Genomic DNA, 54,055 nt, shown 5'->3' with positions numbered 1-54,055 from the left:
GCGACTCCTCCGTGACCGACGGGAGGTCGGGATGCTCGTAGATCGGCGCGCCCTCGTACTCGGGGACGACGAAGGGGAGCCGAGCGCCCTCGTCGCGGGGGAGCCCGTACGCGATGGGGATCCCGAGGAGGTCTTCGACGGTGTCGATCGTCGTGTTCGTGATGTCCGCGAGGATCCCCTCCTCGCCGACGCGCTGGAAGCGGTCGGGGATCTCGTTGACCGAGAGCGTGCTGGAGTGCGAGCCGAGCTCGGGGAGGATCCGCGGGACCACGTCGGGGTCCGGGTCGAGGAACTCGTTGTTCGGGACGCTCCGCGAGTGCGAGCTGGCGACGTACAGCTGGGGGTCGCCGGTGTCGAGGTCGACGAAGACGTGGAGCACCTCCCAGTCGTGCCAGTGGAAGTTCGCGGTGAACTGATCGAACGCGGAGTAGAACCAGAACTGAACGACCGCGAGCGGCGAGTCCTCGTACCGGACCCCGTTGTAGAACACCGTCGGGTCCGGCGGCTCGCCCGCCTCGTCGAACCGCTCGTGGTAGCCGTCGAACGCCGCGAAGCCGTCGACGACCGTCTCGCCGTCCTCCTCGGTCGCGTACGGCCGCGGGTCGGTGGGGAACCACGGCTCCGCGGAATCGAAGTACAGCGTCGGCGCGAACCGGGCCGCGAGCTCGTCGAGCCGGTCGGAGTCCAGGTCGCCCGTCGCGGCGTCGTCCGGCTCCGAGCCGGAGCAGCCGGCGACCGCGGCGCTCCCGGCGCCCGCGAGCGCGCCGAGGACGGTCCGGCGGTCGACGGTTCGGCGGCCGGGCTCCTCGGTCACGGCGGGCCCCCGTCGGACCTCACGGGAACGCGTCTCGGACGGGTTCGAGATTCCGGTACCATTTCCGAATGTAACGAATACCCCCGAGAATAAGTCTTCTGACGGCGAGACGGTCTCGGACCGACCCCGGCCGAAGGTATTTGCGCTCGGACCAGTGAATCCCTCGTATGGACGGGAAGAAGGCCCTCTACTACGGCGCGGTCGCGCTCGCGGTCCTGATCGGCGTCAGCGTCCTCGTCTCCGTCGTCTCGGCGATCCTGAGCCTCGCGTGGGCGGTGGTCTCCGGAATCGTCACGCTCGCGGTTCTCGCCGGGGTCGTCTACGTCGCTTATCGGGCCGGCTCGTGGTTCTTCGGGAGCGACGACGCCTCGGTCGACGCGGACGCGATCGGCGAGTCGTGGTCCTCCTCGTCGACGACCGACGACGCGCCGGAGGGCCGACAGGACCGGCTCCGCCGGCAGTACGTCGAGGGACAGATCGGCGAAGAGGAGTTCGAGCGCCGGATCGAAAGCGAGCTGCAGACGGAGGAGCTCGACGACATCGACCGGGAGCTCGAGCGGGAGCGGTAGGCGGCGAACGGGAGGCGGTCAGAACCGCTCGCGGAGCTCGCCGCGGAGGTCGTCAAGGTCGAGGTCCTTCATCGCGAGCAGCACCAGCAGGTGGTAGACGAGGTCGGCGCTCTCGGCGGTGAGCTCGTCGAGGTCGTCGTCCTTCGCCGCGAGGATGGCCTCGGTCGACTCCTCGCCGATCTTCTCTAAGACGGCGTTCTCGCCTTTCTCGTGGGTGAACAGCGAGGCGGTGTACGACCCCTCGGGGAGCTCCGACTTCCGCGACTCGATGGTGGCGAACAGCTCGTCGAGGACGGCCTCGGGCGGAGCGTCGGGGTCCTCCCTCGCGTCGGTCTCGGGGTCGCTCACGCGATCACCTCGCGCTCGGGGAAGAAGGCGAGGTCGTGGATCCGCGAGTCGTCCGTGAGTTCCGGGTGGAACGCGGTGGCGACGACGGGGCCGTCGCGCACCGCCACCGGACGCCCGTCGACGGTCGCGAGCACCTCGACGTCTGGGCCCACCTCGTCGATGAGCGGCGCGCGGATGAACACGGCGTGGAACGCCTCGTCGAGCCCGGTCACCGGAACCTTCGCCTCGAAGGAGTCCTTCTGGCGGCCGAACGCGTTGCGGTCGACGGAGACGTCGACGAGCCCGAGCGCGTCGACGCGGTCGTCCTTCGCGTCCCGCGAGCAGACGATGAGGCCGGCGCAGGTGGCGAGCACGGGCCTCCCGCTCGCGACGTGCTCGCGGATCTCCGCGTCGATCCCTTCCCGGCGGATCAGCCGCGAGATGGTCGTCGACTCCCCGCCCGGCATGAGGAGGACGTCGCAGTCGGGCACGATCCCGGCGTCGCGGACCTCGACGACCTCGGCGGGCTCGTCGTGGGCGGCCGCGGCGTTCCGGACGGCGGCGGCGTGCTCGGCCACGTCGCCCTGCACGGCGATGACGCCTGCTTTCATGGAACCGACTCGGTCGGGGACGGGCAAAAAGGGCGCGCTACGGGGCGGTCGGTGGGGAGTGTTCGGCCAGTCGGTCGGGAGGCGTTCGGCCGGTCGAATCGACGCGTTAGGCGACCGTCAGCGAGAGGATCTGCACGAAGGTGCCGAAGAGGACGCAGAACGCGAGGACGGTTTTCGGGCTCATCGCGATCGCGTCCCGGTCCTGGGTGTCGAAGTAGCGGACCAGTCCCGCACTGGACATCAGCCCGCCGGAGTTGGAACCACTGCTCATACCCGATGGTGGTCCGCGCGGCGTTCTAAACGTTTCGCTCGCGGTCGCAGACGCGGTCGGCGGGATCGCGGGTCGCCTCGGCGATCGATGGGCCGCAGTCGCCTTGGTGCCCGACGGGTCGCAGTCTGTCGGGCGCGTGCACGAGTGGGAAACTCTTATGCGCGGTCCGACGGTAGAACTGGCCGGATAATGACTGTTCGACTGCTGGATTTTCACGCTGACTGGTGCGGCCCGTGTAAGACGCAGGACCCGATCCTGGAGGAGATCCAGGAGGACCTCGGCGACGCCTTCGAGCTCCAGAAGGTGAACGTCGACGAGGAGCAGGACGTCGCCAACCAGTACCAGGTACGCTCGCTCCCGACGCTGATCATCGAGAACGACGACGGCGTCGTGGACCGGTTCGTCGGCGTCACCCAGCGCGAGGACATCGAGGCCGCGCTCTCCGAAGCCGGCGCCTGAGGCTCGGACGACCCGTCTGATCCGGGCGGCCGGTGGTGGCGCCGGGCGCCGCCGCGTCTCGCAACCTTTTACAGCGTCGCCGCGACAGTAGCCGTATGGCCAGTTTCGACGCCGCGGAACGCCGCAATCTCGACCGGCAGATCTGCATGCGCTGTAACGCCCGCAACGCCCCCGACGCGAAGCGCTGCCGAAAGTGCGGCTACACGAACCTCCGCCCGAAGGCGAAGGAACGCCGCGCGACGTAAGCGGTCTCTTGTCCGCGGTTCTCGTCGGCTCGTCCCGGTCGATTAGCGAGCGGTTTTATCAGCTCAGTCGTCGTGCAGTCGGCTGTTTTTGAGTCGTAGCTACCGACGATCTATAGGAGACCTCCAAAGCCCCAGCCGCTCGGTGATACGTGACCGACGACCCTGCGGAGAACACCACCAAAGCCCCAGCCGGCGAGGCGGGCGCACGCTCGCTGCGCTCCTCGGTCACTCACTCCGTTCGTTCCCTGCGGTGCTTACGTCGCCTGCGCCCGCCTCGCCGGCTGCCCCTTTGAGTCCCACCCAACCGCTCCGCACCGCAGCCTCACACCTCCCCAGCCTCGTCGGTCGCCCTCCGCGTTGCTCCGGGCGACCGACTCCCTCGCGCGTGCTCCTCGCGCCCGATGGGCGCTCGAAGGCACGCGCCACCGCAATTATTGACTAATAAATAGCGATCGCACCCTCACACTCGCAAACGATCTGCGATCCACGCCGCGCCCTACCCCAACAAAGCGATCGCGAGGAGCATCCCGCTGGCGGCGGCGGGCGGAATGGTGAGGTTGTCGTCGACGGCGACGCCGCGGACGATCGGCGGGAGGCCGTCGGCGACGGCGGCGGGACCGGCGCCCGCCATCGCGACGACGACGCCCACGTCGGGGCCGAACGCGGGGATGGTGAAGGGGGCGGCGAGCCCGAAGCAGACGAGGAACATCGCGATCCACGCCGCGGGGCGTTTCGCCTCCGTGGCGTCGTTGTCCGCGAGGGCGCCGCTGACGGGGTCGCCGACCGACAGCATCCACATCGCGGGGATCGCGAGGGTCGGCTCCAAGAGGAGGACCGCGCCGGTCATGCTCACCTGGTACAGCGCGTACCCCGCGAGCGCGTCCGACTCGTACTCCCGGGTGAGCTTCCGGTAGAGCGAGTGATTGAGGCCGACCACGAGCCGGAGGAACTCCAGGGTGAGCATGACGGCGAGCGCGGCCACGAGGAAGTAGCGCGTCTCCGTCCACGTGAACCAGCCGAGCAGGTACGGGGCCGGGTAGAGGGTGCCTCCGGCGTGGACCAGCCGTCGCTCGAACTCCACCTCGGCCCGCCACTCCGCCGCCGGAAGGGGCACGGGTCAGTTGGTCTCGACGTCGGTCTCGACTGTCTCGTACCGGTCCAGAAGCGCGTCGAACGAATCGCCCGCGCGGAGCGCGGCCAGCTCGCCGGCCAGGTCGTCGGCGGGGACCCGGACCTGCGCGGCCGAGTCGCGCTCGCGGACGGTGACGGTGTCGGGGCCGTCGCCCTCGATCCCGTCGCGGTCGACCGTGACGCAGAACGGCGTGCCGACCTCGTCCTGCCGGCGGTAGCGCCGCCCGATCGAGCCGGAGTCGTCGTACGCCACCGCGAGGCCGGCCGCGCGCAGGTCGCTCGCGACCCGGTCCGCGAGGTCGACGAGCCGGTCGTCGTTCGTCACCAGCGGGAACACCGCGGCGTCCTGCGGCGCGATCTCGGGCTCCAGGGAGAGGTACGTCCGCGCCTCGCCGTCGACCTCGTCCTCGCGGTAGCCGTGTGCGAGCAGCGTCTGGACGGTGCGCCCCACGCCGAAGGAGGGCTCGACGACGTGCGGCGTGATGTGCTCGCCGCTCTCGGTCGTCTCCTCGACGGCGAAGTTCGCGACGTCGGCGTCGACGTCGCGCGGTTCCCCGTTCACGTCGACCGAGACCGTCTCGCCGTCGAAGGCGTCGGGGTCGCGCTCCGCGAGCGTCTCCAGCGCGTCGGCGACCGCGCCGGCGTCGCCGCCGAACTCGGGGCCGAGGACCGACATGTCGGGGTCGACCGTCGCGCGTTCGACCGTCTTCGGCTCGTCGTAGCGCTTGAAGACGGTGAACGAGTCGTCGCCGTACTCGCCGTGCTTCGAGAGGTCGTAGTCGGAGCGGTACGAGAAGCCCGCGATCTCGATCCAGTCGCCGTCGACCTCGCTCTCCGCGTCCCAGCAGTCGGCCGCGTAGTGGGCGCGCTCGCCCGCGAGGTGCTGGCGGAAGCGGAACCGGTCGGTGTCGACGCCGACGCGCTCGTACCACTCCTTGGCGACGCCGAGGTAGTAGCCGACCCACGGGGAGCCGATGATCCCCTCGTCGACCGCCTCGCCGACCGTCGTCTCGACGTAGTCGCCGTCGGCGGCCTCCTGTTCGGTCGCGGGGTACAGCCGGACGTCGACGTCGCGGACGCGGTCCAGCGGCGGCTCGTCCTCCTCGGGGTCGATGAACTGCTCTAACTCGGCCTGCGTGAACTCGCGGAGCCGGAGGAGCCCGCCGCGCGGCGAGATCTCGTTGCGGTAGGCGGGGCCGATCTGGGTGATCCCGAACGGGAGGTTGCCGCGGGCGTACTCCTTCAGGCGCGGGAACTCGACGAAGATCCCCTGGGCCGTCTCCGGGCGGAGGTAGCCGGGCTGGCCGTCGCCCGGGCCGATGTCGGTCGCGAACATGAGGTTGAAGGCCTCGACCGGCTCGCCGGCGAGGGGGGTGCCGCAGGCGGGACAGGCGATCTCGTTGTCGGCGATGAGCGCCTCGACCTCCTCGCCGGGGAGCGCCTCGGCGTCCTCGATGTCGGTGACGGCCTCCACGAGGTGGTCGGCGCGGTGGGACTCGCCGCACTCGCCGCACTCGACGAGCATGTCGTCGAACCCCTCCAGGTGGCCGGAGGCCTCGAAGACGGCCTCCGGCATCACCGTCGGCGCCTCGATCTCGCGGTTCCCCTCGCGGATGGTGAACCGGTCGCGCCACGCGTCCTCCAGGTTCCGCTTCAGGGCCGCGCCCTGCGGGCCGAAGGTGTAGAAGCCGGCGGTCCCGCCGTACGCGCCGTTCGAGCCGAAGAAGAACCCCCGCCGTTTCGCCAGCTCGACGAGGTCGTCCGCGGCCATCTAGAGGCCCTCCAACAGGTCGACGTCGCGCACGATGCCGTCGAGGTCGGTTCCGTTGACCAGGGGGACCTGCTCGATGTCGTTGCTGATGAGCTCCTGGGCGACCTCCTTGGCCGTCCGGGTGCCGCTGACGGTGACGAGGTCCTCGGTCATGAAGTGGCGGGTCGCCTCCCCGGGGATCTCCACGTTGCGGGTCGGGAGGTAGCGCGCGCCGGTCGCCTTGACCCCCTCCCAGGACCACTCGGAGTCCTGCTCGGCGATGGAGTCGCCCGTGCTCGCCTCCCCCTCGACGACGCGGGCGACCTCGAGGATGTCGACCTCGGTGAGGATGCCGGCGATCCCCGCGTCGTCGTCGAGCACGACCGCGTAGGGGACGTTCGCGAGCCCGATCTCCCGCTCGGCGACCGGCAGCGGCGTCTCCGTGTGGGTCGCGTTGACCGCGCGGGTCGCGAGCCCGCCGACCTCGCGATCCCCGTCGATCTCGCCGCGGGCGATCGCCCGGACGACGTCGGTGACGGTGAGGATGCCGACGAGCGACTCGCCGTCGACGACCGGGAGCCGGCGGGAGTTCTCGGCGACCATCGTGGCCGCGGCGTCGACGATGTCGCCGTCGGCGCCGACGGTCGGCACCTCCCGCATCAGCAGCGCGAGCTGGTCTTCGTCGGGCTGCTCGATGAGGTCGTCGCGCGTGACGAGCCCGCGGTACACCTCGTCGCCGTCGACGTCCTTCACGACGGGGACCGAGGAGAAGCCGTGCTCCTGGATGTACTCCAGCACGTCGTTCCGGCTCCCGGGAATCTCGACGACGACGAGATCCGACCGCGGCGTCATGGCATCTGACACGTTCATGCACCGTCTTTCAGCGTGCCACCTCTTGTATACTGCGAAGGTGGTCGGCGACGGCGCGGGGGACGGTTCGACCACCGCCGGCGGCGCCGACCTCCCCGAGCGGTGACGTGTCCGCGGCCGCGGTCCGGTCCTCGGGAGGACGTACACACTCGACAGCGATCCGACCGGTCCGTCGGATCGACGCCCGAGCGGACCCGGATCCCACGAATCTACGGTTTCAGACCGTATTCGCCGTCGATCCGCTCGCTCGAACCGGAATTCCCCGACTGTAGACGGCTGCGGTTCGGAACGCTTATACCTACTGTGAACAATTAACAATCATGTCACGGAGTTCCACTCCTTGGGACGACCCGGACCCCGATCACCGTCCGACGGCGCTGCCCGCGGATCCGACGCTCGACGCCGACGATTCCCCGGACATCATGGCGTCGATCGACTCGTCGGCGTCGCGACCGGAGCTCGTGATCGCGGACGTCTCGCGGGAGAACGCGTGGGTCTCGGTGGACGAGACCGACGCGACCGTCCTCGAGGAGTGGTGTTGACCCGGTAACCGTTCGACTGCGGCCGCGCCGCCGGCGGCCGGCGGCTCCCACCGCACACCTCGCCGCCGTCAGGCGGACTCGCGGACCCCTTCTCCGAGTTCCCACGCCCGTATCAGCGACGCGAGGGTCCGACACGTCGGCGCCGCGGTCCCGAAGCGGTCGGCGCGGTCGGCGACGGCGCCGTATATCGCGTCGATCTCGGTCCGACGCCCCGCGGCGACGTCCTCGTGCATCGACGAGCGGTTGGCGGCGGTGTCGGCGGCGACCCGCTCGACGGCGGCGACCGCCTCGTCCTCGCCGAGAGCGACGCCGTCGGCGCGCGCGACGCGAGCCACCTCGCGGGCCGCCTCGCGCGCGACCTCGCCGCCCGGCCCGTCGAGCGTCGCGCCGTTCGAGAGGCGCGCGAGCGCCGAGGGGCCGTTGATCCCCGCGTTGACCGCGAGCTTCTCGTACCGGCGCCGGGGCATGTCCGCGGCGACCGTCGTCTCGATCCCGGCCTCGTCGAACGCGCCGCCGACGCGCTCCGCGAGCGGGTCCCGACCGCCGGCGAGCGAGCCGACGACGACCTCGCCGACCCCCGTACACGTCACCCGCCCGGGCTCGGCGAGCAGGGCGCCGTAGCTCGCGGTGCCGGCGAGCACGGTCGGGTCGAGCGCGGCGACGAGCCGCTCCTCGGTGAGCCCGTTCTGGAGTGAGCAGACCGCGTCGTACTCGCCGGTCGCGAACGCCCGCGCCGCCGCGTCCGTGTCGTACGCCTTCGTCGTGACGAGGGCGAGGTCGGCGCTGCGGTGCGTCCCGTCGGTGAGCGCCCGGGGGTGCACGTGGGCGTCGATCTCCCCGTCGATCCGGAGCCCGTCCTCCCGGATCCGCCGCATGTGCGGGTCGCGCCCGACGAGGGTGACGTCGTGGCTACGGGCCAACAGCCCGCCGATCAGGCCGCCGAGCGCGCCGGCGCCGTAGACGAGGACCTCCATGTGCGCTCCCACGGGGCGCGACTGAAAAGGGGTGACGGTGCGAGGGGCGGCGGACCGCGACGGGGGCGTGCCGCCGACGGCGACGAACCGCAGACGGGATCAGCCCTTCAGCCCGCTGCCGGTCAGGGGGACGACCACGTCGTCGTCGGGCGCGAGGACCCCGCGCTCGCGGAGCGCGCGGAGCGCGGCCGGCGCGACGGCGCAGGTCGGCTCGGTGTAGAAGCCCGCCCGGTGGAGCCGGTCGAGCTCGCGCTCCGCCGCCGACTCCGTCACTGCGAGCGCGTCGCCGTCGGTCTCGGCGAGGGCGTCGAGGATCTCCGCCCGACGAACCGGCTCCGCGATCTGGATCCCGTCGGCGGCGTCGTTGACGCGCCCGTCGGGGTCGGCCGCGTCCGGTCCGTGCAGTTCCCGGACTATCGGAGCGACGCCGGCCGCCTGCGCGCCGAACAGCCGCGGGACCGAATCGGTCCAGCCGGCGCGTTCGAGCCGCCGGAACCCTCGGTACGCGCCGAGGAACAGGGTGCCGTGGCCGAGGGGGGTGACGACCGCGTCCGGGGCTTCCCAGCCGCGCTGGGCGGCGATCTCGTAGGCGACCGTGGCCGTCCCCTCGAAGAAGGCCGGGTTCCAGGCGTGGCTGGCGTACCAGGCGGCCGCCTCGGATCTCCCGCCCTCCTCGCCCCCGCCGCTCCCTTCGGCCCCGTCCGCGCCGAGCGCGGCGACGCAGGCGTCGGTCACGTCAGCGCGGCTCCCCTCGATCCGGACCGGTTCCGCGCCCGCGCGGCGGATCGCGCGGAGCTTCGACTCCTTGACGTCGGCCGGGACGTACACCGCGGCGTCGATCCCCGCTCGGGCCGCGTACGTCGCGATCGCCGCGCCGGCGTTGCCGGAGGAGTCCTCGACGACCCGGCCGACGCCGAGTTCGCGGGCCCGCGTGAGAGTCGTCGTCGCGCCGCGGTCCTTGAACGAGCCGGTGGGGAAGACGTACTCCAGCTTGAACTCGGCGTTCCACGGAGACGCGTCGGCGCCGCGCTCGTCCCTGTCGACCGCGGCGGCTCCCGGTCCGTCGGCGTCGACGAGCGGCGTCATTCCCTCGCCGAGCGTCACCCGGTCGGCGGGGTCGTCGCCGACCGCGAGGAACTCGGCGAACGCCCAGAGCCCGTCGCGGGCGTCGACCCGATCTGGCGGCGATCCGTCCGGAATCGGCGGGTCGGCGAAGTTCAGCGGAGCGCCGCACTCGCAGCGCCACCGGTCGGCGACGGTGCGACCGCAGTCGGAGCAGGCGAGTCGTCTCGGGATCGCGCCGCTCTCGCCCCCGTCTTCTCCCGCCGGGTCGTCGTCGGGAGGCATCAGTAGCGGTCGACGTTGGTGCCGACCGAGCAGACGTACTCGCCGGCGGCGACCTGCGGGAGCCGCCGGGTGCGCCAGAAGATCCCGTCGTCGTCGGCGGTCACCCGCCCTTTCAGCTCGCCGAAGGTGTCGGTCACCTCGAAGAGGGCGTCGCCGGCCTCGACGCGCTCGCCGAGGTCGCGCTCGAACCTGACGAGCCCGCCCGCGGGCGACCCGTACTGGTCGAACCCGCGCGCCCGGACCTGCCGTTCGATGTCGACGCCGCCGTCGAGGTAGCCGTAGTGTCTGAGCACGTTGAACACGCCCTCGACGCCGTACCGGATCGACTCCTCGTCCCAGCCGACGGCGCCGCCGAGCTCGGGGTCGATCGTCGGGATCCCGTGCTCCGGTCCCGCCCGCGCGAGCTGGCCGTCCGGGCCCTTGATATCGAGGACGTGCCCGCAGCCGAACACCTTCGCGAGCTCCAGGCAGTCGCCGTGGAGGCGGTGGCGGATCCCGCACCGCACCCGCGTCTCGTTTATCATCCGGCTGGTCGATCCCTGGTGGAGGTCCAGGATGCGGTCCGCGCGCTTCGCCGCCTGGAACGTCGCGTGCGCGATCCGCTCGCTCGTCGTCCCGTCCTCGTCGCCGGGATACCCCCGATTCATCTTCCGGTCGTCGATCGGGTTCCGGTGCTCCGCCACCTGAAAGCCGAAGTAGTTGACGATGCCGACGACGAGGACCGCGCCGGACAGCTCCGTCGGGTCGATACGAGGGACGACGCGGTTGACGACCCCCAGCCCGTTGAGCTCGTCGCCGTCGCTGACCGCCTGCACGTACAGCGTCTCCCCGTCCGTCGCGCCGTTGATGACGGCGACCGGCAGCCGCACGGGGCTCCCGTCCCGCGTCTCCCCCACTTCGAGACGGCCCGTGTCCGTCTCGCCCGGCGGGGCGCGGGCCGTTCCAAGCGTGATCATTACGCGAACGTGGGCCGGGCGCCCCTTTATCCGTTCGGTCCGCGGCGATCACCCGACACAAGCTTTATCGCCGTCTCGGTCGAGAAGTCGGTACCGAAGGTCGCGTTCGCCGAGCGCGCTGAACCGGCCGACGTTCCGCCCGGCCGAAGCCAGTTCCGGCGATCCGGCCCGCCCGACTCGCCGTCGGGCACGGTCCCCAACACATGAGCATCGACATCGACCCGCTACCGGACGACGCCGGACTCACGGTCACGGACCACATCGAGAACACCCAGTTCGAGGTGTACACCGACCGGGCGGTCGAGCCGGTCGAGACTCCTGAGGCGGCGCACTACTTCCCGGTCGACGCCAGCGTCACCGTCGAGACCGCGTCGGTCGAGATCCCCCGGGTCACCATCGTCGAGACGCGCGCCGGCGACGGGACCCTCCTCACCCGAGGCGATGACTACGCGATGCCGTCGGACCGGTACCATGTCGGGATCGACCCCGCGCCGACCAAGTTCTACCTCGCCTTCGAGTCCGGCTTCTCGGTGTCGACGACGGACCGAACCACCCGGATCGACCTCGACGCACCGAGCGAAGTCACGCTCGGGTTCCGGTCGCTCCATCAGGTGCCCGCTGGGACCATTGAGACGCCCACCGACCCCGAATCGCTGATGGAGGCCGTCTCGCTGCTCGGCTCCGCGCTCCAGACGACGAGCCCGGAGCGGTCGTTCCCCACCCTCCGCGGGCACCCGCCGCTGATCGAACCGGGCGACGATCTCCGCGTCCCGGACCGGATCGAGCCGCCGGATTCCGGAATCCGAATCGTCGTACCGCCGGCGTACGAGTATCTCTACCCTGTCGTCTCGCTCGCGTACTACTTCGCGGCCGCCGTCGTCCCCGGGGACGACCCCCGGATCGAGGGCGACGGCTGGAGCCACTCGCTGGAGCCGGACTTCGAGCGCCGGACCGCCGAGGTGCTCCGGCAGTCGTTCCACTTCGACTGTCTCGCCCGCACCGAGGGGTTCTACCCGGTCGACCTCCACGAGCGCGAGACGACCGACCTCGACCTCGACTGGGGCCGCCTGTACGACCTGCCGCTCGCGGAGCGGCTGGGCGAGTACCTCGCGGTCCCCTTCGAACGGGTTGCGCCCGAGCTCCCGCAGTGGACGCTGACGACCGACGTGCGGCCCGACCCCGGCAACGTCGAGATGCTCCCGTTCGTCGCCGGGGAGCTGTCGATCGTCCGGTCGCCCGAGACGGCCAACCCGGTGACCGCCGGCGAGGGCGGCGGCGTCGGATTCCTCCGCGGTCCGGGGACGGAGTCGACTCCGCGCCCGGCGTCGCTCGGTCCGGACGAGTTCGTCCGCGGGAGCGCCGGGACCGAGCCCGTCCGCGGCGAGGCGCCCGCCGACGCCGCCGCCGACCGCGGCGCGGTACCCGCCGACGCCGATTTCGTGCGGCCCGAGCCGGTCGACACCGTCGAGCACGCGTGGGTCGGCGACGGCGTCCCGCTCGACGCCAACAAGGCCACCCTCGACGCGTACCACCGCCGGCTGGAGGCCGGCCAGGTCGAGCAGTCTCGGATCTCCGTGCTCGTCGTCTGCAACGACGAGCAGATGCGCGAGGAGGGGGAGGTCGCCGACCTGTACGGCCTCCGCGACATGGTCCAGTTCGACATCGAGGTGCGCCACGACCTCACCCGCGCGGAGATGCGCGAGGTCCTCGAGTCCGACGTCGACTTCCTCCACTACGTCGGCCACGTCGACCACCGCGGGATGCAGTGTACGGACGACTACCTCGACCTGACCGACGAGGACCTCGACGTCGGCATCAGCGCCTTCCTGCTCAACGCCTGCCAGTCGTACCGCCAGGGCGAGGCCCTCGTCCACCGCGGCTCTCGCGGCGGCATCGTCACCCTCTCCGACGTGGCGAACTCCCCCGCCACCCAGCTCGGTCGTATCATCGCCCGGCTGATGAACGGCGGCTTCAACCTCCGAACGGCGCTTCACGTCGCGAAGCGCGAACTGATCACCGGCCACCAGTACATTGTCGTCGGCGACGGCGGGACGACGATTTGTCAGAGTCGGAGTGGAGCAGCCGCCGTCGTCAATATACATAACGAGGATCCACCGTGGAACTTTTCAGTCAATGTATATCCGAATGGCCCCTACGGTTCTGGAACAATGACAACACCGAATGCAACATCTGAAACATCTAACTACTATGTTCCCGGAGAGATTGATCTAGAGGATGTTAGTAAGTTACAACTACAAAAGTTCCTGAATCTCGAGGTGCTTCCAGTTTTCACGCCTGCTGGGCTAGTTTGGAGCGATGAATTCGGCTGATCAGGGACCGGCCGTTGACGCCAACGCGCCCGCCGACGCGGGCGCCGCCTGCGTCAGCAGGAGGAGCGCGGTGAACAGGACGCCGGCCATCTTCGGGTGCTCTGCCACGTAGTCTGCAACACTTTCGTGCATATTACACAAGATATCGCATGTAATTAAATCACACATTATTGTGCGGCAACTGTTTTTGGATATTTGAATACTCAATTCTTATAAACAAAATCGGCAACGACAGAGACGTTCGGCGTCCGCGTCGCCTCGCTCGGGCGTATCACCGGTGTATTGAAGACCGTTTCGGCGGAGTTATCGGCATGGGAAATGCGGACGACGTCGACCTCCTTGACCCGTTCCGTCAGTTCTTCTCGCTGCGGCGGGACGTCCTCGTCCTGTCGCTCGCGATGTTCGCGTTCAGTCTGGGATTCCAGATGACGAACCGGTACGTCCCGGAGTACATGTCGGCGCTGGGCGCGAGCGCGTTCGTCATCGGGCTGTTCGGGACCGTCGGCAACGTCATCGGCGCGGCCTACCCGTACCCGGGCGGGCGGCTCTCGGACCGGATCGGGTCGCGGGTCGCGCTCACGCTGTTCGGGCTGTTATCGAGCCTCGGATTCGGCGTGTGGCTCGTCGCGCCGACTCTCGGGACCGTGAGGATCGCCGGCGTCGTCTTCGAGCCGTGGATCTGGATCTTCGTCGGGCTCTTCCTCGCGCAGGCGTGGAAGTCGTTCGGCCTCGGCGCGACGTTCGCGATCGTCAAGCAGTCGGTTCCACCGGAGCGGCTGGCGCGCGGGTTCGCGAGCACGGAGGTGTTCCGACGGACCGCGTTCCTGATCGGGCCGCTGATCGCGGCGGGGATCATCCAGTACGCCGCCGACTTCACCGTGAGCTTCCAGTACGTGCTCGCGGTGGCCCTCCTCTTCGGCGTCGTCGCCACCGCGCTCCAGCACGCGCTCTACGACGCCAGCGAGGACACGCTCGGGAAGGAGTTCGAGGGCGTGAGCGAGGTGGTCGCGGACCTCCGGAGCCTCCCGCCCGAGCTCCGCCCGCTGCTCGTCGCCGACACGCTCGTGCGGTTCGCGAACGGGATGGTGTACGTCTTCTTCGTCATCGTGATCACGCAGTTCCTCGAGGTCGGACTCGACGTCGGCCCCCTCTCCCTGTCGCCGGCGGCCTTCTTCGGCGTGCTGTTGGCGATCGAGATGGCGGTCGCGCTCGTCTCCATGCCGCCCGCGGCCCGGGCCGCCGAGCGCGTGGGGCTCAAGCCGGTCGTCGCGCTCGGCTTCCTCGTGTACGCGGTCTTCCCGGCGCTCCTCATCAACGTCCCCGCCGACACTCCCCTGACCGCGCCGCTCGTCGTCGCGCTGTTCGCGTTCTCCGGGCTCCGGTTCGCCGGGCTTCCCGCTCACAAGGCGCTGATCGTCGGCCCCGCCGAGCGCGACACGGGCGGTCGCGTCTCGGGCTCGTATTACCTCCTCCGCAACGCGGTCGTCATCCCGAGCGCGGCGCTCGGCGGCCTGATCTACGGCGGGTTCTCCGTGCCGGGGACCGGGATCTCCGTCGCGGGAGACCCCGTCGTCGCGTTCGGGCTCGCGAGCGCGGTCGGGCTCGTCGGCGTCGCCTACTTCGCGCTGTTCGGCGAGGAGTACGACGCGTACGCCTGACCACCGGCGGCGACGCGCTTCGAGATCACGAGCGACCCGGCCGGCCCGCCGTTTTTTCACCTCCCGCGACCGAGGGCGGGTATGACCGACACCGCCGCCGCGATACGAGACGCGTTCGAACACACCGACTACGACCTCGGCGACGTCGCGGTCAACCGACGGCAGGTGCGCGTCCCGGTGCTGCAAGAGGGGGCCGACCCCGACGCGCTCCGCGCGGTGATCGAGGAGGCGCTCGGCGCGGACGCGGTCGCCGCCCTCACCGTGAGCACGGAGACGATCGACGGAGAGGACACCATCGGCACCGTCGTCTCGTTCCGTCACCGTCCCTGACGCGGTACGATTAAGCGTGCGGTGCTCGTATCTACCGGCCATACGATGACGTCCGACGACGGACACGACGGCGTACAGTACCTCGCCGGGTCGCCGGTCCGGGTCGCGATCCTCCGGACGCTCCGTCGGGAGCCGCGCCGTCCGGCGGACCTGACGGACGCGGTCGACGCGACTCGGACGACGGTCCAGCGGATCCTCGGCGGGTTCCGCGAGCGCGACTGGGTCGTCAAGCGCGACGCGACCTACCGCGTGACGCCGACGGGAGAACGCGTTCACGACGCGTACGAGTCCCTGCTGGACGAGGTGGAGCTGGCCGATCGCTACGGGGGGTTCGCCGCCGACCTCGAACGCGTGGACGCCGGATTCCCCGCGGAGGCGATCGACGCCGGAGAGCTGACGGTCGCGACGGACCGGAACCCGCTCGCCGCGGTCGACCGGATCACCGAGCTCCTCCGCGGGGGTCGTGACGCCGAGATCCGCGCGGTCTCGCCCGTCGTCATCCAACAGTTCAACCGAGCGGCCGCCGCCGCGCTCGACGCCGGCGCGGAGGTCGAGCTCGTCATCGACCGCGACGTGGTCGAGGCGTCGGTCTCCGATTTCGGACCGGCGACGGACCGCGCGCTCGACGACGACGACGCGGCCGTCTACGTCTCGCCCGAGCCGATCGAGTACGGCGTGTTCAGGCGCGACGACGTCGCCTGCGTGACGGCGTACGACCGCCGGAACAACCCCCGGTGCGTGCTGGAGTCCACGGAGCCGACGGTGGTCGAGTGGGTCGACGACCGGTTCGAGTCGTTCGTCGCCGACGCTCAGCGGCTCTCCGCGGTCCTCGAGAACGCCTGATTCGGGGCGATCACGCCTCGGCGTCCCCGTCGGCGTCATCCGCGGACTCGCGGTCGCCGTCGCGGCGGTCGGGGTCGAAGTTGGCGGGGACGACCGTCGGGTGGTCGATGCCGACGGACGGGGTGCTCGCGCTCATGGCTCTGTCTGGACGTACGCGACGCGACGACTAAAAATTACCCATGGGCATAACGCATGTCGCCCGCGGGTGGGTATATCCGGTGGTTATTCGCTTCGCTCCCGGTTTCGAGACTATTCGCCGAACTCCTCGGCGTACAGGTCCTGCGCGTGTTCGATCGCCGCCTTCGCGGCCGCCTTGTCCTCCCACCCGAGGGTCTCGACCTCCTTGCCGGCCTCGAGGTTCTTGTACGTCGAGAAGAACTCGTCTATCTCGTCGCGGATCTGCTGGGGGATGTCCGCGAGGTCCTCGATGTGGTCGAAGCGGGGGTCCTCGGTGGGCACCGCGATCACCTTGTCGTCCTGCTCGCCGTCGTCGTCCATCTTCATCAGCGCGACGGGGCGGGCCTCGACGACGCAGCCGGGGAACGTCTGGTCCTCGACGAGCACCATCACGTCGAAGGGGTCCTCGTCGTCGTAGTACGACTGCGGGATGAAGCCGTAGTCGTACGGGTAGTGGACGTTCGAGTGAAGCACGCGGTCGAGGACGACGCCGGGGATGTCCTTGTCGTACTCGTACTTGTTCCGCTCGCCCTTGAGACACTCCACGACCGCGTAGATCTCGTCGGGCGCGTCCGGGCCCGTCTCGAGGTCCTCCCAGAGGTTGACCATGTGCCCAGTATTCGGTCCATCGGTAGCAAAGTCCTTTCGGGTTCTCCGCGCCGTCCTCCCGACGATGCGGTATCGGTCGCTCCGCTCCGGACTCGCTTCCCGAAACCGGCGATATGATCTGATTGATCGGTTGTCACATTTCGTTCGAATTTTCCGATTTCTCTAGCAGATCGTCACGGATACGCCGCATCGACCGGTGATCGTTCGGATACGGCGCTCGGTCCGAATCGGTGGTGTCGCATCCGATGACACCGATACCGGCGGGAATCGAGGTGTTTTCCGCGGTTAGATATTTAAATACCGACGAATCTTGAGAAAGGTTATAAGTTCGGCTTCCCTTCAGTTAACCATGTCAGAGGCACAAGCAGTTACTGACACGGAGGCACCGCGGCCGGCGTCGGACCTAACGGCGTTCCAACAGAACATCCTCGCGATCCTGTCGGAGGAGCCCATGTACGGGCTCGCCATCAAGCGCGAGCTGGAGTCGTACTACGGCTCCGAGGTCAACCACGGGCGGCTCTACCCGAACCTCGACGACCTCGTCGCGGACGGGCTCGTCGAGAAGAGCGAGCTCGACAAGCGGACGAACCAGTACGAGCTGACCGAGGCCGGCCACGACGCGGTCCTCGGCCAGCTGGAGTGGGTCCTCGACCGGTTCGTTACCGACGAGGCGCGCGGCGACGAGATCCGCGCGCTCCTCGGCGAGTAACGCCCGAGAACCCCGCGAGACGCACCGGCGCGAAACCGACACCATTCTGGCACACGACGCGCGGTGAAAACCGCGCGCTTCCGACTTCCCGAGCGACGGCGTTGTCGTCGTCGCTGTCGCCCTCGTTGTTGACGGCGCTGTCGTCGTTGACGCGGTTGACGCCGCAGCCATCGTCGACGCCGCGATCGGCGATACGGGTTCGACTACGACTCCTCCGGCCCGTCGACCTCGGCGGCGACCGCCTCGATCACCGCCAGCGACTCCTCGACGGCGTCGAGCTGCTCGTCGCTCGGCCAGCCGTTCCGCGGCAGGTACTCCTCGCGGAACTCCTCGCGTACCTCGGGGGTCGCGTCGTCCACCGCGCGCACGTAGTGGTTGCTCATGAACGCCGCGAAGCTGCGTGCGGTGTCGGCGTGCGTCTCCGCGTGCGCGTCCGCGACCGCGTCGGCGACCGCCTCGTTGTAGGCGGCGATCTCGTCGTATCGGTCGGCGTCGCCCGGTCCGGACAGCGACACCTCGACGGCCCGGTCGGTGGTCTCGATCCGGTCGAGCTGCACCGTCCCGTCCGCCATCCACTCGTCGGGGTACAACACGAGCGTGTCGTCGTCCTCGCGGAGCCGCGGGACGTAGTCGTGGCCCGCGACGAGCTCGTCGCGGCGCTCGCGGTAGAACGCCGCGGCCGCGTCGTCCTCGGTCCGCCGGGCGAGCCGCGTGAGCCGCTCCGCCTCGTCGACGACCTCGACCGGCACGTCCGGGACGCGCTCGCCGCCGGCCGCGCCGCTCTCGGCGTCGTTCTCCTCGTCGCCCGCGGCGTCCGCCTCGGCCGCCATCACCTCTCGCGCCCGTTCCTTCGCCCACTCCGGGGGCTCGTCGTTAGTTCGCGTCATCGAGTGCCTCGTTCGCCAGATCGTCGGCGCGCGCGTTTATCTCCCGCGGAACGTGGCCGATCGACCACCGGTCGAACCGCTCCAACAGCTCTCGGACGCGCACCCGCTTCTCGCGCAGTTCTGGGTCGTTGGCGTCCCACTCGCCGCGCACCTGCTTCACGATCAGCTCCGAGTCGCCGCGGACGTCGATCGCCTCGAAGCCGTACTCGTCGGCGGCCTCCAGCGCCCGGATCAGCGCGGCGTACTCGGCCTGGTTGTTGGTGACCCGCCCGATCCGCTCGCCGCCCTCGGCGACGACGCCGTCGGACGTGACGAGACACCAGCCGACCGCGCCCGGGCCGGGGTTCCCGCGGGAGGCGCCGTCGAAGTAGACGTGCGCGCGGCCGCCCCCATCCCGGAGGAGGTTCGTCAGGCGGGTCGGGTCGCTCCCCTGGACCACGACCTTGTCGTCGTACGCGACGGCGACGGCGCCCTCGCGCTCGGCGCGCCACCGCTCGTGGGCGGTGTTTCCCGTTTCGATCCGGACGCCGGCGTCCTCCAGGCGGGCCCGCGCAGTCGCCGGATCGCAGTCGATCGTCGGCATTCGATCCGAGTCCGTGCTCGCCGGACAAAGGGCTGTCCGTCCGGCTGGGGAGTCGCCGGCGACGGCTCTCCCTATTTAAACAACCGAATATATGGGGACCGAATACGGGGGGGAACGCGTCCCTCCCTCCCGCCGTGGTGACCGGACCGTCGTTCGCGGCGGGCAGACGCACCGCCGAACCGACCGAACGGAGGTGGACCGGACGGTGACCCGCGAGGCCGAAGCGTCGGGACCGACGCGGAACCTTCCGACGGCGCTCGACGCGATCGTCGGCCGGCGGCTCCGCATGACAATTCCTCTCCCTCACGAACTTTTAAGTTAATCCGTTCGGATATTATATAAATGCGATGACACGGCCAACCCGGCAACGGGATCACGACCGGCAGCGTGTGCGGGACGAGGACGCCGACGAGACCGAAACCGACGCCGAGGGGGTCGACGCGGGCGAACTGGACCCCGAGGACTTCGACCCGGAGGAGCTCACGAGGACCGCGGACGGCGAACTGATACACGAGGAGAGCGGGCTCATCGTCGAGGAGGAGCAGATCGATCCCGGCCCGGAGTGGCGCGCGTTCAATCACTCGGAGCGGCAGTCGAAGTCGCGCGTCGGCGCCCCGACGACGAAGACGATGCACGACAAGGGGCTGACGACGACGATCGACTGGAAGGACAAGGACGCGTACGGGCGCTCCATCTCCTCGAAGAAGCGGTCGCAGATGCACCGGCTACGGAAGTGGCAGGAGCGGATCCGGACGAAGGACGCGGGCGAGCGCAACCTCCAGTTCGCGCTCTCGGAGATCGACCGCATGGCCAGCGCGCTCGGCGTCCCCCGTTCCGTCAGGGAGGTCGCCTCAGTTATCTATCGACGCGCGCTCAACGAGGACCTCATCCGCGGGCGGTCGATCGAGGGCGTCTCCACCGCCGCCCTCTACGCCGCCTGTCGCAAGGAGGGGATCCCGCGGTCGCTAGAGGAGATCTCCGACGTCTCCCGGGTCGACCGCAAGGAGATCGGCCGGACGTACCGCTACATCTCCCAGGAGCTCGGCTTAGAGATGCGTCCGGTCGACCCCAAGAAGTACGTGCCTCGCTTCTCCTCCGAGCTCGAGCTGAGCGAGGAGGTCCAGTCGAAGGCCAACGAGATAATCGAGACGACCGCCGAGAAGGGGCTCCTCTCCGGGAAGTCCCCGACCGGGTACGCCGCCGCCGCGATCTACGCGGCCTCCCTTCTGTGTAACGAGAAGAAGACTCAGCGCGAGGTCGCCGACGTCGCGCAGGTGACCGAGGTCACCATCCGTAACCGGTACCAGGAGCAGATCGAAGCGATGGGGATCCACGGGTAGCTCACGCCGAACTGCACCGGGAGGTGCGGAATCGAGGCGCCGTTCTAACAACCGTCGGAGACGCTGACTTCCGCGGACTCGGCGACGACCTCGCCGTCGCAACTGTAGTGTCCGTCGGCCTCGGAGCCGCAGCGACCGTGGTCGTAGGTCTCGTTCCCGTTCGTCTCGCGGTGGGCCATCGCCTGCAGCGTCTGATCCGCCGCGAGCGGTTCGTCGAGCGGGACGGTGACGTCGGTGTGGCTACCGGCCGGGAGGTAGCCGCTGACGCCGAGCGTCGTGTGGTCCGGCGCGTGAACGGCCACGTAGCCACCGTCCGGAACCGTCACCGAGTCGACGACGACCGTGTCGCCGGTCGTCGTCTGCGGGGAGAAGGAGACGGCGGCACAGGTGTCCTCGCCGTCCCCGTCGTCGGAGTCGGTCGAATTGGCCCCGTCGTCGGAGTCGGAGACCGTCAGTTCGGCGGTCGCCGTCTCCGCGGCACTCTGCTGGTTAACGACGATGGTGACGCTGGTGGTCCCCGCGGTGTCGGGGTTGACGACGTCCGTGAACCGGACGACGAGTTGGTCACCCTGCTGGAGGGAGTAGTTGCCACCGAAGCCGACGGTGAGCGTGGTGCTGTCGTCGCTGGCGCTCACGCTGCTCACGTCGTCGGCCGCGGAGACGTCGACGGTCGTACCGTCGGCGTCGTCGCCGCGGTCGATCCCGACGGTCTGAACGTCCTCGGCGCCGACGTCGCTCACGTCGGCCGCCTCGTAGTCGAGTACGAGAGAGTTCCACGAACTCCCCACCGCGTCGCCGTCGACCGTGACGGTCGCGGTGTGAGTCGTCGTCGCGCCGGGCGCCGTGCTGTCGGCCGTCACGTCGCCGCCCGTCGCGGCGGTGACGGTAGATGTCAACCCGAGACCGGCAACTGATGCAGCGAGTAGTCCGAGCGTGCGTCGTCGTGTAGGTCCTGTCATTGTCTGAGTGGGGTCACCGGCTGGCGCGCGCCGTCGCTCCGGCGGTGCGTCAACGGAGACCCGAGGGGGTGGACGGGGCAGTTCCATTTCATTATCGGCTTGGTAAACCTCGTGAAACGGAGGGGATCGAGTGGGAGCCGCCGCCCGCTGGGGGCGGCCCGCCGACGGACCGGATCGCCGCGGCGCAGCCACTTCCGGCGGTGGGTCTCGACGACGACTCCGACGACGTCGAGCGGCGCGTCTCGAAGCCCGTCTTCGGCGACGCCGCCGGGTTCGAGACCGGCGGGTACGACGCTGGCCTCGCCATCGCGGACCGCCCGGTCGGCCGGGCCGACACCGTCAAGTCGCACTCGGGCCTACCGTGGACGAATGCGGCTCGACGAGTTCATCGAGTTCGAGGCGAACGAGCGCGCCGAGCGACGGCGCCTCGCCGCCGAGAAGGACTACGGCATCCTCGACCACCTCGACTCCTTCGAGCGGCGCTTCGAGGAGCACGTCTCCGACGACGCCGTGGTCGGCAGCGTCTCCCCCTCGATCTTCGTCGGCCGCTCGAACTACCCGAACGTCTCGACCGGGCTGCTGTCGCCGGTCGGCCGCGAGGAGCGCGCGGCCGCGTTCGAGACCTCCGCGGCGTGGTACGACGAGGGCGTCTCCATCTCGGACGTGTTCGACCGCCGGACGAGCCTGCTCAACTCGGCGCGGGGCGTCGACGTCAGGGACGTCGGCGCGAGCGGCGGGGCCAAATCCGTCGGTGGCGGCGCCGGTCCGGCCGCGAGCGTCCACGACGCGTGGAACGGCTGGCTCGGCGTCCAGCGCGAGGTCGCCATCGCCGACCGCCCGGTCGACGTCGAGATCGGGCTCGACGGGACGCCCGATCTCGATTTCGACGTCGGCACGCAGGATATCAAGACGCCGACCGGGCCGCGCGCGGCCGCCCGAACCGCCGAACTCGGGGAGAACCCGCACGTCCCCCGGCCGGTGCAGAAGACCCTCGAGGACGACGACTGGCGCGCGGAGGGGGCGATGACGTACCTCTATCGCCGCGGGTTCGACGTGTACGAGATCAACACGATCCTCTCCGCGGGCGCGCTCGGGCGGGGGGAGGACCGACGGCTGGTCCCGACGCGCTGGTCGATCACCGCGGTCGACGACACCGTCGGGCAGTTCCTCCGGGGATCGATCCGCGACGATCCGACGGTCGACCGGATCGAAGTCCACCGGAACGAGTACCTCGGCAACGCATTCTGGGTGATCCTGATCCCCGGCCGGTGGGAGTACGAGCTCGTCGAGATGAAGTCGCCCGGCTCGATCTGGAACCCCGACCCCGAGGCCGGCGTCTCCCTCTCGGCCGCCAGCGAGGGCCGCGAGGGGCGGACCGGGTACGTCGAGGAGACGGCCGGCGCCTACTACGCGGCCCGGCTTGGCGTCCTCGAACACCTCGACGACCGCGGGCGACAGGCGAAGGCGCTCGTCTTGCGGCACGTCTCCGACGACTACTGGGGCCCCGTCGGCGTCTGGCAGGTGCGCGAGGCCGTCCGGAACGCCTTCGAGGGGGAGCGCGGGACCGCCGAGACGTTCGGGGAGGCGGTCCACGGGGTCGCCGAGCACCTCCCCGTGTCGCTCGGTCGCCTCCGGCGGAAGTCGACGCTCGCGGCCGGCCTGCAGGCGAACCTCGGCGACTTCGTCGACGGCGGGTGAGCGCCGACCGCCGCGGGAACGCCCTCGCCCCGATCGTTTTAGTCGCGTCGCCGAGTGGGTGGCCGCATGGTCCCCACGATCCCCGCGTTCGGCGGCATCCCTGCCGGTCCTGAACTCGTGATCATTTTGATCATCCTCGTGCTTCTCTTCGGCGTTCCAATCGTCCTCATCGCGGGAGCGGTGCTGTTCGTCAAACTGCGCTCCGACGGCGAGGAGGCGGACGCCGACCGGATCGCGGAGCTGGAGGCGGAGGTCGAACGACTCCGCGACAAGGTGGACGACGAATCGGACGAGAAGGCCGAGCGCGACAGCGAAGACGACGATCATTTATAAATAAACGGGCGGTCGGCGCGTGCCTCCGAGCGCCCAGCGGGCGCGAGGAGCACGCGCGAGGGAGCCGGTGAGCGCTCGGAGAGCGCGAACCGCAAGGCTGGGGAGGCGTGAGGCTGCGGTCCGGTATCGACCGCATACAGCCGAGCGGCTGGGGCTTCGGCACTGTTCACCGTCGGTCTGCGGTCGTTCACTTATAAGTGGTCGAGCCGATAGCGCGGTGTCCGCGCCGGGTTCAGTCCTCCGCCCAGTAGTACAGCTCCTCGCGCGGCGCGTCGCAGTTCGGGCAGTTCTCGGGGAGCTCCGTCCCGATCTCGCCCATCTCGCCGCACTCCCAGCAGCGCCACATCACGTAGGCGGTCCCGAACACGTCGCGGGCGTCCGTGAGGCTCAGCGACCCCGATCCGGACGGCGACGAGACGTAGAAGCCGTCGTCGTCGACCCCTCGGACCGTCCCGAGCTGATCGCCGTCCTCGTCGTACACCGGTTGTCCGATGCTCACGTCGGCGAATACGGGTTCTTCGGAGGCCATGCGCGGGGGTACGCGCCGATCCCTCATAAGTGTGGTATGTGAACTCGTCTCACTATTGGTCGAAACCGTCCCGAAGCGACGCGAAAGCGACGACCGAGAAGCCGCTCAGGCGACCGGGGTGCGCTCGACGACGGTGCCGTCGACGGTCGGGTACTGCTCGACGATCTCCCCCTCGTCGAGGTCGCCGTCCTCGACCATCTCCTCTAAGAGCCACCACGCGACCTCGACGTGGCTCGATTTGACGGTGTAGAACTCCTCGGGGACGCCGAGCGCCTCGAAGCGCTCGGGAGCGGCGAACGCCTTCCCGTAGACGAGGGTGCCGTCGTCGGTCACCTCGTCGAACTCCCGGCGGATGTTCTTCGCCATCCGCTTGAGCCGGTTCCGGTGTTGGGCGGCGTCCTTGAACACCGACGTACAGAAGTACACCTTCTCGTGGCTCGCCATCTCGGAGACGATCGCGTCGTCCTTCGACCCCTCGACGGCGGACATGTGACCGTCCTGCAGCTCGAACCCCTCCTCCTGCATCCGGCGGTAGTTGCCGTCGGACATCTCGAACTCGTTGATGTTACAGAACTCCGCGGCGCCCTCGTCGAGGAACTCCAGGAACTCTGTCTCCGCGCGGATGCCGGGGATCTCGAAGGCCGGCGTGAGCCCCTCCTCGCGGGCGATGTACAGGATCTCCTCCCACTCGGTCCCGTGCATGTCGCCCCACAGCTCCACCGGCGGGTGGAAGCGGATCTCGTCGAGGCCCGCCTCCGACAGGCGGCGCATGTTCTCGCGGCCGCCCGTAATTCCCGTGTACAGGTGGGTGTGGTGGTCCTCGCCGAACTCGTCTTTCAGCAGCTCGAGGTAGCGCGTCGTCTTCGCCATCGCCTCCTGCGGTTCGCCGCCGGTGATCGAGGTGCCGAGCGCGCTCATGCGCTTGGCCTCCTCGATCACGTCCGCGTCAGACTCGACCTTCCGCTCGTTGGCGTACACGTCCGTGACGTTCTTCCGGTTCTCTCCGAGGGGGCAGTAGAAACAGTCCCGCTGGTCGCAGTAGCCGTAGACGAACAGCACCATCTTACCGCCCTTGGCGCACTGTTCACAGCCCTTGGAGATCATCTACCCCCCTCTACCGCCCGCGGCCTCAAAAAGCGTCCGAACTCTGCGTTCCCGGGAGAGGCGTTGTCACGCGGGCGTCGCGGTCGCCGTGAATGGTCCGTGTCTGCGATTCAACATCTTGGACCGGACGAACACAAAGTATGTACCGCCCCCGACGCGACCGGGGACCATGACCCGAGAGCCGACCGCGGACGAGAGAGCCGAGTCAGCCGACGCCGAGACGTTCACTCGCCGTCGCGCGCTCGCCGCCGGCGGTGCGGTCGCGCTCGCCGGCCTCGCCGGCTGCACCGCGCTCGACGTCGCCACCGGCGAGCCCGCCGAGTTCACCGCGGGCACCGCGACGGTCGCGGACGCGACGCTTTCGGAGAGCGGGTACGAGCTCAACGAGGTGACCGATCGGACCGTCTCGCGCGAGTTCGACGTGGCCGGACAGACGCGCGAGGTCCGCGTGACGAACACCGTCGCCGAGTACGACAAGGCCGTCGAGCTGTTCGGCGAGCGCTACCAGGCCGCCGTCTTCGCCGCGGTGACGACGCCGCAGGTGCAGGTGCTCGGGCAGGCCCTCAACCCGATCGCCGAGATGAGCACCCGCGAGCGCGCCGAGCTCATCCTGAGCCGCTACGAGAACGTCGGCGACTTAGAGCGCGGCTCGGAGTACACGACGACGGTCCTCGGCGCCGACGCCGACGTGGTCGTGTACGCGGTCGAGGGCGAGATCGCGGGCACGGGGACGAGCACGGAGCTGGAGCTCCACATCGGCGAGCCGATCGCGGCCGGCGACGACTTCGTTCTCCCGCTCGCGGCGTACCCGGCCGCGTTCAGCGACGGCGAGAACGTCCGTCAGATGATGAACGGGATCGAACACGAGCCGGCGTCGGGCGGCGACTGATCGGCGGCGACTGATCGGCGGTGGCCGAGGGGACGCGACCGGGTGCACGGGACCGGACGTGCGGGACCCGAACCCCGCGCCCCGCGAGCGGCCGACTCAGACCGCGACCTGAGCCGCCGCCCCGAGCCGAAAACATATGCCGGCCCCTCGCTTAGCCTCGCGTAATGCTGCTGGTCCTCTGCGTCGACCTCGACGACGACCTCGGCCGGAAGACCGGGATCCCCACCCCGGTGATCGGCGCCGACGACGTCACGGAGGCCGCCGTCGCGCTCGCGACGGCCGACCCGGAGGACTCGGACGTGAACGTCCTCTTCCAGGGCGTGAACGTCCACGACGAGCTGGCGGCCGGCGGCGAGGAGGTCGAGGTCGCCGCCGTCACCGGCGTCGAGGGCTCCGACGTGAAGGCGAACCGCGCGGTCGGGAAGGAGGTCGACCGCGTCCTCGCCGAGCTGTCGACCGGCGAGGAGGTCTCCGCGGTCGTGATCACCGACGGCGCACAGGACGAGTCCGTCCTCCCGGTGATCCGCTCGCGGATGCCGATCGACGGGATGCGCCGCGTCGTCGTCCGGCAGGCGCAGGACCTGGAGTCGCTCTACTACACGATCAAGCAGGTGCTGGCCGACCCGGAGACCCGCGGCACGATCTTGGTCCCGCTCGGCGTCCTCCTCCTGATCTACCCGCTCGTCGTCGTCGCGAACCTCTTCGACGTCGCCGGGGCGGCGGTCCTCGGGATCCTCTCCGGGCTCGTTGGACTCTACTCGCTGTTCCGCGGGCTCGGGCTGGAGGAGACCGTCGACGGGGCGGCCTCGACGGTGCGGAACGTCCTCTACACGGGGCGCGTGACCCTCGTCACCTACGTCGTCGCGCTCGCGCTGATCGTCGTCGGCGGCGTGCAGGGCGTCGAGACGGTTGAGACGGTCAGCGCGGTCCGCGGCGGTTCGATCACGGTCGGCGTGACCCTCGCCGCGTTCGTCCACGGCTTCGTCCAGTGGCTCGCTGTCGCCGGGATCACCTCCAGCCTCGGCCAGATCACCGACGAGTACCTCGGCGGCCGGTTCCGGTGGCGGTACCTCAACGCCCCCTTCTACGTCCTCTCCATCGCGGTCGTGCTGTACGCCGTCTCCGGGTTCTTCCTGCCGGACGCGCGGGGCGTCACGTCGCTCGCGCTCCCGGACCTCGCGATGGCGCTCGCGGCCGGGACGCTCACCGCGGTGTTAAGCACGCTCGCGTTCGCCGTCGCCGAGTCGCAGCTCCCGTCGGCGGCGAGCGTCGGCGAGCGAAAGAGCGGGTAAGCGGCGAGCGAAAGAGGGACAGAGGGACAGTCGGCGGGAGGCGAAAAGCGCGTCCTGCGGGGCTACCGCGGCGTCCACTCCTCGCAGGCATCCATGTCGTCCATCAGTTCGTCGTGGTGGCCGCAGTACGGCTGCATCCCCTGATCGGTCCGGACGTAGTCGAAGTGAGCGCAGTTCCCGCAGTAGGTGTCGCCGGGACCGTCGCGCGCGGCGGCGTCGACGCCGGGCGAGACGTCGGCGCCGGCTTGCCCGTCGGACCCCGGTCCCGCGGGCCCATTCGGCCCGCCGGCCGGTCCCGCGTCGTCGAGGGGCGACCGGATGTCCGCGTCGGCCTCGCCGCCGTCGCTCACGCCGGCGGAGCCGCTCCCTCGCCGGTCCGAGGCGCCCCCGGACGAGTTCGCGCCGAGACCGGTTCCGGATCCGGTCGTCGACCCCGCGTCGGACGGCGATCCGCGTCCGGTCGACGCTCCGTTCCTCGTCGTCGCGTCCGTCCGCCCCGCGCGGTCCGGCCGGTTCGTCTGCGTCTCCACGTTGCCGTCGGGGGTCCCGCCGAGGAGCCCGACGCCGCCCATCCCGTCGAGCTGGTCGCGGCCGACCTCGATGATCTTCGTCTCGCCCTTGTGGGTCACCTCCATCGTGACGGTGCCGCCGGGATCGTTGCGCGTCTTGAAGTTGGCGACGCCGATGAACACGCTCCACAGCGTCGTCGCGGCGCCGACGAAGTACAGGCCCGCGGTCGGCAGGGTCAGGTCGGTCAGCTCCGGGCGCGGTCCGCTGACCCAGTGGTAGGGGTAGGCGTACGCGAACAGCGCGACGCCGAGACACATCACGCTCGCGCCGACCACGGCGGCGACGCGCGTGTTCCGGTCCGCGGGGAGCACGGTCATCACGCCGAGCAACACCAACGGGACGCCCACGCCGCCGAGCACGCCGCCGAGCCGCCGCGCCTCGCCGGAGCTGTAGCCGCTCGGGAGAGTGACCTCCGCGGCGACGAGGAGCCCGACGACGAGCAGGAGGGTTCCGGCGACGAACGAGCCCACGCCGAGGTAGAGCCGACGCGGGTCGACCTCGGAGCGCCCCCGTCCGCCGTACGCCTCCGAGAGACTGGTCATACGCGGCCTACGTCGTCCTCCCTGAAAACAGTATGTCAGACGTTCGCCCGCGGCGGGGGACGGAGCGGGTGTGGCGGGGCCGACGGGAGCGCGGCGACGCGAGCGTCGCCGCCGCGATCGGAGCTGGGGCCGCCGTTCAGACCAGCGCGTCGACGTCGACGTGCGCGTCGAGCAGCTCCGCCATCCGGTCGACCGTGCGCGCGTCGCGGGTCCGCCCGCTGCGGACGATCCCCTCGGCCCGGTCGATCGCGGTGACGGTGTCGGTGTTGAGCGCGAGGACGGGCTTGCCCGCGTCGGCGGCCTTCCCGAGCACCGCGCCGGAGGGGCGGTGGCCGCCGGTCAGAACGAGACAGGCGACCCCCGAGGCCTCGAGCGCCGCGGTCTGGACGTCGGCGCGGTCGCCGCCGGTGATGACCGCGGCGTCGCGGGCGCGCCGGAAGTACCGCAGCGCCTCGTCGCCGCCCATCGCGCCGACGAGGAACCGCTCGACGAAGCCGTCGGTCGGGGCGTCGGTGAGCAGCTCGGCGCCGAGCTCGTCGGCGAGCTCGCCGACGGTGACGCCCGCGAGCTCCTTCTCGTGGGGGATCGCGCCGAAGACGGTGATCCCCTTCGACTCGAGGAACGGGATCCCGTCCTGATCGAGCGAGTCGAACGCGTCGTCGGAGACCTTGTTGAAGATGACGCCGGCGAGCCGGTCGCCGAAGGCGTCGGCGGCCGCGAGCACGTCGTCGAGGTCGTTCGGGGAGCCGTACCCGGCGACGAGCACCACCCGCGCGTCGAGCAGCTCCGCGACGTCGACGTCGGTGAGGTCGACGACGCCGCCGGTGGTCCAGCTGGCGGCGCCCTCGACGAACATGTGGTCGCGGTCCGCCGCGAGCTCCTCGTACTCCTCGCGGACCCGGTCGCGGAGCGTGCCGGGGTCCTCGGTGCCGCGGACCGCGCCCTCGACGAACGTCGGCGAGTAGACGACGGGCTCCATCTGGTGCATCTCGGAGTCGAGGCCGAGCACCTCGCGGGCGAGCATCGGGTCCTGGTCGAGCGTCTTGCCGACGTTCGACTGCAGGCGGGTCCCCTTCGGCTTCATGTAGCCGACGCTGCGGTCGCGGTCGGCGGCGAGCCGCGCGAGCGCGACGGTGATCGCTGTCTTTCCGGCGCCTTCTCCGGTCGCGGTGACGAGTGTCGTGGTGGTGTCTGTCATTGGTCGAGTTCCTCCGGGTCGACGGTGAGTCTCACGTCGACGGCGGCGGCGTTCGTGCCCCCGTCGGCGTCGGGCAGTGCGACGAGCGGGTTGATGTCGAGTTCGAGGATGGCCGGGAAATCGGTCACCAGCTGGGAAAGCCGGCCGATCGTCTCGATCACGGCGTCGACGTCGACCGGGTCGCGGCCGCGGGCGCCCCGCAGTAAGGGCGCCGACTGGATCTCCTCGGTCATCTCGCGGGCCTCCGGCTCCGAGACGGGCGCGACGCGGAAGGTGGTGTCCTCCATCACCTCCACGAAGATGCCGCCGAGTCCGAACATCAGCAGCGGGCCGAACTGCGGGTCGCGGTTCATGCCGACGATCGTCTCGACCCCGTTCTCCAAGTCGACCATCTCCTGCACCTGCACGCCGAGCACGGTCGCGTCCGGCTGGTAGTTGCGCGCCCGGGTTATCAGGTCCTCGTAGGTGTCGGCCACGTCCTCGTCGCCGACGCCGACGGCGACGCCGCCGATGTCGGACTTGTGGAGGATGTCAGGCGAGACGATCTTCATCACGACGTCGCCGTCGATCCCCGCGGCGACCTCGGCCGCGCGCTCGGGGGCGTCGACGATCTCGCCGGCCGGCGTGGGGATCCCGTACGCGTCGAGCAGCTCCATCGCCTCGACGCCGAGGCGGTTGTCGTCGCGGTCGCGCACCGTTCCGAGGATCTCGCGTGCGCGCTCGCGGTCAACGTCGAACGACATCGGGTCGGCGTACTCGCGCTCCCTGATGTCGCGGTAGCGCGCCAGCGTCGCGAGGCTCTCGATCCCCCGGGCGGGGTCGAAGTAGCAGGGGATCCCCCGCGCTTGGAGCTGCTGTTTCGGCTCGCGCGTCCGGTCGCCGCCCATCAGGCAGGCGGCGACGGGGGCGTCCATCTCCTCGCTGACCGCCTCGATCGCGTCCGCGAGGTCCGCGAAGTCGATCGTCGCCGTCGGCGCGGCCAGCACGAGGGCGGCCCCGACGTTGTCGTCGGCGACGGTGATCTCCAGCGCCTCGCGGAATCGCTCCACGTCGGCGTCGCCGATCACGTCGACCGGGTTGTGGATGTTGGCCTCGTCGGGCATGGACTCGGCGAGCGCGTCGGTCGTCTCCGCGGTGAACGACGCCATGTCGAGGTCGGCGTCCCCGACGGCGTCGGTCGCCATCACGCCGGGGCCGCCGGCGTTGGTGACGATGGCGACGCTGTCGGTGTCGGGCAGCGGCTGACTCCCGAGGATGCCGGCCGAGTCGAACAGCTCGTCGACCGATTCCGCGCGGATGACGCCCGCCTGGTCGAGGCCGGCCTCGTACGCCTTGTCGGAGCCGGCGAGGGTGCCGGTGTGCGAGGAGGCGGCCTGCGCGCCGGCGCTCGTCCGCCCCGACTTCACGGCGACGATCGGGGTGTCCGCGGTCGTCTCGCGGGCGGTCTCGATGAACTCGCGACCGTCCTCGATCCCCTCCAGGTAGCCGATGATCACGTCGGTCTCCTCGTCGTCGCCCCAGTGATCGACGAAGTCCGTCTCGTCGAGGACGGCCTTGTTGCCGAGCGAGACCACGTCTTTGAATCCGATCCCGTTGTCGTTGGCCCAGTCGAGGACCGCGGTGACGAACGCGCCCGACTGGCTCATGAAGGAGAGCCCGCCGGGGAGCGCGTTCTCCGGGCCGAACGTCGCGTTCATGCCCGAGGGCGTCGACATGATCCCCAGGCTGTTGGGGCCGACGAGGTCGAGGTCGTACTCGTCGGCTATCTCCGCGAGGCGCCGCTCCCTCGCCGCCCCGTCCTCCCCCGTCTCGCCGAACCCGGCGGTGATGACGACGACGTTGCGGACGCCGGCCGCGCCGCACGCCTCGATCGCGTCCAACACGATCGAGGGCGGCACGACGATCACGGCGACGTCGGCGTCGGCGTCGGCCACCTCGTCGACGCAGGGCGTCCCGAGCACCTCGTCGTAGTTCGGGTTGACGGGGATGGTGTCGCCGTCGAAATCGTCGAGGAGGTTCGACGTGACGGCGCGGCCGACGGCCCCCTCGCGCGACGTCGCGCCGACGACGGCGACCCGATCCGGGTCGAACAGCTCGTTGAGCGTACCCATCAACCCCGATATACGCGAACCTCCGGCTTAAGATCGGTGGGAGCGTTTTCGGTAGCCGAGTCAATAACGAACGATCGATCTGGAGTCGTCCGGTTCGGTCAGTGGATCTCCGCCGGCTGGCGCGTAGCCGCTCCGATCCGGCAGATCCGCTGACTCCGTCTCCCCCGCCCTCAGTTCGTTCCCGCTTCGCCCCCCGGTTCCGGGGCGGCGTCGCCGCGTCCGTCGGCGTCTCCCCCGCCGCACGCCCGATCCGCCGCCTGCGGGCGCTCGGGCGTCGCCGCCCTCGCGAGCGGGTCTGTCCCCGCCTCCCGGGCGCCGTTCGGGACGCTGAGCGTGACGACGTTCCCGTTCGGATGGGTGTCGAACGAGAGGTCGCCGCCCGACCGGTTCGCGACCCAGTAGACGAGCCACAGCCCCATCCCGCCGGTGTGGCGCAGGTCGTCCATCTCCCACCGGTCGGCGATGACGCACCGCTCCTCCGGCGGGATCGGCGGGCAGTTGTCCCGGATCGCGAACTCGACGGCCTCGGCCGTCTCGGTCACGTCGATCCGGACGCGGGGCGTCGACTCCGCGTGTTCGATGGCGTTCTCGACGAGCTCGGCGATCGCGTAGTCGAGCTCCGGATGCGTGAACGCCCGCACGTCGCGCGGGTACGAGACGGTCACGCTCGCGGCGGACTCCCCGTCGGCGGTCGGGGCGTCGTCGGTCGGGTCGTCGTCGGTCGGGTCGTCGTCGGTCGGGTCGTCGTCGGTCGGGTCGTCGTCGGTCGGGTCGTCGTCAGTCGGGGCGTCGTCCCGCCCCCCATCGGCGCTCGGATCGCGGTAGCTGACGTCGATCTCGTCGCGGCCGTCGCAGTCGTCGGCGATCATGCCGAGCGCCTCCTCGACGACTGGGGCGACCTCCATCGACCGCGGCGAGCCGCGCCGGCGCAGCAGGTCGATGACGCCGCGCTGCTTCTCGGCGGTCGTCAACAGGTCCGAGGCGATCCGCCGGATCGTCTCCGCGTGCTCCGCGAGCTCCGCTCCGAGGTCGGCCAGCTCGGCCGGGTCGGTCGGCGGCGATTCGGGGTCGAACGCGTCCGCGCCCGCCACGCGGTCGGCGATCCGTTCCGCCGTGCCGTCGACGATGTTCATGTCGTTTCGGATCGTGTGCCGGAGCAGGTTGTCCATCACGGCGAGCTGTCGCTCGCGGCGGTACTCGTCGGTGACGTCGCGCGCGAGCCCGGTGACGGCGACGACCTCGTCTCCCTCCACGACCGGCTCGCCGGGCACCCGGACCCACCGGGTGGCCCCGTCGGCGGTCCCGAGCCGGTAGTCGATCAGCGTCGACTCGCCGGCGGAGAGCCGCTCCATCGCTCGCTCGACGTACGGCCGGTCGTCGGGATGGACCGCGTCGAGGAAGCTCTGGGGGTTCCGACGGAGCCGCTCCGGGGAGACGTCGAACACCCGCTCGACGGCGTCGTTGACGAAGAGGAGCTCGGACCAGTCCGCGGAGAACATCCAGAACACGTCGGGCGACACCGACGCGATGGTCTCTAACCGCCGCCGCGACTCCACCTCGCGGGTCGCGTCGCGGGAGGTCAACACGTAGCCGTCGACGCCCGTCTCCGCGGGCGCGTGAACCCGAGTCCGGAGCCACACCCAGCCGCCGTCCGCGGTGGCGTAGCGGTACTCGATCGGCTCGTCCGGGGCGACCTCGCCGGCGACGATCCCCGCGAACGTCTCCCGGAGCCGCGCCTCGTCCTCCGGGTGGACGAGGTCGAACGCGTCCGTCCCGACGAGCTCCTCCGGGCCGAACCCGATCAGGTCGACGGCGGCCGCGTTCACGTGCCGGTAGATCCCGTCCTCGTCGAGGACCACGACCTTGTCCCCCGCGAGGTCGAGGAGGGTCTCGGGATCCGGTCCGGCGTTCATACGGTACGGGCGCTCCGGGCGGTACATAAGGCTGTTCGCCCGATTATCAGGCGGGAAAAAGTCCGATAATCGGCGTCAGTCGGCCGAGATTCCGGTCGTCTCCGCCGTCGCGGTGAGCGAGTCGACGCCCCCGTCCTCGACCGTCAGCGTGACTCCGTCGTCGCCGAGCTCGATCGCCGCGTCGGTGGCGCCGCGGGAGTACTCGGCGGCGTGGTCGCCCTCGGGGTCGAAGCGGACGCCCTCGACCAACAGCGGCGTCTCGCTCAGTCGCTCGACCTTGCGGTAGGCCGTCGAGAGCGCGATGTCGCACGCGTCGGCCAGCTCGCTCGTCGTCATCGGCGCGTCGGCGGCGCCGAGGATCGCCCGGCAGTCGGGGTCCGACAGGACGTCGAAGGTGGCGTCCAGCGTCTCGTCGCCCTCGGTCGCCGTCGTCGGTCCGGTCGCGTACGAGGCCTGTCGCTTCATGGATGTAGATACCGGCTCCACCCACCCCAACACCGCCCCTGCATATGAGGGGTGTTTTATAAGCGAGAGCGGGACGCGGCCGGTTTCGACCGCGCGAACTCCGACGCTCGGCCGCGCGCGGCGCGAAGCGTGAATGCCGGCGGACGGCATCGCCGACGGCTCCACGGCGTCAACGTTTTGCCCGGGGGCGGTCACGGACGGACGCAGATGGGATCCGGCATCAGGGCGGAGGTCTCGCTCCCGGCGGGCGCGCCGTCGCCGTTCGAAGGGGTCGCAGACGGGTCGACGCCGATCTACAGCGTCGCGCGAAGCGCGCCGGACGGCGCCGCGGGGACGGTCGTCTTCGAGTTCATCGCCGACGCCGACCTGTCCGTCCCCGAGGAGGTCGACGTCGTCTTCGACTACGGCGCCAAGGCCGCCTATCGGTTCGAGACCGACCCCGACGAGGAGTCGCCGTTCGCGGTGCTCGACCGCCACGGGCTCCCGGCGTCGGAGACGACCGTCCGCGACGGGCGGCTCCTCGTCACGTTCCACGCGACCGACCTCCCGACGCTCCGGTCGGTGCTCGACGCGTTCCGGGAGTCGTCACCGGACATGGAGGTGTTGCGGCTCCTCCAGTCGTCGTCGACGCCCGAGGAGTCGGACCTGGTCACCGTCGACCGGAGCGACCTCACCGAGCGCCAGCGCGAGGTGCTCACGGTCGCCTACGACGCCGGCTACTTCGATCACCCCAAGGGGGCGAACGCGGGGGAGGTCGCCGAGGAGCTCGGCATCGACCGCTCGACGTTCACCGAGCACATCGCGGCCGCACAGCGGAAGCTGCTCTCGGCGCTACTCGACTGAGCGGCCGCGTACGGCCGAGAGCCGCCGTTGACCGGATTCCGAAACTTCAGGAATCCAAACCATCCTTCATGAGTATCCGTGTCGTACCCGTATCCATGACGAGTCCAGGGACTCACACGTTCGTCTGCCCGGAGTGCCGTCGGTCGATCGAGGTGGACGACGCCATGCGGGCGACGCTGCTCGACGTGGGCTGCGTCGTCTGCGGCGAGCCCGTCACCGAGAGCGACATCAGCGACCCGCAGACCGCGTAGGACCCCCAGCCGATCCCGTCGTTCCCGCTCTCCCCAGCGCCCGATCCGTCTCGTGTCCTTTATCCCGGCGTACGCCGATCCCTTGGGTATGGCGACGAACAGCGAGGTCGAGATGACCGACGCGGAGGTCGACGCGTTCCTCTCGCGCCACGAGACCGGCGTGCTCTCGCTCGCGCGCGACGAGACGCCGTACGCGATCCCGATCTCGTACGGATTCGACGAGGAGTCCCGCGACGCCTTCCTCCGGCTGGTGTCGACGCCCGACAGCGAGAAGCGCGCGTTCCTCGCCTCGGAGCCGCGGGCGCGGATCGTGGTGTACGAGGAGGACGGCGACGAGTACGGGAGCGTCGTCGGCGTCGGCACGCTCCGCCGCGTCGACCTCGACGAGCTCACGCCCGAGACGATCGCGCAGTACGGGGAGACCCGCCGGCCGCTGTTCGAGATCTGGGCCGACGGGAAGTCCGACCTCGACATCGACCTCTACCGGTTCGTCCCCGACCGGCTCACCGGGCGGACGATCGTCGTCGAGCGCGACGAGGAGTAGCGGTCACGGCCGCTCACGTTTTCGATCTCAGACCCCGCGAGCACCGCGTCCGGCCGGGCCCCTACCCGTCGTCGGGGTCGTCCGAGAAGTCGTCCTCGCTGGCGCCGGTCGTACAGACCGGACAGCCCGTGGCGAGGATCGTCTCCCGCATCTCCTCGTTGACCTCGATGGTCTGCGCGCAGTCCGAACAGGTGAATTGAACGGTCGTCAAACTGGACCTCTCTCGTCTCGCCGAGACGGCGCCGGGCGATATAAATGACCGGCTTCGGGGACGGCGGCCCGTTCGTCCGGGGGCCCTCCGCTCGGCCCCTCCCCGACCGCCTCAGTCCGTCCGCGGGACCGCGTACGCGCCGACCGCGAGGAACGCGACCGCGAGCGCCGAGAGGACGGCGAGGTCGCCGGCCCACGCGCCGGGCTCGTGGACGATGGCCCGCGTCCCGCGCGCGAAGTACGTCAGCGGCGACGCGGCGACGGCGGGTCGGAACCACGCCGGCAGCAGGTCGGGCGAGACGAACGTCTCCGAGAGGAAGAGGAGGGGGAGCGCCACCGTGTTGCTCGCGGCGATCACGCCGTCCTGCGAGTCGGTGAGCGCGCCGAGCACCGCTCCGAGCCCGCAGAACAGCGCGACGCCGACGGCGACGAAGACGGGGAGGACCGCGAGCGCGGGCGAGACGACCGGCTCGGCGTCGGTCACCGCGAGCACGAGCCCGAAGATCAGGAGGCTCGCCGCGCCGATGATCCCGACGTTGACGAGGGTGTGCGCGAGGAGCCACTCCGCCCGCGAGAGCGGCGTCGTCGCCAGCTTCTCGAACCGGCCGCCGTCGCGGTGGCGGGCGATCTCGGAGCCGACCCGCGAGAGGGGGGTAAAGAGGACGACGACGGCGAGGTAGCCGGGGATGTAGTACCCCGCCGGCTCCGCGAACAGCCCGCCGCCGGTGGGCTGGGTGCGGACCAGCGCGCCGAAGATCATCACGAGGATCACCGGGAAGAAGAACGTGAAGAACACCGCCGTCCGCCGGCGGAGGAACGACCGCGCCGCCGCGGTCGCCTCGGTGCGGACCCGGCCGACGCGGGTCATCGGTCGCCTCCGTCGGCGCTGTCGGCGGCGGCGCCTCCGGTCGGCGGGCCCGTGTCGCCCCCGTCGGGCGCGGCCTCGCCGGCGCGCTCCGCGGCGCCGCCCGCTCCCTCGCGCGGCGAGTATTCCTCGCCGGTGAGCCGCAGGTAGACGTCCTCCAGCGTGGGCTCGGACCACGCGAGCGACTCGAAGGCGACGCCGGCCGCGTCGAGCGCGTCGACCGCGTCGCCGATCGCTTCGGGTCGAACGCCGCGGACCCGCAGCCCCCCTCGGGTCGCCTCGACGGCGACCCCCTCGGCGCCGCCCGCGAGCGTCGCCGCGGCGCGCTCGCCGACGCGGTCGACGGTCTCCTCGCCCGCGGGTCCGTCGAGGGTCACGTCCAGCCGCGGCGCGCCGCCGTGCTCGGCGATCAGCTCGCCGGGCGGACCGACGGCGACGACCGCACCGTCTCGGAGGAGGGCGACGCGGTCGGCGAGCCGTTCGACCTCGTCCATCGCGTGGCTGGTGAGGAAGACGGTCGTGCCGCCGTCGGCGAGCCGCTCGATCAGGCGGTGGATCGACCGGCGGCCGGCCGGGTCGATCCCGGTCGTCGGCTCGTCGAGGAAGAGGAGGTCCGGGTCGTTGACGATGGCGGTCGCGACGCAGGTCCGGCGCTGTTGTCCCCCGGAGAGCGTCTCGTACCACGCGTCCGCGTCGTCGGCCATCCCCACGTCCCGGAGGACGGACTCGGTGTCGCGCGCCGCGTCGTACAGCCCGCCGTAGTAGTCGACCAGCTCGCTCGCGGTGAGGCGCTCGGGCGGGTCGAACGACTGCGGGAGCAGCCCGATCCGCTGCGGGTCGACCTCGCGGGGCGGGGCGCCGAACACGCGCAGGTCGCCTTCGGCGTCGGTCGTCCCGGTCAGCGCGCGGACGAGCGTGGTCTTGCCCGCGCCGTTGGGGCCGATGAGCCCGAACACCTCGCCGGCCTCGACGCGGAGGTCGACCCCGTCGAGCGCGACGACGTCGCCGTACGACCGCCGGACGCCCTCGGCGGCGAGTGCCGGGTCGCCGGCGGCATCGCGCCCCTCGGCGCCCTCGCCGGCGGCCGACGCGGCCGCGGTCTCGTTCATGCGACGGAGTCGGGGTGCCGCGCGCGTAAGGGTTGCTCTTCGCGTCGGTGGAGTCGCTCGGCGCGACCGCCGGCCCTCGCGGCCGGTGACGACCCCGCCGTTCGCCCCGGTCCGTTACGCCTAAGCGACGCGGAGCCGACCCACGGGACATGGACTACCACGAGGCGGCGGGGTTCCTCTTCGACCTCCGCCGCTTCTCGGTCAAGCCGGGGACCGAGCGCGTCGCGGCGCTGCTCGACCGGCTCGGCAACCCCGAGGACGACGTGCCGTTCGTGCAGGTGGCCGGCTCGAACGGGAAGGGGAGCACGGCGCGCATGACCGAGTCGATCCTGCGCGAGGCCGGACTCTCGGTCGGGCTCTACACCTCGCCGCACCTCTCCGCGCTCGCCGAGCGGATCCGCGTCGACGGGCTCCAGATGACCGAGGACGCGATTACCGGCTTCGTCGAGGAGGCGAAGTCGTGGCTCGTCGAGCGCGCGGCCGCGGGCGAGCCGCTCACCTTCTTCGAGGTCGTCACGGCGATGGCGGTCCGCGAGTTCGCGCGCCGCGACGTCGACGTCGCGGTGCTGGAGGTCGGGCTCGGTGGGGAGTACGACGCGACGAGCGCGGTCACGCCCGTCGCGACCGCCGTGACGAACGTCTCGCTCGAACACACCGCGGTCCTCGGCGACACGATCGGCGAGATCGCCCGCACCAAGTCGCGGATCGCCGAGCCGGGCGCCCCCTTCGTGACGGCCTGCGAGGGCGAGGCGCTCGACGTCGTCCGCGAGGTCGCCGGCGAGGCGGGCGCGCCGGTCGCGACGGTGGCGGGGGCGGGCTCGGACCGCGACGCCGACGGCGAGGGGGACGCGGACGCCGACAGCGACGGAGACGACGCCCCCGCCCTCTCCGTCGCCTACGACGGGCGCGTGAGCCCGACCGACGCCGAGGTGACGCTCGCGGGCGAGGTCGCGGGGACGTACCGGATCCCGCTCGTCGGCGACCACCAGGCGACGAACGCGGGCGTCGCCGTCGCGCTGGCCCGGCGGACCGCGGCCGCGGTGGCCGACGACGGAGAGAGCGGGGGGACGGAGGCCGACCCCCTCCCGGAGTCCGCGGTCCGCGACGGGCTCGCGCGGGCGACGTGGCCCGGGCGGTTCGAGGTGGTCGACACGGCGCCGCTGACCGTGCTCGACGGGGCGCACAACCCGGCCGCCTGCCGGACGCTCGCGGGGACGCTCGCCGAGTACGACTACGACGACCTCCACCTCGCGTACGCGGCGATGCACGACAAGGACCACGCGGGCGCCGCGAGCGCGCTCCCCGACGCCGCCTCGGCGGTCACCTGCCGGCCGGCGCTCGACCGCGCGGAGGACCCCGAGGTGCTCGCGGTAGCGCTCCGCGACGCCGGCGTCGACGAGGTGACCGTCGGCGACGACGTGGCCGCCGCGCTCGACGCGGCGGTCGCCCGCGCCGACCCGGACGACTGCGTGCTGCTCGTCGGCTCGCTGTTCGCGGTCGCCGAGGCCCGCGCGGCCCGGCTCCGGACCGTGACGCCGCGGTCGGTCGGCGGGGCCGGGGGACGAGACGGGAGCGACCGGGGGGCCGCCGCGCGCCGCGCGCTCGACGCGGCCGGAGTCCCGCCCGACGCGGCCGCGGCCCGGGCGGACGGGATCGACCACCGCGTGCTCACGCTCCGGCTGCGCGGCGACCGCGCCGAGCGCCTCGCGGCCGCGGTCCGGGCGGTCGGCGGCGACGCCGCGATCGGGGGACTCGGCGCCGGCGAGGGGCGCGTCCCCGGCGGCGAGCAGGTGCCGATCACGCTCGGCGCGACGGTCGAGGAGTACCGCGAACTGCTGGGTCGCCTGCGCGCCCGAGAGAGTGAGGGGCTCGCGGGCGTCGCGATCGATATCGCCGATCGGCTCGGCCTCGGCGAGGGCGATCTGATCACCGAACGCGGTCCGGACTCAGCTCCCGACTATCCGTGGACCGACGGCACCGCGGTGATGGGCGTGCTCAACGTCACGCCGGACTCATTCCACGACGGCGGGCGTCACGAGGCGCTGGCGGACGCGGTCGCGGGCGCCGAGCGCATGGTCGAGGCCGGGGTCGACGTCGTCGACGTCGGCGGCGAATCGACCCGGCCGGGAGCGGAGCCCGTCCCCGTCGCGGAGGAGATCGACCGGGTCGTCCCGACGGTCGAGGCGGTGCAGTCGGTGCCGGCGGTCGCCGACGGCGACGTGTTGATCTCGGTCGACACGCGGAAGGCCGACGTCGCGGAGGCCGCGCTTGAGGCCGGGGCGGACGTGATCAACGACGTGACCGGGCTGGAGGACCCCGCGATGCGCGAGGTCGTCGCCGAGGCGGACTGCCCGGTCGTCGTGATGCACAGCCTCGACGCGCCGGTCGACCCGACGAACGACCCCGAGTACGACGACGTCGTGAGCGACGTGATCTCGGCGCTCCGCGAGCGGCTGGCGCTCGCCGACACGGCCGGGATCGACCGCGACAGGGTGATCGTCGACCCCGGCCTCGGCTTCGGGAAGTCGGCGGCCGAGGCGTTCGAGCTGCTCGACCGCGTCGGGGAGTTCGCCGCGCTCGACTGCCCGGTGCTGATCGGTCACTCGCACAAGTCGATGTTCGGGGGGGTCGGCCGCGACCCGGACGACCGCGAGCACGCCACCGTCGCCGCCACCGCGCTCGCCGCGGATCGGGGGGCCGACCTCGTGCGCGTCCACGACGCGGCGGAGAACCGCGCCGCGGTCGACGTCGCCGCCGCGGTGAACGGGGCGCTGCGGGAGGACGGCACCGACGTCCCCGGCGAATGACGGCAGCGTTTTCCTTTCGCACCCCGTCGCGCCCGTATGGCCCGGCGTCTGCTGCTCGGCTGTAGCGCGGTCGGGAACACGCTCGTCGACCGCAGCCGCGAGGAGGGCGTCGAGCTCGTCGCGATCACCGACGACACCGGATGGGTGTCGACGCTCCGCGACCGCAACGTCGCCACCGTCGAGGCCGATCCCACCGACCCGTCGGCGTACCCCGACCACGCCGCGGTCGTGCTGATCGCGAGCGACGACCCCGCGCGCAACGTCGCCGCCGCGGAGGCCGCCAGGGAGCGCTACCCGGACGCGATGATCGTCGCGCACGTCGGGACGAACCCGACCGCGGCCCAGGGGTCGGCGCTGGAGGCGGTCGCCGACCGCGTCGTCGACCCGGTCGAGGCGTTGGCCGCGCGCGTCCGGGAGGCGACCGACGCCGACGGCGACGAGCTGCCGGTCCGGCTGCTCTCGACGCTCCGCGAGCTCTCCGGTCCCCTCCTCGTCGTCGCGCACGACAACCCCGACCCGGACGCCATCGCGAGCGCGATCGGGCTGGCGCGGGTCGCCGACGTCGTCGGCGTCCCCGCCGACCCCTGTTACGGCGGCGAGATCGCCCACCAGGAGAACCGCGCGATGGTGAACTTACTCGACCTCTCGCTGTCGACGTTCGACGACATCGATCTCGACGACTACGACGGGGTGGCCCTCGTCGACCACTCCCGGGCGGGGATCAACGACAGCCTCCCCGAGGAGTATCCCGTCGACGTGGTCGTCGACCACCACCCGCCCCGCGGGCCGGTCGCGGGGTCGTTCGTCGACATCCGGCCGGACGCCGGCGCGACGAGCACGCTGATCGAGGAGTACCTCTCGCGGCTCGGCGTCGAGCCGGAGCGGGAGCTCGCCACGGCCCTGCTGTACGGGATCCGGATCGACACGAAGGACTTCACCCGGTCGACGTCGATCCCGGACTTCGAGGCGGCGGCGTCGCTGTCGCCGCTCGCCGACGAGTCGACGCTCGAACGCGTCGAGAGCCCGAGCGTGAGCCAGGAGACGCTCCGGGTGCTCGCGAACGCCATCGAGGGGCGGGACGTCCGGGGGTCGACGGTCGCCTCCTGCGTCGGCGAGATCAGCGACCGCGACACCCTCGCGCAGGCGGCCGAGCGCCTCCTGGACCTGGACGGCGTCACGGTCACGTTCGTCTACGGCTACATGGACGGGGTGATCTACGGCTCCGCGCGGTCGCGCGGCGCGGAGCTCGACGTGGGCGAGCTGCTCCGTGACGCGCTCGACCCGGTCGGCTCCGCGGGCGGCCACGCCACCATGGCCGGCGCGCAGGTTCCCCTCGGCATTCTGAAGGAAGTCTCGGAGTCAGAGTCGCTGCCGGAGGTCGTCGAGGCGTTCGTCTCCGGCCGGTTCTTCGAGGCGCTCGACGACGCGCCGACGCAGCCGACCGGCGCGCCGCCGGAGTTCCCGACCGAGTGAGCGACCGCCTCACGGCGGAACCGAGGGGGCTCCCGCGGTCGGCCGCCCGCCGCGCCCGATGGCGCAACCTACATATTTCGCGGCGGCGAACAGTATTGCATGACTGACGATATTGTCGACCACCGCCGACTGATCATCGCCGGCACCGGTATCGCGGGGCTCTCCGCGGCCATCTACGCCGCGCGGTCGAACAACGGCCCCCTGCTCATCGAGGGCGACGAGCCGGGCGGCCAGCTCACGCTCACCACCGACGTGGAGAACTACCCCGGCTTCCCCGAGGGGATCTCCGGGCCGCAGCTGATCAACGACATGAAGGCGCAGGCGGAGAAGTTCGGCGCCGAGGCCCGCAACGGGGTCATCGAGGACGTCTCGAAGGAGCCGGCGGGCCACTTCCGCGTCGAGCTCACGAACGGCGACGCCTACACCGCCGACGCCGTGATCGCCGCCTCCGGCGCGAGCGCCCGGACCCTCGGCGTCCCCGGCGAAGACGAGCTGATGGGGTACGGCCTCTCGACGTGCGCCACCTGCGACGGCGCCTTCTTCCGCGGCGAGGACATGCTCGTCGTCGGCGGCGGCGACGCAGCCATGGAGGAGGCGAACTTCCTGACGAAGTTCGCGGACACCGTCTACATCGCGCACCGCCGCGAGGAGTTCCGCGCGGAGGACGTCTGGATCGAGCGGGTGATGGACAAGGTCGAGGACGGCGAGATCGAGCTCCTCCTCAACACCGAGCTCACCGAGATCCACGGCACCCCCGAAGACGGCGTCGACCACGTGACGCTCGTCGAGCACCCGAACGGCCACCCGACGGAGAAGCTGGAGGACCCGGCGACCGCCGACGAGGTCGACGAGTACGAGTTCGATGTCGGCGCCGTCTTCTTCGCTATTGGCCACACGCCGAACACGGACTTCCTCGAGGGGACGGGGATCGAGACCGACGACGACGGCTACCTGATCACCGAGGGCGGCCGCGGCGGCGGCCAGACGCGCACCGGCGTCGAGGGCCTCTTCGGCGCGGGCGACGTGGTGGACTTCCACTACCAGCAGGCGGCCACCGCGAGCGGGATGGGCGTGAAGGCCGCGCTCGACGCCGACGACTACCTCTCCGAGCGCGAGCGCGCCGGCGAGCTTTATGAAACTGAGGTCGACGCCGCGGCCGCGGACGACTAATACGCGCTCGCCATTGTCGGTATTTATAAATAATCGGCCGGTTCCGATTTCGGCGATTGACGATTAACTGGTTGCGAGCCGACCGCTGCCACCGCTCCGGACACTCGTTTATAAATAGCTTACCGCGAACCGGCGGCGAACACCGCCAAAGCCCCAGCCGCTCGGCGATACGTGGCTGCTGCCGGGGAGGACATCGCCAAAGCCCCAGCCGGGAGGACTCGCGCGGCTCGCTGTGGTCCTCGTCGCTCGTTCCACTCGCTCCTGCGGTCCTTGCGTCGCCGTGCTTCGTCCTCCCGACTGCCCCTTTGGGTCCCACCCCGCCCCGCACAGCACCGCAGCCTCACTCCTCCCCAGCCTCGCGGCTCCCTCCGCTTCGCTCCGGTCGCCGCGTCCCTCGCGCGTGCGACTCGCGGCCTGCGGCCGCTCGTCGGCACGCGCCACCGCAGTTCTATTTATAAATGGTCGTCGTGATCGCCTGCTTCACGACAGGATCTCGACCACGTACCCGTCGGCCTCGAGCGCGTCGACGATGTCGGCGGCGTGTTCGGCGTCGTCGGTCTCCAGTTCCAGTTCGAGCTCGGCTGCGTTGACGGCGACGTCCCGCGAGGTGCGGTCGTGGTGGACCGCGTACACGTTCGCGCCGGTGCGCGCGACGATGCTGGAGACGCGCTCCAACTCGCCGGGGCGGTCCTTCAGGTCGACCGTGATCTTGAGGTACCGACCCATCTGGACCAGCCCGCGTCGGATCACGGTGCCGAGTCGGTTGAGGTCGATGTTGCCGCCGCAGAGCGCGGCGACGACCGTCTCGCCGTCGTCGTACTCGAACGCCTCCGAGAGGATCGCGGCGAGCGACACCGCGCCGGCGCCCTCCACGAGCGTCTTCGAGCGTTCGAGGAGGAGCGTGAGCGCGAGAGCGATCTCGCGGTCGTCCACCGCGACGACCTCGTCGACGTACTCCGCCATGACCTCGAGGGTCTCCTCGCCGACCGCCCGCGTGGCGATCCCGTCGGCGATCGTGTCGACGCTGTCGATCTCCACCACTTCGCCCGCCTCTAGGGATTTTGCCGCCGACGCCGCGCCCTCGGCCTGCACCCCGACGACCCGCACGTCGGGGAGCTGCGCTTTGATCGCGACGGCGACGCCAGAGATGAGGCCGCCCCCGCCGATCGGGACGACGACGGTGTCGAGCTCGGGGCAGTCGTCGACGATCTCCAGCCCGAGCGTCCCCTGCCCGGCCATCACCACCGGGTCGTCGAACGCGTGGACGTAGGTGCGTCCCTCCTCGCGCTCCAGCTCGTGGGCGTACGCCTGCGCCTCGTCGTAGTCGACGCCCTCCAGTCGGACGCTGGCGCCGTACCCGCGCGTGGCCTTCACCTTCGAGACGGGCGCGAACTTCGGCATCACGACGGTGGCGTCGACCCCGGCGCGCTGGGCCGCGAGGGCGACGCCCTGCGCGTGGTTCCCCGCGCTCGCGGTGACGACGCCGGCCTCGCGCTCCGCCTCGGAGAGCGTCGCGATCCGGTTCATCGCGCCGCGGATCTTGAACGCGCCGGTGCGTTGGAAGTTCTCCAGCTTGAGCCGGACGTCCGCGCCGCTCATCTCGGAGAAAGTCCGCGAGCGCTCCAAGGGCGTGTGACGCGCCACGCCGTCGACGCGGTCGCGCGCCGCGTGAACGTCTGAGAGGGACAGCATGCGTTCCCGTCGCCGCGCCGGCCGCTAATCGGTTCCGGTCCGGGCCGTCGCTCCCGAATTTCGCCCGGGCGACGGACCGCACGCTCCGGAACGAGCGGGAACGCGACGGGCGAGCGACCGGCTCGCCGTCTGTGAAAGGGGGGAATGCACGCGTGTGACGTGCAACTGGATTCAAGCGGGCGGCATACAAAAAGGTGGGGCTAGCGGAGCGAAAGTGAAACCGCACGACTGCGACGCCGTCATCCGCCCGTCAGACGGATTTTCGGGGGGTCAGTCGCACCCGCACGTCGGCTCGTTCGAGGTACGCCTCGACCCGCGTCGCGAACCCCCCATCGGGACCCGAGGACCCGTCCGGCCACGTCGCGTCCGCGTCGAGCCGGTCGGGGTCTCCCACGTAGACTGCGGCCCGGTCCGGATGCCCCTCGGGCGCGTCGAGCGGGACGTTCTCCCGGATGTACAGTCCCTCTCCGACGCCCTCGTACTCATCGAGTGCGGTCGTCTCGTCCGTCCGTAGGAGCCGACCGGCCGTCTCCCCGCCCGGCGCCAGCGTCGGATACCGCCCCTCGACGAGGCGGAGCCCGGTCAGGGTCGCCGGACCGACGAAGACGAACGAGTCGAGGACCTCGGCGACTCGGTCGGGCTCGGTCAGCGTCCCGTACACGAAGACGTCCATGGGTCGTGTGGGTCGTTCGCACGCTTGAAGCTTCGGACACGGGAGGCGGGAGCGCCGGCGACGGACCGAGCCGCGACACGCGGACCGTTAAGTGCCGGACGGCCGAACCGGCCCGCATGGACCTGTCCTCCGCCATATCCGCCACGACCTCCACCCTCCGGCGGCGCCCCGCCGACCTGATCCCGTTCTACCTCCTCGGAACGGCGGTCCCCGTCATCGCTCGGATCGGGATGTTCACCGCGCTCGCCGGCGTCTACCTCCACTTCGAGCTCACCGGCCGGCTCGCTGCCGCCCGCGACGCGCTCGCGGGAATCGACCTGACGCCGCCCGACACGCAGGACCCGGAGGCGCTGCAGGCGTGGAGCGAGTCGCTCGCCCCGGCGCTCGAACCGCTCGCGTCGCCGACGGCGATCGCCCTCCTCCTGGCGGGGACGGCGGCGACCGTCGCGCTCGCCGTCCTGACGTACGCCGCGGTCTCGGCCGGTCAGCTGTCCGCCGTCGTCGCCCGGCTCCGGAGCGAGCGCGGGCTCACCGCGGGCATCGCCGGCGCCCGCGCCCGCTGGCTCACGTTCCTCGGGATCTACGTCGCCGAGCTCTGCTGCTGGCTCGGTGTCCTCCTCCTCGGCGGGCTCGCGGTCGGCGCCGCGTTCGCCGTCAACCCGTTCCTCGGGGCCGCGGCCGCGCTGGTCGTCCTGCTCGTCGGGCTCGTCGCGCTCCTGCTCGTCCGGGTCGTCTTCGCGTTCGCCCCGGCCGCCGTCGTCGTCGACGACGCCGGCGCGGTCGGTGCCGTGGAGGGTGCGGGCGGATTCGTCCGGTCGAACCCGGCCGACGCCGCCGCCTACCTCGTCGTCGCCGTCGGCGTCCTCGTCGGGATCTCGTCGGCCGCCTCCGCGCTCGCGTTCCTCGGGGGCGGGGCGCTCGTCGCGCTCGTCAGCGCGGTCGTCGCCGCGCCCGCGCTGGACCTGCTCAAGACCGTCCTCTACGGCGACTACCGCGGCGCCGTCGACCCGCTCGACCCGCCCGAGGCGACCCTCCGCGCGCAGCTCTCCGGCGGCGTCCGCCGCGGCTGGCGAGAGATGACGACGTTCGTGCGCCGAACTCCGGGACTACACGCGCTCGTCGTCGTCGTCGGGATCGGGTTCGGCGCGCTCGGCTGGCTCGCCGTCGACCCGTTCGTCGGCGCCGTCACGACCTCCATCGAGGGGCGGCTCGTCGGCCACGTCCCGCCCGTCGCGGCCCTCAACTTCTTCGGAAACAACTGGTCGGTCGCGATCGCGACGTCGCTCTCGGGCGTCGCGCTCGTGGTCCCTGCGCTCTCGTCGATCGCGTTCAACGGGTTCGCGCTCGGCGCCACGGCGGCGCTAGAGGAGAATCTCGTCGCGCTCGCGGCGTTCGTCGTCCCCCACGGCCTCTTGGAGATCCCGGCGCTGTTCGTCTCCGGCGCGCTCGGGGTCCACCTCGGGATCGTCTCGTGGCGAACGCTCCGCGGACGGCGCTCGCGCGAGGAGTTCGCCGACGCCCTGGAGACCGCGTTCTGGGTGCTCGTCGGCGTCGGACTGCTGATCGCCGTCGCCGCGTTCATCGAGGGATTCGTGAGCCCGTACTACTGGCGGCCGTTCCTCTGAGGCGCCGCCGGCGACTCTCCTCGCTGAGCCGGGCTCTCTCCGCCGATCCGTTCTAACACTCGCGCCCGTACGTTCAAGTCGCTCCGTCACGAATCCTGACCCGTATGACGCGACGCGATCCCTTCGGCGAGATCGAGGAACTGCTCGAGCGAATGGGCCGGGAGTTCGAGGAGCTCGGCGGCACGCTCGACTCGCCGGGCGGTCCCCAGTTCACCGGCGCTCGCGACGTCGCCGTCGACGTGATCGAGGACGACGAGTCCATCACGGTCCTCGCCGACCTCCCCGGCTTCGACGACGAGGACATCGAGGTCGAACTGCGGGAGGACGCGCTGTCGATCGCGGCGACACGCGAGGAGGAGCGCGACGTGGAGGTCGCGGACGGCGACGACGACGCGCACGACTCCGACGTTCGGTATCACCGCCGCGAGCGCCGGTCGCGGTCCGTCTCGCGGCGGATCCCGCTCTCCGAGCCCGTCGAGCGCGACGGCGCGACCGCCTCCTACGAGAACGGGGTCCTCACCGTCACGCTGCCGAAGCGGACGGGCGACGGCGGGGGCCACAGCATCGACGTGAGCTGAGCCCGATCCCTCTCCGTAATCGTCCCGATATCCAGCCCTCGTGCTGCGAGATAGCAGCGCTCTGGCCGTGTTTAATACCTCGCGACACCTTTCTAGCGGTGATTGTCATGAACAGATACAACCCCTTCGACGAGATCGAACAGTTCCTCGGCCGCACCCCGTTCGACGTCGATCGGGCGTGGGGGCGCGACCTCCGGACGGCCGACGTCGACGTCGCGGAGTACGACGACGAGTTCGTCGTCGTGGCCGACCTGCCCGGCTACGACCGCGAGCAGATCGACGTCCGCGCGACGGACGGTCGGCTCACGATCACCGCAGAGCGCGCGGAGACGACCCGTGACGGGGAGGCCGACGGCGACTCGGCCGCGGGCGAGACCGCTCGATACCTCCGGCGCGAGCGACGCCGCGAGTCGATCACGCGGACGGTCGATCTCCCCTCGTCCGTCGTCGAGGACGAGGCGAGCGCGACGTATCGGCACGGTGTACTCACCGTGACGCTCCCCAAGGAGACCGACGACGACGCCGACGGTCACCGGATCGACGTGGAGTAACGAACCGCTCGAGACCGACCGGCCTTTTAACGGGACCGCCGACACTTTCTCCACTCCTGCCGTGCTACCGTTCCGCATGGACGACGCGAACGGACCGGGCTCCGGAGACGGTCCGGGACGCGAGGAGCGCCCGGACTTCGCGACCGCTCGCCGGGAACTCGTCGACGCGCTCCGCGGTCGCCTCGACGTGAGCGAGCGGACGCTGTCGGCGATCGAGGCCGTCCCGCGGCACGAGTTCGTCCCCGAGAGCCACCGCTCGCGCGCCTACGCCGACCGGCCGCTCCCGATCGGACACGACCAGACGATCAGCGCGCCGCACATGGTCGCGGTGATGACGGACCTCCTCGAACTGGACCGGGGCGACCGCGTCCTCGAGGTCGGGACCGGTTGCGGCTACCACGCCGCCGTCCTCGCCGAGGTCGTCGGGCCGGGGAACGTCTTCAGCGCCGAGTACGTCCCGGAACTCGCCGCCGACGCGCGCGAACGGCTCGACCGGCTCGGGTACGACGTGACCGTCCGAGCCGGTGACGGCCGCGAGGCGTTCCGCGACGAGGCGCCGTTCGACGCGGCGTCCCTGACGTGCGCGGCGAGCGGCGGCGTCCCCGATCCGATCGTCGAGCAGGTCCGGACCGGCGGTCGGATCGTCGCGCCGGTCGGCGACGGGGGCTTCTTCGGCCGGGGAGGACAGCGGCTCGTTCGCCTCGCGGTCCGCAAGGACGGCGTCGAGCGGGAGGACCACGGCGGCGTCCGGTTCGTGCCGATGCGGTGATTCCCTCTCTGGCGGGTCGAGAACCGTCCCGCCGCCGCGGCGAACGAGCGGTTTTAGGCGACCGAGCACCGAGTCCGACCATGGACGAGGCGTCGCTGCGGGCGGACATGATCGAGGGGCTCGAACACGAGCTCGGCGAGCCGCTCGGCGCCGCCGTGCTGACGGCCCTCCAGCGGGTCCCCCGCGAGACGTTCGTGGACGACTCCCCGTACGCGAACGCCGCGAGCGACGAGGCCGGCACGCGCGTCCTCGCGCCGGCGACGGCAGTCCGGCTGATCGGCGCGCTGGACGCCGCCGAAGGCGACGACGTCCTCGTGGTCGGCGCCGGCGTGGGCTACTCGGTCGCGATGCTCGCCGAGATCGCGGGGTCGAGGCACGTCCACGCGATCGACATCGACCGCGAGGCCGTGTCGATGGCGCGTTCGAACCTCTCCGCGGCCGGCTACGACGCCGTCCTCGTCGACCGGCGAGACGGCGTGAACGGCCTGCCGGAGTACGCGCCCTACGACCGGATCCTCCTCGAGGCGGCGGTGCTCGAACCCCCCCGCGCGCTCAGGAAGCAGCTCGCCGACGGCGGGCGGCTCGTCTACCCGCGCGGGAACGCGGTCCAGACGGTCGCGGCGATCGAGGGCGTCCCAGACGGGACAGGGAATCCGGACGACGACGCGCCGCGAGGATTCCGAACCGTCGAGACCGCCGGGCCGGCCCGGCTCCGACCGATGCTCGTCGACGGCGAGCAGCGCGGCGTGGAGCGGAACCGAACGCGCCGCGAGGACGCCGAACGGGCCGAGCAGGGCCACTTCGCGCCGCACGGGTGGGAGCAGGAGTGGATCGACTGGGACGACCGGATCTGAGGGTGCGGACGGCTGTCGGCGCCCTCCCCTCTCCTCCCCCCTCACTCCTCGACGACGAGCACCGCCGTGTTCTCCCGCTCGTCGACGTAGTCGCCCTCGGCCGGCGGCTTGACCTCCATCGTGAGCGTCCCGTCCGGCTGGTTCGGTCCCAGCTCGGGCGCGACGTCGACGGTCGCGACGCCCTCCTCGTTCGTCTTCGCCGTCGCCACCCCGTCGATCTGCGCGGACCCGCTGCGGACGATCACCGTCGCGTCGGCGACCCGCGCGCCGTCGGGGTCGATGACGGACACGTCGATGGACTGCTCGCCCGGCGTCGTCACCTCCGGCTGCGGCCGCGCGTCCACCTCGGTCGCCGAGAGCCCCTCGATGTCCCCGATCATCCCCATCATCACGCTGAGGCTCGCGACGCCGACGACGAGAGCGATCACCAGCCTGACCGGTAACCCCTCGATGGCGCGGCTGTCCGTGCGGAACGATCGGCGGTTCGCGGTGCGTCCGTCGCGTTTCGAGTCGGACATACCCCCGCTGGCCGCGGTATCACTGATAAACGGTCGGACCGGTCGGGAGCGGCTCCGGCGGGCCCGTCCGTCCCGATCCTTTTGTGCGATACCGCGGCCACCGCCGGTATGCACGTGCTCGGACGCGAGGACGACGGGTATTGCGCCGCCGACGGCGACGCGGATCGCGCGTCGGACACCACCGCGTCGCTCCCGACGGTCCGCCTCGGCTCGTTCCTCGCCCGCGACGGCAGCGCCGGGGCTCCCGTCGGCGTCGACGCGGACCGGCCGCACGCCGGGGTCGTCTTCGGGAAGCGCGGCACCGGGAAGTCGTACACGCTCGGCGTGCTCGCAGAGGGGCTCGCGGACGCGCCGGGCGTCTCTCCGATCGTCGTCGACCCGATGGGCGTCTTCGGCGGACTCCGGGACGCGGGGGGCCGCGCGGTCGACCCCGCGATTCGTCCGACCGCGATCCCGGCGGCCGCGTGGCCCGACCTCCTCGGACTCGATCCGACGAGCGGCCCGGGCGGGGTGGTGTGGCGGGCCGTCGCCGAGGCGGCGGAGGACGCGGGCGTCGCGGGAGGCGCGGACGCGGTCTCGGTCGCCGACCTGCGCGGCCGCGTCGCCGAGGCCGACGCGCCGGCGGACGCCCGCCGCGCCGCCGCGAACCACCTCCGGCTCGCGGCGTCGTGGGGCGTGTTCGACGCCGACGCGCCGCCAGTCGCCTCCCTCGCGGCCGACGGCGCGCCGACGGTGCTCGACCTCGCGGGGGTCCCCGAGGCCGCCGCGGCCGCCGTCGTCAGGGCGATCGCCCGCGGGCTGTACGACGCCCGAGTCGACGGCGACTGCGACCGGCTCCCGTGGCTGCTCGTCGACGAGGCGCACGCCTTCTTCGGCGGCGTCGCCGACCCCGCGCTCAGGACGCTCCTGACCCGCGGCCGCGCGCCGGGCGTCTCGCTCGTCTGCGCGACGCAGCGCCCCGGCTCCCTCCCGAGCGTCGCCGTCTCCCAGTCGGACCTGCTGGTCTGTCACCGACTCACCGCCGAACGCGACGTGGCCCGGCTCGCGGAGGCGGACGCGACGTACCTCGCCGGGGACCTCGCCTCGCGGCTCCCGACCGGCACCGGCGAGGCGCTGGTCGTCGACGACGCGACCGAGACGGCGCACACTGTCCGGGTCCGCCAGCGGCGGACGCCGCACGGGGGCGCGAGCCCGCGGGCGAGCGACGCGGCCGAGTCCGAAGGTCCAAGGTGACCCCCGGCGACGCGTTCGCATGGAACGGACGCCGCTCGGGTTCCTGCTCGTCGCCGCCGGCGGCTTCCTCGGCGCGGTCGCCAGACACGGCGTCGCCGTCGCGGTCGGAACCCCCACCGGCGCCGGCACGCTCGTCGTCAACGCCGTCGGGTCGTTCGCGCTCGGCCTGTTGGTCTCTCGGGCGACGACGACGCGCACGCAGCTGTTCGTCGGCACCGGGGCGCTCTCGTCGTTCACGACCTACAGCACGTTCGTCGGCGACGCCGTCGCGCTCGGGGCGCTCGCCGGAACCGGGTACGTCGCCGCGAGCTACGCGGTCGGGTTCGCGGCCGCGCTCGCCGGGCTCTTGGCCGGGGGGCGGCTGTGACCGACCCGCTCCTCGCGGCCGCGCTCGTCGGCGTCGGCGGATCGCTCGGCGCGGTCGCCAGACACGCCGTCGGGCTCCGGATCGAAGGGCGCCGTTCCGTGGTGGTCGTCAACGCCTTCGGCAGCCTCGCGCTCGGCGCCGCCCTCGCCGCACCGATCGGCTCGGCGGCGACGCTCCTCCTCGCGGTCGGCGCTTGCGGCGCGTTCACGACGTTCTCGTCGTTCGCCGTCGAGACGGTGTCGACCGCGCGCGTCGGGGAAGGGGACGTCGCCGTCGGCTTCGCCGCCGCGAACCTGCTCGCCGCGCTGGCCGCGTTCCTCGTCGGTTCGGCGCTCGTCGGCGCGGCCGTGTGAACGCGTGCGCGTGCGGCGGCCGTTCCCGGACGCGACGCCCGAGAGCGACAGGTACAGGCCCCTTCGGGACGTATCGCCTCGCGTGACCGACGACGCCGAGAGCCGCCCGAACGAGCGCGCCGACACCGAGCGCGTCGCCGCCGAGCCGGACCCCGCCGAGGCCGACGGGGGTGCCGCGACCCCGGGGACCGAGACCTCGCAGGCCGCGACCGGAGCGTTCGGCGACGACGCACCGGCGTTCGGCGACCTCTCGCTGCCGCAGCGGGTGTTCGTCGCCGCCGTGCAGAACCCCACTCGCGGCGTCGTGATCGCCGGGCTCCTCGCGTTCGGCTTCTCCTTCTACGTCGCCTTCTGGCTCGTCTTCCCCCGCGTCGCGGCGTTCATGTCCGCGATCGGGGCGGTCCTCGTCGCGATCGTCGCCCTCGTCTACCTGGTCTCCGACCGCGTCTCTGGGTGAGATCGCGAGACTGGTGACGGCGGCGGCGACGGAGGCCCCGGGTAGCGATCACGGGTGCGGTTCGTAGAACTCGCGGAGCGCCCTCCCGAACGTCGGCGCCAGCGTCGCGACGGCGTCGCCGACCAGCACGTCGCGCTCGGCGAACGCCCGATCCACCTGCGCCCCGAGCGCGACGTCACCGGCGGCGTCGCTCTCGAGGTACGCCCGCACCGTCGTGAACTCCCGCTCCCGCTCGACGACGTACCGGTCCCCGTCGATGAACGGGCCGTACGTCTCCGGGTCGACGTCGTCGGCGTACGACTCGTAGAAGCTCGCGGCGTGTTTCCGCACCGCGACCGGCGGCCCCTCGTGGCGCTCGACCGCCGGCCGCTCGGCGACCTCCAGCTCGGCGTACAGCGCGGCGCGAACCGGCCCGGTCGGGCCGCGCTCGGCCCGCTCGTCGTCGACCATCGCCTGCGCGCGCAGCACGTCGAACCCGCGCGCGTTCAGCCCGCGGACGACCCCGTCGAGGGAGCGCCGGAGCTGGGGCCACAGCTGGTCGTCGACCAAGTCGGGGGCGTCGAAGACGACGGCGATCGGGGTCGTCTCCCGTCGGTCGAGGTGGTCGCGGACGCCCGCGACGTCGAGCGGATCGGGGTCGTCGGGCTCGAACAGCGACTCGCGCGGCGCCGCGAGCAGCTCGCGGGCGTAGTGCTGGAACCGGGCCGCGTTCGCGGCGGAGAGGACCGCCGCGACGTTCCGGGTCGGGTCCGTGGGGTCGACGACGACGAGCGGGTCGTCGAACGTCGCCTCGGCGTGGCCCTCCGGGTCGAACTCCACCGGCGGGTGCCAGCTCCGCGCGGACTCGACGAGCGGGACGAACCCGCCGAGCTCCAACACCAGCAGCTCCGTCAGGTACCCGGAGAACCCCTCCGTGCGGAGGTCGCTCCCGTACGCGCCGATCCCCTTCAGGAACGCCTTCGCGAGCACGACGTCCTCGGCCAGCTCGTCGTCGAGCCGCGCGGAGAGGTAGGCGTCGTGGAACGGCGTCCGGTCGACCGCGGAGACGAGCTCCGCCGCGGCCTCCACGTCGTGACACGGGACGAGGTCGACGTCGAACCCCTCGTAGGTCCCCTTCACGTACGGGTGTTCGGCGTACTCCTCGTGGCCGTCGGGGAGGACGGCGTGGCCGACCGCGA

The 54,055-nt window shown here is 71.2% G+C and carries 60 protein-coding genes (2 of these 60 cut by a window edge); 30 read left to right on the top strand and 30 right to left on the bottom strand.

Annotated elements, in window-relative coordinates; all coding sequences use genetic code 11:
* Positions 1–814 carry the start of a hypothetical protein gene (locus FGM06_RS13635; protein ID WP_144799777.1) on the bottom strand. 1,382 nt of this gene lie to the left of the window's left edge, so 814 of the gene's 2,196 nt are visible here — the first part of the coding sequence; it begins with the start codon at positions 812–814; its stop codon lies off the left edge, out of view.
* 167 nt (positions 815–981) lie between these two features.
* Between FGM06_RS13635 and FGM06_RS13630 the strand changes: the two genes are divergently transcribed.
* Positions 982–1,383 (top strand): SHOCT domain-containing protein, encoded by a 402-nt coding sequence (locus FGM06_RS13630; RefSeq protein ID WP_144799776.1) that lies wholly within the window; start codon positions 982–984, stop codon positions 1,381–1,383.
* Positions 1,384–1,401: 18 nt separating this feature from the next.
* On the opposite strand, the gene hisE is transcribed toward FGM06_RS13630, so the two are convergent.
* From hisE to FGM06_RS13615, 3 genes are all read right to left on the bottom strand, one after another.
* Positions 1,402–1,731 (bottom strand): phosphoribosyl-ATP diphosphatase, encoded by a 330-nt coding sequence (gene hisE, locus FGM06_RS13625; protein ID WP_144799775.1) that lies wholly within the window; start codon positions 1,729–1,731, stop codon positions 1,402–1,404.
* Positions 1,728–2,321: a pyridoxal 5'-phosphate synthase glutaminase subunit PdxT gene (gene pdxT, locus FGM06_RS13620; protein ID WP_144799774.1), complete on the bottom strand. Its 594-nt coding sequence runs from the start codon at positions 2,319–2,321 to the stop codon at positions 1,728–1,730. The genes hisE and pdxT overlap by 4 nt, the downstream gene beginning before the upstream one ends.
* 106 nt (positions 2,322–2,427) lie before the next feature.
* The gene (locus FGM06_RS13615; protein WP_144799773.1) at positions 2,428–2,592 is read right to left on the bottom strand and encodes a preprotein translocase subunit Sec61beta; all 165 of its coding nucleotides are present in this window, start codon (positions 2,590–2,592) and stop codon (positions 2,428–2,430) included.
* A gap of 189 nt (positions 2,593–2,781) precedes the next feature.
* Between FGM06_RS13615 and FGM06_RS13610 the strand changes: the two genes are divergently transcribed.
* Positions 2,782–3,051, top strand: a complete 270-nt coding sequence (locus tag FGM06_RS13610; protein ID WP_008002506.1) for a thioredoxin family protein — start codon at positions 2,782–2,784, stop codon at positions 3,049–3,051.
* Positions 3,052–3,146: 95 nt separating this feature from the next.
* Complete coding sequence (locus FGM06_RS13605) at positions 3,147–3,296, top strand: 50S ribosomal protein L40e (protein ID WP_144799772.1); 150 nt, start codon at positions 3,147–3,149, stop codon at positions 3,294–3,296.
* A 496-nt stretch (positions 3,297–3,792) separates the two neighbouring features.
* On the opposite strand, the gene FGM06_RS13600 is transcribed toward FGM06_RS13605, so the two are convergent.
* The 3 genes from FGM06_RS13600 to FGM06_RS13590 are packed head-to-tail and all read right to left on the bottom strand — an operon-like array spanning position 3,793 to position 7,047.
* Complete coding sequence (locus FGM06_RS13600) at positions 3,793–4,410, bottom strand: dolichol kinase (RefSeq protein ID WP_144799771.1); 618 nt, start codon at positions 4,408–4,410, stop codon at positions 3,793–3,795.
* Between the two features lie 3 nt (positions 4,411–4,413).
* Positions 4,414–6,198 (bottom strand): glycine--tRNA ligase, encoded by a 1,785-nt coding sequence (gene glyS / locus FGM06_RS13595; RefSeq protein ID WP_144799770.1) that lies wholly within the window; start codon positions 6,196–6,198, stop codon positions 4,414–4,416.
* Positions 6,199–7,047, bottom strand: coding sequence for a CBS domain-containing protein (locus FGM06_RS13590; RefSeq protein ID WP_144799769.1), 849 nt, complete (start codon positions 7,045–7,047; stop codon positions 6,199–6,201).
* Here FGM06_RS13590 and FGM06_RS16375 point away from each other — a divergent pair.
* Positions 7,028–7,153, top strand: coding sequence for a hypothetical protein (locus tag FGM06_RS16375; protein ID WP_277752406.1), 126 nt, complete (start codon positions 7,028–7,030; stop codon positions 7,151–7,153). The two genes, FGM06_RS13590 and FGM06_RS16375, sit on opposite strands and share 20 nt — an antisense overlap.
* Positions 7,154–7,367: 214 nt before the next feature.
* Complete coding sequence (locus tag FGM06_RS13585) at positions 7,368–7,589, top strand: DUF7556 family protein (protein WP_144799768.1); 222 nt, start codon at positions 7,368–7,370, stop codon at positions 7,587–7,589.
* Between the two features lie 68 nt (positions 7,590–7,657).
* Here the strand turns inward: FGM06_RS13585 and FGM06_RS13580 are convergent, their stop codons facing one another.
* The 3 genes from FGM06_RS13580 to FGM06_RS13570 all read right to left on the bottom strand — a co-directional run bounded on the left by FGM06_RS13580 (position 7,658) and on the right by FGM06_RS13570 (position 10,866).
* A complete protein-coding gene (locus tag FGM06_RS13580; protein WP_144799767.1) occupies positions 7,658–8,563 on the bottom strand; it encodes a ketopantoate reductase family protein in 906 nt (301 codons plus the stop codon).
* 99 nt (positions 8,564–8,662) lie between these two features.
* Complete coding sequence (locus tag FGM06_RS13575; protein WP_144799766.1) at positions 8,663–9,910, bottom strand: threonine synthase; 1,248 nt, start codon at positions 9,908–9,910, stop codon at positions 8,663–8,665.
* Complete coding sequence (locus FGM06_RS13570) at positions 9,910–10,866, bottom strand: succinylglutamate desuccinylase/aspartoacylase family protein (protein ID WP_144799765.1); 957 nt, start codon at positions 10,864–10,866, stop codon at positions 9,910–9,912. The genes FGM06_RS13575 and FGM06_RS13570 overlap by 1 nt, the downstream gene beginning before the upstream one ends.
* Before the next feature lie 203 nt (positions 10,867–11,069).
* Here FGM06_RS13570 and FGM06_RS13565 point away from each other — a divergent pair, with 203 nt between their 5' ends.
* Positions 11,070–13,196, top strand: a complete 2,127-nt coding sequence (locus FGM06_RS13565) for a caspase family protein (protein ID WP_144799764.1) — start codon at positions 11,070–11,072, stop codon at positions 13,194–13,196.
* Here FGM06_RS13565 and FGM06_RS16370 read toward each other — a convergent pair whose 3' ends face one another.
* A complete protein-coding gene (locus FGM06_RS16370; protein ID WP_277752405.1) occupies positions 13,197–13,328 on the bottom strand; it encodes a DUF7503 family protein in 132 nt (43 codons plus the stop codon). It abuts the gene before it with no gap.
* A 179-nt stretch (positions 13,329–13,507) separates the two neighbouring features.
* Between FGM06_RS16370 and FGM06_RS13560 the strand changes: the two genes are divergently transcribed.
* The 3 genes from FGM06_RS13560 (at position 13,508) to FGM06_RS13550 (ending at position 16,027) form a co-directional block, all read left to right on the top strand.
* The gene (locus FGM06_RS13560; RefSeq protein WP_144799763.1) at positions 13,508–14,854 is read left to right on the top strand and encodes an MFS transporter; all 1,347 of its coding nucleotides are present in this window, start codon (positions 13,508–13,510) and stop codon (positions 14,852–14,854) included.
* A gap of 81 nt (positions 14,855–14,935) precedes the next feature.
* Positions 14,936–15,184, top strand: a complete 249-nt coding sequence (locus FGM06_RS13555; protein WP_144799762.1) for a hypothetical protein — start codon at positions 14,936–14,938, stop codon at positions 15,182–15,184.
* Positions 15,185–15,229: 45 nt separating this feature from the next.
* Positions 15,230–16,027 (top strand): helix-turn-helix transcriptional regulator, encoded by a 798-nt coding sequence (locus tag FGM06_RS13550; RefSeq protein WP_144799761.1) that lies wholly within the window; start codon positions 15,230–15,232, stop codon positions 16,025–16,027.
* Between the two features lie 10 nt (positions 16,028–16,037).
* Here the strand turns inward: FGM06_RS13550 and FGM06_RS16365 are convergent, their stop codons facing one another.
* Together FGM06_RS16365 and FGM06_RS13545 are read right to left on the bottom strand one after the other, a co-directional pair.
* A complete protein-coding gene (locus FGM06_RS16365) occupies positions 16,038–16,163 on the bottom strand; it encodes a hypothetical protein (protein ID WP_277752404.1) in 126 nt (41 codons plus the stop codon).
* 113 nt (positions 16,164–16,276) lie between these two features.
* On the bottom strand, positions 16,277–16,813 hold the full coding sequence (locus tag FGM06_RS13545) for an inorganic diphosphatase (protein WP_144799760.1): 537 nt from the start codon (positions 16,811–16,813) through the stop codon (positions 16,277–16,279).
* 349 nt (positions 16,814–17,162) lie between these two features.
* On the opposite strand from FGM06_RS13545, the gene FGM06_RS13540 reads away from it, so the two are divergent.
* Entirely contained in the window at positions 17,163–17,522 is a 360-nt protein-coding gene (locus tag FGM06_RS13540; RefSeq protein WP_144799759.1) for a PadR family transcriptional regulator, read from the top strand.
* A gap of 203 nt (positions 17,523–17,725) precedes the next feature.
* On the opposite strand, the gene FGM06_RS13535 is transcribed toward FGM06_RS13540, so the two are convergent.
* Together FGM06_RS13535 and rnhA are read right to left on the bottom strand one after the other, a co-directional pair.
* A complete protein-coding gene (locus FGM06_RS13535; protein WP_144799758.1) occupies positions 17,726–18,409 on the bottom strand; it encodes a DUF7108 domain-containing protein in 684 nt (227 codons plus the stop codon).
* A complete protein-coding gene (rnhA, locus tag FGM06_RS13530) occupies positions 18,396–18,992 on the bottom strand; it encodes a ribonuclease HI (protein ID WP_144799757.1) in 597 nt (198 codons plus the stop codon). The genes FGM06_RS13535 and rnhA overlap by 14 nt, the downstream gene beginning before the upstream one ends.
* A 347-nt stretch (positions 18,993–19,339) precedes the next feature.
* On the opposite strand from rnhA, the gene FGM06_RS13525 reads away from it, so the two are divergent.
* A complete protein-coding gene (locus tag FGM06_RS13525) occupies positions 19,340–20,332 on the top strand; it encodes a transcription initiation factor IIB (RefSeq protein WP_144799756.1) in 993 nt (330 codons plus the stop codon).
* A 44-nt stretch (positions 20,333–20,376) separates the two neighbouring features.
* On the opposite strand, the gene FGM06_RS13520 is transcribed toward FGM06_RS13525, so the two are convergent.
* Complete coding sequence (locus FGM06_RS13520; protein WP_144799755.1) at positions 20,377–21,192, bottom strand: DUF7282 domain-containing protein; 816 nt, start codon at positions 21,190–21,192, stop codon at positions 20,377–20,379.
* A gap of 468 nt (positions 21,193–21,660) precedes the next feature.
* Here FGM06_RS13520 and nreA point away from each other — a divergent pair, with 468 nt between their 5' ends.
* Together nreA and FGM06_RS13510 are read left to right on the top strand one after the other, a co-directional pair.
* The gene (gene nreA, locus FGM06_RS13515; RefSeq protein WP_144799754.1) at positions 21,661–22,989 is read left to right on the top strand and encodes a DNA repair protein NreA; all 1,329 of its coding nucleotides are present in this window, start codon (positions 21,661–21,663) and stop codon (positions 22,987–22,989) included.
* A gap of 66 nt (positions 22,990–23,055) precedes the next feature.
* On the top strand, positions 23,056–23,322 hold the full coding sequence (locus FGM06_RS13510) for a preprotein translocase subunit TatA (protein ID WP_144799753.1): 267 nt from the start codon (positions 23,056–23,058) through the stop codon (positions 23,320–23,322).
* Between the two features lie 232 nt (positions 23,323–23,554).
* Here the strand turns inward: FGM06_RS13510 and FGM06_RS13505 are convergent, their stop codons facing one another.
* Positions 23,555–23,851: a DUF7130 family rubredoxin-like protein gene (locus FGM06_RS13505; RefSeq protein ID WP_144799752.1), complete on the bottom strand. Its 297-nt coding sequence runs from the start codon at positions 23,849–23,851 to the stop codon at positions 23,555–23,557.
* Between the two features lie 105 nt (positions 23,852–23,956).
* Entirely contained in the window at positions 23,957–24,955 is a 999-nt protein-coding gene (locus FGM06_RS13500) for a radical SAM protein (protein WP_144799751.1), read from the bottom strand.
* 169 nt (positions 24,956–25,124) lie between these two features.
* On the opposite strand from FGM06_RS13500, the gene FGM06_RS13495 reads away from it, so the two are divergent.
* Together FGM06_RS13495 and FGM06_RS13490 are read left to right on the top strand one after the other, a co-directional pair.
* A complete protein-coding gene (locus FGM06_RS13495; protein WP_144799750.1) occupies positions 25,125–25,844 on the top strand; it encodes a DUF6517 family protein in 720 nt (239 codons plus the stop codon).
* Between the two features lie 164 nt (positions 25,845–26,008).
* Positions 26,009–27,136, top strand: coding sequence for a DUF373 family protein (locus tag FGM06_RS13490; RefSeq protein ID WP_144799749.1), 1,128 nt, complete (start codon positions 26,009–26,011; stop codon positions 27,134–27,136).
* 62 nt (positions 27,137–27,198) lie between these two features.
* On the opposite strand, the gene FGM06_RS13485 is transcribed toward FGM06_RS13490, so the two are convergent.
* From FGM06_RS13485 to FGM06_RS13465, 5 genes are all read right to left on the bottom strand, one after another.
* Positions 27,199–28,248, bottom strand: a complete 1,050-nt coding sequence (locus FGM06_RS13485; RefSeq protein WP_144799748.1) for a DUF7139 domain-containing protein — start codon at positions 28,246–28,248, stop codon at positions 27,199–27,201.
* Between the two features lie 136 nt (positions 28,249–28,384).
* Positions 28,385–29,446: a phosphotransacetylase family protein gene (locus tag FGM06_RS13480; protein ID WP_144799747.1), complete on the bottom strand. Its 1,062-nt coding sequence runs from the start codon at positions 29,444–29,446 to the stop codon at positions 28,385–28,387.
* Positions 29,443–31,557, bottom strand: coding sequence for an acetate--CoA ligase family protein (locus FGM06_RS13475; RefSeq protein WP_144799746.1), 2,115 nt, complete (start codon positions 31,555–31,557; stop codon positions 29,443–29,445). The genes FGM06_RS13480 and FGM06_RS13475 overlap by 4 nt, the downstream gene beginning before the upstream one ends.
* 170 nt (positions 31,558–31,727) lie before the next feature.
* Positions 31,728–33,470 (bottom strand): PAS domain-containing protein, encoded by a 1,743-nt coding sequence (locus tag FGM06_RS13470; RefSeq protein WP_144799745.1) that lies wholly within the window; start codon positions 33,468–33,470, stop codon positions 31,728–31,730.
* 75 nt (positions 33,471–33,545) lie between these two features.
* Positions 33,546–33,935 carry a winged helix-turn-helix domain-containing protein gene (locus tag FGM06_RS13465; protein WP_144799744.1) on the bottom strand — a complete coding sequence of 130 codons (390 nt, stop codon included), beginning with the start codon at positions 33,933–33,935 and terminating at the stop codon, positions 33,546–33,548.
* A 207-nt stretch (positions 33,936–34,142) separates the two neighbouring features.
* Here FGM06_RS13465 and FGM06_RS13460 point away from each other — a divergent pair, with 207 nt between their 5' ends.
* From FGM06_RS13460 to FGM06_RS13455, 3 genes are all read left to right on the top strand, one after another.
* The gene (locus FGM06_RS13460; RefSeq protein WP_144799743.1) at positions 34,143–34,778 is read left to right on the top strand and encodes a helix-turn-helix domain-containing protein; all 636 of its coding nucleotides are present in this window, start codon (positions 34,143–34,145) and stop codon (positions 34,776–34,778) included.
* A 95-nt stretch (positions 34,779–34,873) separates the two neighbouring features.
* Positions 34,874–35,029, top strand: a complete 156-nt coding sequence (locus FGM06_RS16100) for a DUF7560 family zinc ribbon protein (RefSeq protein ID WP_170938315.1) — start codon at positions 34,874–34,876, stop codon at positions 35,027–35,029.
* Positions 35,030–35,117: 88 nt separating this feature from the next.
* Positions 35,118–35,573: a pyridoxamine 5'-phosphate oxidase family protein gene (locus FGM06_RS13455; RefSeq protein ID WP_144799742.1), complete on the top strand. Its 456-nt coding sequence runs from the start codon at positions 35,118–35,120 to the stop codon at positions 35,571–35,573.
* Between the two features lie 61 nt (positions 35,574–35,634).
* On the opposite strand, the gene FGM06_RS13450 is transcribed toward FGM06_RS13455, so the two are convergent.
* The 3 genes from FGM06_RS13450 to FGM06_RS13440 all read right to left on the bottom strand — a co-directional run bounded on the left by FGM06_RS13450 (position 35,635) and on the right by FGM06_RS13440 (position 37,757).
* The gene (locus tag FGM06_RS13450; protein ID WP_144799741.1) at positions 35,635–35,784 is read right to left on the bottom strand and encodes a DUF7560 family zinc ribbon protein; all 150 of its coding nucleotides are present in this window, start codon (positions 35,782–35,784) and stop codon (positions 35,635–35,637) included.
* A gap of 111 nt (positions 35,785–35,895) precedes the next feature.
* The gene (locus tag FGM06_RS13445) at positions 35,896–36,651 is read right to left on the bottom strand and encodes an ABC transporter permease (RefSeq protein ID WP_144799740.1); all 756 of its coding nucleotides are present in this window, start codon (positions 36,649–36,651) and stop codon (positions 35,896–35,898) included.
* A complete protein-coding gene (locus tag FGM06_RS13440) occupies positions 36,648–37,757 on the bottom strand; it encodes an ABC transporter ATP-binding protein (RefSeq protein ID WP_144799739.1) in 1,110 nt (369 codons plus the stop codon). Before FGM06_RS13440 ends, FGM06_RS13445 begins: the two co-directional genes overlap by 4 nt.
* Positions 37,758–37,906: 149 nt before the next feature.
* Here FGM06_RS13440 and folP point away from each other — a divergent pair, with 149 nt between their 5' ends.
* From folP to FGM06_RS13425, 3 genes are all read left to right on the top strand, one after another.
* Positions 37,907–40,564, top strand: coding sequence for a dihydropteroate synthase (gene folP / locus FGM06_RS13435; protein WP_144799738.1), 2,658 nt, complete (start codon positions 37,907–37,909; stop codon positions 40,562–40,564).
* 36 nt (positions 40,565–40,600) lie between these two features.
* Positions 40,601–42,037 (top strand): DHH family phosphoesterase, encoded by a 1,437-nt coding sequence (locus FGM06_RS13430; RefSeq protein ID WP_144799737.1) that lies wholly within the window; start codon positions 40,601–40,603, stop codon positions 42,035–42,037.
* Positions 42,038–42,136: 99 nt separating this feature from the next.
* Entirely contained in the window at positions 42,137–43,207 is a 1,071-nt protein-coding gene (locus FGM06_RS13425) for an NAD(P)/FAD-dependent oxidoreductase (RefSeq protein WP_144799736.1), read from the top strand.
* 480 nt (positions 43,208–43,687) lie between these two features.
* Here FGM06_RS13425 and ilvA read toward each other — a convergent pair whose 3' ends face one another.
* Entirely contained in the window at positions 43,688–44,899 is a 1,212-nt protein-coding gene (gene ilvA, locus FGM06_RS13415) for a threonine ammonia-lyase (protein WP_144799734.1), read from the bottom strand.
* Between the two features lie 250 nt (positions 44,900–45,149).
* Complete coding sequence (locus FGM06_RS13410; RefSeq protein WP_144799733.1) at positions 45,150–45,572, bottom strand: gamma-glutamylcyclotransferase family protein; 423 nt, start codon at positions 45,570–45,572, stop codon at positions 45,150–45,152.
* Between the two features lie 116 nt (positions 45,573–45,688).
* Between FGM06_RS13410 and FGM06_RS13405 the strand changes: the two genes are divergently transcribed.
* The 5 genes from FGM06_RS13405 to FGM06_RS13385 all read left to right on the top strand — a co-directional run bounded on the left by FGM06_RS13405 (position 45,689) and on the right by FGM06_RS13385 (position 49,949).
* Positions 45,689–47,197 carry a stage II sporulation protein M gene (locus FGM06_RS13405; protein ID WP_144799732.1) on the top strand — a complete coding sequence of 503 codons (1,509 nt, stop codon included), beginning with the start codon at positions 45,689–45,691 and terminating at the stop codon, positions 47,195–47,197.
* 104 nt (positions 47,198–47,301) lie between these two features.
* Positions 47,302–47,775 (top strand): Hsp20/alpha crystallin family protein, encoded by a 474-nt coding sequence (locus FGM06_RS13400; protein ID WP_144799731.1) that lies wholly within the window; start codon positions 47,302–47,304, stop codon positions 47,773–47,775.
* Between the two features lie 107 nt (positions 47,776–47,882).
* Complete coding sequence (locus FGM06_RS13395; RefSeq protein WP_144799730.1) at positions 47,883–48,326, top strand: Hsp20/alpha crystallin family protein; 444 nt, start codon at positions 47,883–47,885, stop codon at positions 48,324–48,326.
* Between the two features lie 76 nt (positions 48,327–48,402).
* A complete protein-coding gene (locus FGM06_RS13390; protein ID WP_144799729.1) occupies positions 48,403–49,095 on the top strand; it encodes a protein-L-isoaspartate(D-aspartate) O-methyltransferase in 693 nt (230 codons plus the stop codon).
* Positions 49,096–49,175: 80 nt separating this feature from the next.
* On the top strand, positions 49,176–49,949 hold the full coding sequence (locus FGM06_RS13385) for a protein-L-isoaspartate O-methyltransferase family protein (protein WP_144799728.1): 774 nt from the start codon (positions 49,176–49,178) through the stop codon (positions 49,947–49,949).
* Between the two features lie 41 nt (positions 49,950–49,990).
* Here the strand turns inward: FGM06_RS13385 and FGM06_RS13380 are convergent, their stop codons facing one another.
* Positions 49,991–50,467 carry a DUF7382 domain-containing protein gene (locus tag FGM06_RS13380; protein WP_144799727.1) on the bottom strand — a complete coding sequence of 159 codons (477 nt, stop codon included), beginning with the start codon at positions 50,465–50,467 and terminating at the stop codon, positions 49,991–49,993.
* A gap of 108 nt (positions 50,468–50,575) precedes the next feature.
* Between FGM06_RS13380 and FGM06_RS13375 the strand changes: the two genes are divergently transcribed.
* The 4 genes from FGM06_RS13375 to FGM06_RS13360 all read left to right on the top strand — a co-directional run bounded on the left by FGM06_RS13375 (position 50,576) and on the right by FGM06_RS13360 (position 52,877).
* Positions 50,576–51,700 carry an ATP-binding protein gene (locus FGM06_RS13375; RefSeq protein ID WP_144799726.1) on the top strand — a complete coding sequence of 375 codons (1,125 nt, stop codon included), beginning with the start codon at positions 50,576–50,578 and terminating at the stop codon, positions 51,698–51,700.
* A 19-nt stretch (positions 51,701–51,719) separates the two neighbouring features.
* Positions 51,720–52,067, top strand: a complete 348-nt coding sequence (locus FGM06_RS13370) for a fluoride efflux transporter FluC (protein ID WP_144799725.1) — start codon at positions 51,720–51,722, stop codon at positions 52,065–52,067.
* On the top strand, positions 52,064–52,420 hold the full coding sequence (locus tag FGM06_RS13365) for a fluoride efflux transporter FluC (protein WP_144799724.1): 357 nt from the start codon (positions 52,064–52,066) through the stop codon (positions 52,418–52,420). Before FGM06_RS13370 ends, FGM06_RS13365 begins: the two co-directional genes overlap by 4 nt.
* 82 nt (positions 52,421–52,502) lie before the next feature.
* Entirely contained in the window at positions 52,503–52,877 is a 375-nt protein-coding gene (locus tag FGM06_RS13360) for a hypothetical protein (RefSeq protein WP_144799723.1), read from the top strand.
* Positions 52,878–52,925: 48 nt separating this feature from the next.
* Here FGM06_RS13360 and cca read toward each other — a convergent pair whose 3' ends face one another.
* Positions 52,926–54,055, bottom strand: the 3' portion of a protein-coding gene (cca, locus tag FGM06_RS13355) for a CCA tRNA nucleotidyltransferase (RefSeq protein WP_144799722.1). 289 nt of this gene lie beyond the right edge of the window; 1,130 of the gene's 1,419 nt are visible here — the last part of the coding sequence; the start codon falls outside the window, past its right edge — the gene reads right to left on this strand; its stop codon occupies positions 52,926–52,928.

This window comes from Halorubrum depositum, assembly GCF_007671725.1.
GTDB lineage: Archaea > Halobacteriota > Halobacteria > Halobacteriales > Haloferacaceae > Halorubrum > Halorubrum depositum.
Note: the sequence above shows the minus strand (reverse complement) of the source record. Positions and strands in the feature narration are given on the sequence as shown.

Coding starts and splice junctions, on each gene's coding strand:
- FGM06_RS13375 (WP_144799726.1), top strand. CDS start 50,576: ATGCACGTGCTCGGACGCGAGGACGACGGGTATTGCGCCGCCGACGGC.
- FGM06_RS16100 (WP_170938315.1), top strand. CDS start 34,874: ATGACGAGTCCAGGGACTCACACGTTCGTCTGCCCGGAGTGCCGTCGG.
- FGM06_RS13460 (WP_144799743.1), top strand. CDS start 34,143: ATGGGATCCGGCATCAGGGCGGAGGTCTCGCTCCCGGCGGGCGCGCCG.
- pdxT (WP_144799774.1), bottom strand. CDS start 2,321: ATGAAAGCAGGCGTCATCGCCGTGCAGGGCGACGTGGCCGAGCACGCC.
- FGM06_RS13470 (WP_144799745.1), bottom strand. CDS start 33,470: ATGAACGCCGGACCGGATCCCGAGACCCTCCTCGACCTCGCGGGGGAC.
- FGM06_RS13615 (WP_144799773.1), bottom strand. CDS start 2,592: ATGAGCAGTGGTTCCAACTCCGGCGGGCTGATGTCCAGTGCGGGACTG.
- FGM06_RS13585 (WP_144799768.1), top strand. CDS start 7,368: ATGTCACGGAGTTCCACTCCTTGGGACGACCCGGACCCCGATCACCGT.
- FGM06_RS13580 (WP_144799767.1), bottom strand. CDS start 8,563: ATGGAGGTCCTCGTCTACGGCGCCGGCGCGCTCGGCGGCCTGATCGGC.
- FGM06_RS13385 (WP_144799728.1), top strand. CDS start 49,176: ATGGACGAGGCGTCGCTGCGGGCGGACATGATCGAGGGGCTCGAACAC.
- FGM06_RS13395 (WP_144799730.1), top strand. CDS start 47,883: ATGAACAGATACAACCCCTTCGACGAGATCGAACAGTTCCTCGGCCGC.
- FGM06_RS13630 (WP_144799776.1), top strand. CDS start 982: ATGGACGGGAAGAAGGCCCTCTACTACGGCGCGGTCGCGCTCGCGGTC.
- FGM06_RS13380 (WP_144799727.1), bottom strand. CDS start 50,467: ATGTCCGACTCGAAACGCGACGGACGCACCGCGAACCGCCGATCGTTC.
- FGM06_RS13510 (WP_144799753.1), top strand. CDS start 23,056: ATGGTCCCCACGATCCCCGCGTTCGGCGGCATCCCTGCCGGTCCTGAA.
- FGM06_RS13480 (WP_144799747.1), bottom strand. CDS start 29,446: ATGACAGACACCACCACGACACTCGTCACCGCGACCGGAGAAGGCGCC.
- folP (WP_144799738.1), top strand. CDS start 37,907: ATGGACTACCACGAGGCGGCGGGGTTCCTCTTCGACCTCCGCCGCTTC.
- FGM06_RS13370 (WP_144799725.1), top strand. CDS start 51,720: ATGGAACGGACGCCGCTCGGGTTCCTGCTCGTCGCCGCCGGCGGCTTC.
- FGM06_RS16375 (WP_277752406.1), top strand. CDS start 7,028: ATGGCATCTGACACGTTCATGCACCGTCTTTCAGCGTGCCACCTCTTG.
- FGM06_RS13440 (WP_144799739.1), bottom strand. CDS start 37,757: ATGAACGAGACCGCGGCCGCGTCGGCCGCCGGCGAGGGCGCCGAGGGG.
- FGM06_RS13400 (WP_144799731.1), top strand. CDS start 47,302: ATGACGCGACGCGATCCCTTCGGCGAGATCGAGGAACTGCTCGAGCGA.
- FGM06_RS13575 (WP_144799766.1), bottom strand. CDS start 9,910: ATGCCTCCCGACGACGACCCGGCGGGAGAAGACGGGGGCGAGAGCGGC.
- FGM06_RS13425 (WP_144799736.1), top strand. CDS start 42,137: ATGACTGACGATATTGTCGACCACCGCCGACTGATCATCGCCGGCACC.
- glyS (WP_144799770.1), bottom strand. CDS start 6,198: ATGGCCGCGGACGACCTCGTCGAGCTGGCGAAACGGCGGGGGTTCTTC.
- FGM06_RS13455 (WP_144799742.1), top strand. CDS start 35,118: ATGGCGACGAACAGCGAGGTCGAGATGACCGACGCGGAGGTCGACGCG.
- FGM06_RS13485 (WP_144799748.1), bottom strand. CDS start 28,248: ATGACCAGTCTCTCGGAGGCGTACGGCGGACGGGGGCGCTCCGAGGTC.
- FGM06_RS13570 (WP_144799765.1), bottom strand. CDS start 10,866: ATGATCACGCTTGGAACGGCCCGCGCCCCGCCGGGCGAGACGGACACG.
- FGM06_RS13555 (WP_144799762.1), top strand. CDS start 14,936: ATGACCGACACCGCCGCCGCGATACGAGACGCGTTCGAACACACCGAC.
- FGM06_RS13550 (WP_144799761.1), top strand. CDS start 15,230: ATGACGTCCGACGACGGACACGACGGCGTACAGTACCTCGCCGGGTCG.
- FGM06_RS13590 (WP_144799769.1), bottom strand. CDS start 7,047: ATGAACGTGTCAGATGCCATGACGCCGCGGTCGGATCTCGTCGTCGTC.
- FGM06_RS13475 (WP_144799746.1), bottom strand. CDS start 31,557: ATGGGTACGCTCAACGAGCTGTTCGACCCGGATCGGGTCGCCGTCGTC.
- FGM06_RS13445 (WP_144799740.1), bottom strand. CDS start 36,651: ATGACCCGCGTCGGCCGGGTCCGCACCGAGGCGACCGCGGCGGCGCGG.
- FGM06_RS13390 (WP_144799729.1), top strand. CDS start 48,403: ATGGACGACGCGAACGGACCGGGCTCCGGAGACGGTCCGGGACGCGAG.
- FGM06_RS13560 (WP_144799763.1), top strand. CDS start 13,508: ATGGGAAATGCGGACGACGTCGACCTCCTTGACCCGTTCCGTCAGTTC.
- FGM06_RS13605 (WP_144799772.1), top strand. CDS start 3,147: ATGGCCAGTTTCGACGCCGCGGAACGCCGCAATCTCGACCGGCAGATC.
- rnhA (WP_144799757.1), bottom strand. CDS start 18,992: ATGCCGACGATCGACTGCGATCCGGCGACTGCGCGGGCCCGCCTGGAG.
- FGM06_RS16370 (WP_277752405.1), bottom strand. CDS start 13,328: ATGCACGAAAGTGTTGCAGACTACGTGGCAGAGCACCCGAAGATGGCC.
- FGM06_RS13490 (WP_144799749.1), top strand. CDS start 26,009: ATGCTGCTGGTCCTCTGCGTCGACCTCGACGACGACCTCGGCCGGAAG.
- ilvA (WP_144799734.1), bottom strand. CDS start 44,899: ATGCTGTCCCTCTCAGACGTTCACGCGGCGCGCGACCGCGTCGACGGC.
- FGM06_RS13495 (WP_144799750.1), top strand. CDS start 25,125: ATGACCCGAGAGCCGACCGCGGACGAGAGAGCCGAGTCAGCCGACGCC.
- FGM06_RS13405 (WP_144799732.1), top strand. CDS start 45,689: ATGGACCTGTCCTCCGCCATATCCGCCACGACCTCCACCCTCCGGCGG.
- FGM06_RS13430 (WP_144799737.1), top strand. CDS start 40,601: ATGGCCCGGCGTCTGCTGCTCGGCTGTAGCGCGGTCGGGAACACGCTC.
- FGM06_RS13540 (WP_144799759.1), top strand. CDS start 17,163: ATGTCAGAGGCACAAGCAGTTACTGACACGGAGGCACCGCGGCCGGCG.
- FGM06_RS13500 (WP_144799751.1), bottom strand. CDS start 24,955: ATGATCTCCAAGGGCTGTGAACAGTGCGCCAAGGGCGGTAAGATGGTG.
- FGM06_RS13505 (WP_144799752.1), bottom strand. CDS start 23,851: ATGGCCTCCGAAGAACCCGTATTCGCCGACGTGAGCATCGGACAACCG.
- FGM06_RS13610 (WP_008002506.1), top strand. CDS start 2,782: ATGACTGTTCGACTGCTGGATTTTCACGCTGACTGGTGCGGCCCGTGT.
- nreA (WP_144799754.1), top strand. CDS start 21,661: ATGCGGCTCGACGAGTTCATCGAGTTCGAGGCGAACGAGCGCGCCGAG.
- FGM06_RS13535 (WP_144799758.1), bottom strand. CDS start 18,409: ATGACGCGAACTAACGACGAGCCCCCGGAGTGGGCGAAGGAACGGGCG.
- FGM06_RS13465 (WP_144799744.1), bottom strand. CDS start 33,935: ATGAAGCGACAGGCCTCGTACGCGACCGGACCGACGACGGCGACCGAG.
- FGM06_RS13565 (WP_144799764.1), top strand. CDS start 11,070: ATGAGCATCGACATCGACCCGCTACCGGACGACGCCGGACTCACGGTC.
- FGM06_RS13525 (WP_144799756.1), top strand. CDS start 19,340: ATGACACGGCCAACCCGGCAACGGGATCACGACCGGCAGCGTGTGCGG.
- FGM06_RS16365 (WP_277752404.1), bottom strand. CDS start 16,163: ATGAGCGCGAGCACCCCGTCCGTCGGCATCGACCACCCGACGGTCGTC.
- FGM06_RS13545 (WP_144799760.1), bottom strand. CDS start 16,813: ATGGTCAACCTCTGGGAGGACCTCGAGACGGGCCCGGACGCGCCCGAC.
- FGM06_RS13410 (WP_144799733.1), bottom strand. CDS start 45,572: ATGGACGTCTTCGTGTACGGGACGCTGACCGAGCCCGACCGAGTCGCC.